This is a genomic window from Streptomyces sp. NPDC058632, assembly GCF_042717095.1.
Lineage (GTDB): Bacteria > Actinomycetota > Actinomycetes > Streptomycetales > Streptomycetaceae > Streptomyces.
This window is the reverse complement of the sequence record NZ_JBHXQZ010000042.1, coordinates 1-49,534: the sequence shown is the minus strand read 5'-3', so window position 1 is coordinate 49,534 and position 49,534 is coordinate 1. Positions and strand designations below refer to the sequence as shown.

General features: G+C 70.6%; 46 protein-coding genes and 1 riboswitch. Of the genes, 28 read left to right on the top strand and 18 right to left on the bottom strand.

Going from position 1 to position 49,534, the window contains the following annotated elements; all coding sequences use genetic code 11:
- Nucleotides 1–95: 95 nt before the first annotated feature.
- Nucleotides 96–2,510, bottom strand: coding sequence for an endopeptidase La (gene lon / locus ACFWVE_RS18085; protein ID WP_384014831.1), 2,415 nt, complete (start codon nt 2,508–2,510; stop codon nt 96–98).
- A 240-nt stretch (nt 2,511–2,750) separates the two neighbouring features.
- Here lon and ACFWVE_RS18080 point away from each other — a divergent pair, with 240 nt between their 5' ends.
- The 5 genes from ACFWVE_RS18080 to ACFWVE_RS18060 all read left to right on the top strand — a co-directional run bounded on the left by ACFWVE_RS18080 (nt 2,751) and on the right by ACFWVE_RS18060 (nt 9,861).
- Nucleotides 2,751–3,464 (top strand): spermidine synthase, encoded by a 714-nt coding sequence (locus tag ACFWVE_RS18080; RefSeq protein ID WP_384014828.1) that lies wholly within the window; start codon nt 2,751–2,753, stop codon nt 3,462–3,464.
- A 123-nt stretch (nt 3,465–3,587) separates the two neighbouring features.
- The gene (locus tag ACFWVE_RS18075; protein WP_384014826.1) at nt 3,588–4,328 is read left to right on the top strand and encodes a response regulator transcription factor; all 741 of its coding nucleotides are present in this window, start codon (nt 3,588–3,590) and stop codon (nt 4,326–4,328) included.
- Entirely contained in the window at nt 4,325–5,437 is a 1,113-nt protein-coding gene (locus tag ACFWVE_RS18070) for an ATP-binding protein (protein WP_384014823.1), read from the top strand. The genes ACFWVE_RS18075 and ACFWVE_RS18070 overlap by 4 nt, the downstream gene beginning before the upstream one ends.
- A 302-nt stretch (nt 5,438–5,739) precedes the next feature.
- Nucleotides 5,740–9,564: a multifunctional oxoglutarate decarboxylase/oxoglutarate dehydrogenase thiamine pyrophosphate-binding subunit/dihydrolipoyllysine-residue succinyltransferase subunit gene (locus tag ACFWVE_RS18065; protein WP_384014821.1), complete on the top strand. Its 3,825-nt coding sequence runs from the start codon at nt 5,740–5,742 to the stop codon at nt 9,562–9,564.
- 108 nt (nt 9,565–9,672) lie between these two features.
- Complete coding sequence (locus ACFWVE_RS18060) at nt 9,673–9,861, top strand: DUF6104 family protein (protein WP_381368496.1); 189 nt, start codon at nt 9,673–9,675, stop codon at nt 9,859–9,861.
- A gap of 22 nt (nt 9,862–9,883) precedes the next feature.
- On the opposite strand, the gene ACFWVE_RS18055 is transcribed toward ACFWVE_RS18060, so the two are convergent.
- Nucleotides 9,884–10,882 (bottom strand): hypothetical protein, encoded by a 999-nt coding sequence (locus ACFWVE_RS18055; RefSeq protein WP_384014817.1) that lies wholly within the window; start codon nt 10,880–10,882, stop codon nt 9,884–9,886.
- A gap of 237 nt (nt 10,883–11,119) precedes the next feature.
- Between ACFWVE_RS18055 and ACFWVE_RS18050 the strand changes: the two genes are divergently transcribed.
- Nucleotides 11,120–12,058: a DUF4097 domain-containing protein gene (locus ACFWVE_RS18050; protein WP_384014814.1), complete on the top strand. Its 939-nt coding sequence runs from the start codon at nt 11,120–11,122 to the stop codon at nt 12,056–12,058.
- Nucleotide 12,059: 1 nt separating this feature from the next.
- Nucleotides 12,060–13,121 carry a PadR family transcriptional regulator gene (locus ACFWVE_RS18045; protein ID WP_384014811.1) on the top strand — a complete coding sequence of 354 codons (1,062 nt, stop codon included), beginning with the start codon at nt 12,060–12,062 and terminating at the stop codon, nt 13,119–13,121.
- A 316-nt stretch (nt 13,122–13,437) separates the two neighbouring features.
- Here the strand turns inward: ACFWVE_RS18045 and ACFWVE_RS18040 are convergent, their stop codons facing one another.
- The 4 genes from ACFWVE_RS18040 to ACFWVE_RS18025 all read right to left on the bottom strand — a co-directional run bounded on the left by ACFWVE_RS18040 (nt 13,438) and on the right by ACFWVE_RS18025 (nt 16,690).
- On the bottom strand, nt 13,438–14,004 hold the full coding sequence (locus ACFWVE_RS18040) for a Clp protease N-terminal domain-containing protein (RefSeq protein ID WP_384014808.1): 567 nt from the start codon (nt 14,002–14,004) through the stop codon (nt 13,438–13,440).
- Nucleotides 14,004–14,213, bottom strand: a complete 210-nt coding sequence (locus tag ACFWVE_RS18035; RefSeq protein WP_055598204.1) for an HTH domain-containing protein — start codon at nt 14,211–14,213, stop codon at nt 14,004–14,006. Before ACFWVE_RS18035 ends, ACFWVE_RS18040 begins: the two co-directional genes overlap by 1 nt.
- 132 nt (nt 14,214–14,345) lie before the next feature.
- Nucleotides 14,346–15,311 carry a zinc-binding dehydrogenase gene (locus tag ACFWVE_RS18030; protein ID WP_384014805.1) on the bottom strand — a complete coding sequence of 322 codons (966 nt, stop codon included), beginning with the start codon at nt 15,309–15,311 and terminating at the stop codon, nt 14,346–14,348.
- A gap of 140 nt (nt 15,312–15,451) precedes the next feature.
- Nucleotides 15,452–16,690, bottom strand: coding sequence for an NADP-dependent malic enzyme (locus tag ACFWVE_RS18025; protein ID WP_384014802.1), 1,239 nt, complete (start codon nt 16,688–16,690; stop codon nt 15,452–15,454).
- Nucleotides 16,691–17,275: 585 nt separating this feature from the next.
- Here ACFWVE_RS18025 and ACFWVE_RS18020 point away from each other — a divergent pair.
- Genes ACFWVE_RS18020 through ACFWVE_RS18010 form a run of 3 tightly spaced genes read left to right on the top strand, consistent with a single transcriptional unit; the run spans nt 17,276 to nt 19,996 of the window.
- Complete coding sequence (locus ACFWVE_RS18020) at nt 17,276–18,250, top strand: ABC transporter substrate-binding protein (RefSeq protein ID WP_384014800.1); 975 nt, start codon at nt 17,276–17,278, stop codon at nt 18,248–18,250.
- Nucleotides 18,251–18,287: 37 nt separating this feature from the next.
- Nucleotides 18,288–19,226: an amino acid ABC transporter permease gene (locus ACFWVE_RS18015; protein ID WP_384014797.1), complete on the top strand. Its 939-nt coding sequence runs from the start codon at nt 18,288–18,290 to the stop codon at nt 19,224–19,226.
- Nucleotides 19,223–19,996, top strand: a complete 774-nt coding sequence (locus tag ACFWVE_RS18010; protein ID WP_384014795.1) for an amino acid ABC transporter ATP-binding protein — start codon at nt 19,223–19,225, stop codon at nt 19,994–19,996. Before ACFWVE_RS18015 ends, ACFWVE_RS18010 begins: the two co-directional genes overlap by 4 nt.
- 103 nt (nt 19,997–20,099) lie before the next feature.
- On the opposite strand, the gene ACFWVE_RS18005 is transcribed toward ACFWVE_RS18010, so the two are convergent.
- The gene (locus tag ACFWVE_RS18005) at nt 20,100–20,888 is read right to left on the bottom strand and encodes a class I SAM-dependent methyltransferase (RefSeq protein WP_384014793.1); all 789 of its coding nucleotides are present in this window, start codon (nt 20,886–20,888) and stop codon (nt 20,100–20,102) included.
- Between the two features lie 100 nt (nt 20,889–20,988).
- Between ACFWVE_RS18005 and ACFWVE_RS18000 the strand changes: the two genes are divergently transcribed.
- Nucleotides 20,989–21,618 carry a CGNR zinc finger domain-containing protein gene (locus ACFWVE_RS18000; RefSeq protein ID WP_384014790.1) on the top strand — a complete coding sequence of 210 codons (630 nt, stop codon included), beginning with the start codon at nt 20,989–20,991 and terminating at the stop codon, nt 21,616–21,618.
- Here ACFWVE_RS18000 and sodX read toward each other — a convergent pair.
- Entirely contained in the window at nt 21,522–21,956 is a 435-nt protein-coding gene (gene sodX / locus ACFWVE_RS17995) for a nickel-type superoxide dismutase maturation protease (protein ID WP_384014787.1), read from the bottom strand. The two genes, ACFWVE_RS18000 and sodX, sit on opposite strands and share 97 nt — an antisense overlap.
- Nucleotides 21,957–22,101: 145 nt before the next feature.
- Between sodX and sodN the strand changes: the two genes are divergently transcribed.
- The gene (gene sodN, locus ACFWVE_RS17990; protein ID WP_164560667.1) at nt 22,102–22,497 is read left to right on the top strand and encodes a superoxide dismutase, Ni; all 396 of its coding nucleotides are present in this window, start codon (nt 22,102–22,104) and stop codon (nt 22,495–22,497) included.
- A 283-nt stretch (nt 22,498–22,780) separates the two neighbouring features.
- On the opposite strand, the gene ACFWVE_RS17985 is transcribed toward sodN, so the two are convergent.
- Entirely contained in the window at nt 22,781–23,365 is a 585-nt protein-coding gene (locus tag ACFWVE_RS17985; RefSeq protein ID WP_384014783.1) for a dihydrofolate reductase family protein, read from the bottom strand.
- A 126-nt stretch (nt 23,366–23,491) separates the two neighbouring features.
- Here ACFWVE_RS17985 and ACFWVE_RS17980 point away from each other — a divergent pair, with 126 nt between their 5' ends.
- A complete protein-coding gene (locus ACFWVE_RS17980; protein WP_384014781.1) occupies nt 23,492–24,103 on the top strand; it encodes a TetR/AcrR family transcriptional regulator in 612 nt (203 codons plus the stop codon).
- A 16-nt stretch (nt 24,104–24,119) separates the two neighbouring features.
- Here ACFWVE_RS17980 and ACFWVE_RS17975 read toward each other — a convergent pair whose 3' ends face one another.
- The 4 genes from ACFWVE_RS17975 to ACFWVE_RS17960 form a co-directional block, all read right to left on the bottom strand.
- A complete protein-coding gene (locus tag ACFWVE_RS17975) occupies nt 24,120–24,806 on the bottom strand; it encodes a hypothetical protein (protein WP_384014779.1) in 687 nt (228 codons plus the stop codon).
- A 153-nt stretch (nt 24,807–24,959) separates the two neighbouring features.
- Nucleotides 24,960–25,568, bottom strand: coding sequence for a GNAT family N-acetyltransferase (locus tag ACFWVE_RS17970; RefSeq protein WP_384014776.1), 609 nt, complete (start codon nt 25,566–25,568; stop codon nt 24,960–24,962).
- Nucleotides 25,569–25,752: 184 nt separating this feature from the next.
- Nucleotides 25,753–26,814, bottom strand: coding sequence for a family 2 encapsulin nanocompartment cargo protein polyprenyl transferase (locus tag ACFWVE_RS17965; RefSeq protein ID WP_384014774.1), 1,062 nt, complete (start codon nt 26,812–26,814; stop codon nt 25,753–25,755).
- A gap of 131 nt (nt 26,815–26,945) precedes the next feature.
- A complete protein-coding gene (locus tag ACFWVE_RS17960) occupies nt 26,946–28,352 on the bottom strand; it encodes a family 2B encapsulin nanocompartment shell protein (protein ID WP_384014771.1) in 1,407 nt (468 codons plus the stop codon).
- A gap of 294 nt (nt 28,353–28,646) precedes the next feature.
- On the opposite strand from ACFWVE_RS17960, the gene ACFWVE_RS17955 reads away from it, so the two are divergent.
- The 5 genes from ACFWVE_RS17955 to ACFWVE_RS17935 all read left to right on the top strand — a co-directional run bounded on the left by ACFWVE_RS17955 (nt 28,647) and on the right by ACFWVE_RS17935 (nt 32,668).
- Nucleotides 28,647–29,237, top strand: a complete 591-nt coding sequence (locus ACFWVE_RS17955; RefSeq protein WP_384014769.1) for an N-acetylmuramoyl-L-alanine amidase — start codon at nt 28,647–28,649, stop codon at nt 29,235–29,237.
- Nucleotides 29,238–29,303: 66 nt separating this feature from the next.
- On the top strand, nt 29,304–29,573 hold the full coding sequence (locus ACFWVE_RS17950; RefSeq protein WP_384014766.1) for a DUF6010 family protein: 270 nt from the start codon (nt 29,304–29,306) through the stop codon (nt 29,571–29,573).
- 298 nt (nt 29,574–29,871) lie between these two features.
- A complete protein-coding gene (locus ACFWVE_RS17945; RefSeq protein WP_384014878.1) occupies nt 29,872–30,798 on the top strand; it encodes a 1-aminocyclopropane-1-carboxylate deaminase/D-cysteine desulfhydrase in 927 nt (308 codons plus the stop codon).
- Nucleotides 30,799–31,097: 299 nt separating this feature from the next.
- On the top strand, nt 31,098–31,511 hold the full coding sequence (locus tag ACFWVE_RS17940; RefSeq protein WP_004925829.1) for an anti-sigma regulatory factor: 414 nt from the start codon (nt 31,098–31,100) through the stop codon (nt 31,509–31,511).
- Nucleotides 31,512–31,528: 17 nt separating this feature from the next.
- On the top strand, nt 31,529–32,668 hold the full coding sequence (locus ACFWVE_RS17935) for an RNA polymerase sigma factor SigF (RefSeq protein WP_384014876.1): 1,140 nt from the start codon (nt 31,529–31,531) through the stop codon (nt 32,666–32,668).
- Nucleotides 32,669–32,741: 73 nt separating this feature from the next.
- On the opposite strand, the gene ACFWVE_RS17930 is transcribed toward ACFWVE_RS17935, so the two are convergent.
- Nucleotides 32,742–33,185, bottom strand: a complete 444-nt coding sequence (locus ACFWVE_RS17930) for a hypothetical protein (RefSeq protein ID WP_384014763.1) — start codon at nt 33,183–33,185, stop codon at nt 32,742–32,744.
- A gap of 240 nt (nt 33,186–33,425) precedes the next feature.
- Between ACFWVE_RS17930 and ACFWVE_RS17925 the strand changes: the two genes are divergently transcribed.
- Complete coding sequence (locus ACFWVE_RS17925) at nt 33,426–34,394, top strand: diacylglycerol/lipid kinase family protein (RefSeq protein WP_384014759.1); 969 nt, start codon at nt 33,426–33,428, stop codon at nt 34,392–34,394.
- A gap of 319 nt (nt 34,395–34,713) precedes the next feature.
- Nucleotides 34,714–34,971, top strand: coding sequence for a WhiB family transcriptional regulator (locus ACFWVE_RS17920; protein WP_030219886.1), 258 nt, complete (start codon nt 34,714–34,716; stop codon nt 34,969–34,971).
- 212 nt (nt 34,972–35,183) lie between these two features.
- On the opposite strand, the gene ACFWVE_RS17915 is transcribed toward ACFWVE_RS17920, so the two are convergent.
- The gene (locus tag ACFWVE_RS17915) at nt 35,184–36,659 is read right to left on the bottom strand and encodes a sensor histidine kinase (protein ID WP_384014756.1); all 1,476 of its coding nucleotides are present in this window, start codon (nt 36,657–36,659) and stop codon (nt 35,184–35,186) included.
- Nucleotides 36,660–37,320: 661 nt separating this feature from the next.
- Here ACFWVE_RS17915 and nagB point away from each other — a divergent pair.
- The 7 genes from nagB to ACFWVE_RS17880 all read left to right on the top strand — a co-directional run bounded on the left by nagB (nt 37,321) and on the right by ACFWVE_RS17880 (nt 45,306).
- Entirely contained in the window at nt 37,321–38,106 is a 786-nt protein-coding gene (gene nagB / locus ACFWVE_RS17910) for a glucosamine-6-phosphate deaminase (RefSeq protein ID WP_384014753.1), read from the top strand.
- A 214-nt stretch (nt 38,107–38,320) separates the two neighbouring features.
- Complete coding sequence (locus tag ACFWVE_RS17905) at nt 38,321–39,085, top strand: GntR family transcriptional regulator (protein WP_384014750.1); 765 nt, start codon at nt 38,321–38,323, stop codon at nt 39,083–39,085.
- Nucleotides 39,086–39,216: 131 nt separating this feature from the next.
- Entirely contained in the window at nt 39,217–39,483 is a 267-nt protein-coding gene (locus ACFWVE_RS17900) for a DUF3311 domain-containing protein (RefSeq protein ID WP_384014747.1), read from the top strand.
- A complete protein-coding gene (gene mctP / locus ACFWVE_RS17895) occupies nt 39,480–41,129 on the top strand; it encodes a monocarboxylate uptake permease MctP (protein ID WP_384014744.1) in 1,650 nt (549 codons plus the stop codon). The genes ACFWVE_RS17900 and mctP overlap by 4 nt, the downstream gene beginning before the upstream one ends.
- A gap of 95 nt (nt 41,130–41,224) precedes the next feature.
- A complete protein-coding gene (locus ACFWVE_RS17890) occupies nt 41,225–41,524 on the top strand; it encodes a hypothetical protein (protein WP_384014741.1) in 300 nt (99 codons plus the stop codon).
- Between the two features lie 59 nt (nt 41,525–41,583).
- A riboswitch (cobalamin riboswitch) is annotated at nt 41,584–41,754 on the top strand.
- Nucleotides 41,755–41,878: 124 nt separating this feature from the next.
- Nucleotides 41,879–44,278, top strand: a complete 2,400-nt coding sequence (locus tag ACFWVE_RS17885) for a ribonucleoside-diphosphate reductase subunit alpha (protein ID WP_384014738.1) — start codon at nt 41,879–41,881, stop codon at nt 44,276–44,278.
- A complete protein-coding gene (locus tag ACFWVE_RS17880; protein ID WP_384014736.1) occupies nt 44,278–45,306 on the top strand; it encodes a ribonucleotide-diphosphate reductase subunit beta in 1,029 nt (342 codons plus the stop codon). Before ACFWVE_RS17885 ends, ACFWVE_RS17880 begins: the two co-directional genes overlap by 1 nt.
- Before the next feature lie 41 nt (nt 45,307–45,347).
- Here the strand turns inward: ACFWVE_RS17880 and ACFWVE_RS17875 are convergent, their stop codons facing one another.
- A complete protein-coding gene (locus tag ACFWVE_RS17875; protein ID WP_384014734.1) occupies nt 45,348–45,557 on the bottom strand; it encodes a hypothetical protein in 210 nt (69 codons plus the stop codon).
- A 93-nt stretch (nt 45,558–45,650) separates the two neighbouring features.
- Here ACFWVE_RS17875 and ACFWVE_RS17870 point away from each other — a divergent pair, with 93 nt between their 5' ends.
- On the top strand, nt 45,651–46,613 hold the full coding sequence (locus ACFWVE_RS17870; RefSeq protein WP_384014731.1) for a GlxA family transcriptional regulator: 963 nt from the start codon (nt 45,651–45,653) through the stop codon (nt 46,611–46,613).
- Nucleotides 46,614–46,652: 39 nt separating this feature from the next.
- Here the strand turns inward: ACFWVE_RS17870 and ACFWVE_RS17865 are convergent, their stop codons facing one another.
- Together ACFWVE_RS17865 and cyc1 are read right to left on the bottom strand one after the other, a co-directional pair.
- Nucleotides 46,653–48,101 (bottom strand): cytochrome P450, encoded by a 1,449-nt coding sequence (locus ACFWVE_RS17865; protein WP_384014728.1) that lies wholly within the window; start codon nt 48,099–48,101, stop codon nt 46,653–46,655.
- Nucleotides 48,098–49,183 (bottom strand): epi-isozizaene synthase, encoded by a 1,086-nt coding sequence (gene cyc1 / locus ACFWVE_RS17860; RefSeq protein WP_384014725.1) that lies wholly within the window; start codon nt 49,181–49,183, stop codon nt 48,098–48,100. Before cyc1 ends, ACFWVE_RS17865 begins: the two co-directional genes overlap by 4 nt.
- Nucleotides 49,184–49,534: the final 351 nt, after the last annotated feature.

Genomic DNA, 49,534 nt, shown 5'->3' with positions numbered 1-49,534 from the left:
CCAGGCAACCCCGCCCCCTGCGTCCGCACTGCCGCACGGCGGCGGCCCGGACCTCCCTCACGGGAATCCGGGCCGCCGCCCGTCCGGTGGCGCCGTCACACCGCCACCGGAACCTCCGGCGTCGCGCCGTTCGTCGCCGGCGAGAGCGCCAGCTCCAGGACCTGTCGGACGTCGGTCACGGCGTGGACGTCGAGCCCGTCCAGCACCTCGGCGGGGACGTCGTCCAGGTCGGGCTCGTTGCGCTTGGGGATGATCACGGTGGTGATCCCCGCCCGGTGCGCCGCGAGCAGTTTCTGCTTCACCCCGCCGATCGGCAGCACCCGCCCGGTCAGCGAGACCTCGCCCGTCATGGCCACGTCCGTACGGACCGGGCGCCCGGACAGCAGCGAGGCCAGGGCGGTGGTCATCGTGACGCCGGCGCTCGGGCCGTCCTTGGGCACCGCGCCCGCCGGGAAGTGGATGTGCGCGCCCCGCTCCTTCAGGTCGCCGACCGGAAGCTCCAGTTCGGCGCCGTGGGAGCGCAGGAAGCTCAGCGCGATCTGCGCCGACTCCTTCATCACGTCACCCAGCTGACCGGTCAGGGTGAGCCCGGCGGCGCCCGTCTCCGGGTCGGCCAGGGACGCCTCCACGTAGAGGACGTCACCGCCGGCGCCGGTCACCGCGAGCCCGGTGGCGACACCGGGGACGGCGGTGCGGCGCTCCGCCGGGTCCTGGGCGGACTCGGGCACGTGGCGCGGCCGGCCGAGCAGTCCGCGCAGGTCACCGTCCATGACGGTGAACGGCAGCTCCCGCTCGCCCAGTTCGTGCTGGGCCGCGACCTTGCGCAGCAGCCGCGCGATGGACCGCTCCAGGGTGCGGACGCCCGCCTCGCGCGTGTACTCGCCGGCCAGCCTGCGCAGCGCGCCGTCGTCGAGGGTGACCTCGTCGGTGGCGAGCCCCGCGCGCTCCAGCTGGCGCGGGAGCAGATGGTCGCGCGCGATGACCACCTTCTCGTCCTCGGTGTAGCCGTCCAGGCGGACGATGTCCATCCGGTCCGCCAGCGCCTCCGGGACCGCCTCCAGAACGTTGGCGGTGGCGAGGAAGACGACGTCCGAGAGGTCCAGCTCGACCTCCAGGTAGTGGTCGCGGAAGGTGTGGTTCTGCGCCGGGTCCAGCACTTCGAGGAGGGCGGCGGCCGGGTCGCCCCGGAAGTCGGAGCCCACCTTGTCGATCTCGTCGAGCAGCACCACCGGGTTCATCGACCCGGCCTCCTTGATCGCCCGCACGATCCGGCCGGGCAGCGCGCCGACGTACGTGCGCCGGTGGCCGCGGATCTCGGCCTCGTCGCGGACGCCGCCGAGGGCGACCCGGACGAACCTGCGGCCCATCGCGTGGGCGACGGACTCGCCGAGGCTCGTCTTGCCGACGCCGGGCGGGCCGACGAGGGCGAGCACGGCACCGCCGCGGCGGCCGCCGACGACGCCGAGTCCGCGCTCGGCACGCCGCTTGCGCACCGCCAGGTACTCGGTGATGCGCTCCTTCACGTCCGTCAGGCCGGCGTGCTCGCCGTCGAGCACGGCCCGGGCGCCCTGGATGTCGTACGCGTCCTCGGTGCGCTCGCTCCACGGCATCTCCAGGACCGTGTCGAGCCAGGTGCGGATCCACGAGCCCTCGGGCGACTGGTCGGAGGAGCGCTCCAGCTTGTCGACCTCCTTCAGCGCGGCCTCGCGCACCTTCTCCGGCAGGTCGGCGGCCTCGACGCGGCTCCGGTAGTCGTCGGAGTCCTCGCCCTCCTGCTCACCGTTCAGCTCGCGCAGTTCCTTGCGTACGGCTTCCAGCTGACGGCGCAGCAGGAACTCGCGCTGCTGTTTGTCGACGCCGTCCTGGACGTCCTTGGCGATGGACTCGGCGACGTCCTGCTCGGCGAGGTGGTCGCGCAGCTGCTGGGTGGCGAGCTTCAGCCGGGCCACCGGATCGGCGGTCTCCAGCAGGGCCAGCTTCTGTTCGGTGGACAGGAACGGTGAGTAACCGGAGTTGTCGGCGAGTGCGGAGACGCCGTCGATGGCCTGGACGCGGTCGACGACCTGCCAGGCGCCGCGCTTGCGCAGCCAGGCGGTGGCGAGCGCCTTGTACTCGGTGACCAGCTCGGCCACCTGGCCGGGCACCCGCTCCGGCACGGTCTCGTCGATCCGGGTGCCCTCCACCCACAGCGCGGCGCCCGGCCCGGTCGTGCCGGCGCCGATCCGCACCCGGTCCCGGCCCCGGATCAGGGCGCCCGGGTCGCCGTCGGCCAGCCTGCCGACCTGCTCGACCGTGCCCAGGACGCCGGTGGCGGCGTAGGTCCCGTCGATGCGTGGCACCAGCAGGACCCTGGGCTTTCCGGTCTCCGACGTGGCGGCGGCCTGGGCGGCCTCCACCGCGGCGCGCACCTCGGAATCGCTCAGGTCCAGCGGGACCACCATCCCGGGCAGCACGACCTCGTCGTCGAGCGGCAGCACAGGCAGGGCGAGCGGTGTGGACTCAGCAGCCATGATCTCCCCTTCGGCACTCAAGTTGAGCTATGCCGACTCAATGCTTCTGAGCCTGTGATTGTTCCCGGACTGCGCCCGCCCACGTTCGCTCTCAGCGATCACCCGCCGGCCCGGGACGGATCGGCGCCGTCGGTGCCGCCCGGAACCCCTGAGCCCGGCCGGGACCGCCCGGATCCGCCGTGACGACACGAGACGGCGGGAGGTGCTCCGCCGAACGGGGAGTGCTGCCAGGATGAACACATGTCCACCCCCTACGACATTCCCGAAGTCCCCGAAGTCCTGGACCGCCGCGAGGGCCCGTACGGGGAGGTGGCGCTCCGCCGGCACGGGAGTCTGCTGCAGATCATCGCGAACGGCTGCTTCCTGATGGACACCTCCGACGGCCGCTCGGAGCGCCGGCTGGTCGACGCCGCCCTGGCCGCGCTCGACGCCGCCGACACCCGCGCGGGGCACGGTCCGCGCCAGGACCCGCACGTCCTCATCGGCGGACTCGGCGTCGGTTTCTCACTCGCGCACGCCGCCGCCGCTCCCCGCTGGGGCCGCATCACGGTGGTGGAGCGCGAACCCGCCGTCATCGACTGGCACCGCGCGGGCCCCCTGGCCGAAATCTCCGCGAGCGCCCTCGCCGACCCGCGCACGGAAATCGTCGAGGACGACCTGGTGGCGTACGTCAATGAGACGTTCGACACGTTCGACGCGCTGTGTCTCGACATCGACAACGGCCCCGACTGGACCGTCACCGAGGACAACGGAGGGCTCTACTCCCCCACCGGACTCATGGACTGCGCAAGGGTGTTGAGACCGGACGGGGTGCTCGCGGTGTGGTCCGCCCAGCCGTCGGCGGATTTCGAGAAAACCTTGCGGAATGCCGGGTTCCGGCAGGTGCGTACCGAAGAGATCCCGGTTGCCCGGGGCGTACCGGACGTCGTGCATCTCGGCGTCCGCCCTGGATAGCAAAGCCGTGGTGACTCCCCGTACGCTGCTGCACTGACGCCGATCATTCAAGCGTCAATCGCAGTCATGCGCAGAGACGGATTCACCCCACGGATTCCGGAAAGCACACTTCAGGGGCGGGCGATGGAGCAGACACACACCTCCCACAACGGCACGGCGGCGACCACCCCGGGCGCACAGCGCCGGGTCCTGGTGGTCGAGGACGATGCGACGATCGTGGACGCCATCGCGACCCGCCTTCGCGCCGAGGGATTCCTGGTGCAGACGGCGGGTGACGGTCCGTCCGCCGTCGACACGGCGGAGGCCTGGCAGCCCGACCTGCTGATCCTCGACATCATGCTGCCCGGTTTCGACGGGCTGGAGGTCTGCCGGCGCGTGCAGGCCCAGCGGCCGGTGCCGGTGATGATGCTGACCGCGCGCGACGACGAGACCGACATGCTGGTCGGGCTGGGCGTCGGCGCCGACGACTACATGACCAAGCCGTTCTCCATGCGGGAACTGGCGGCACGGGTGCATGTGCTGCTGCGCCGCATGGAGCGGGCGGCCCTGGCGGCCACCACCCCGCGCAGCGGCATCATGCGCCTGGGCGAACTGGAGATCGACCACGCGCAGCGCAGGGTGCGGGTGCGCAGCGAGGACGTCCATCTGACGCCCACCGAGTTCGACCTCCTGGTGTGCCTGGCGAACACGCCCCGCGCGGTGCTCTCCCGTGAGCAGCTGCTGGCCGAGGTCTGGGACTGGGCGGACGCCTCCGGCACCCGGACCGTCGACAGCCACATCAAGGCGCTGCGCCGGAAGATCGGCGCCGAGCGCATCCGTACCGTGCACGGCGTGGGCTACGCCCTGGAGACGCCGACGCCATGAGCGACGGGCCGGCCGCACGGAGAGGCCCCGGGGATCCCGGTCCCTGGGGCGGTGTCCGCCCGTTCTCCATCAAGACCAAGCTGGGTGCGCTGGTCGTCATCTCGGTGCTGATCACCACCGGGCTGTCGATGATCGCGGTGCACACCAAGACGGAGCTGCGCTTCATCACGGTCTTCTCGATGATCGCCACCCTGCTCATCACCCAGTTCGTGGCGCACTCCCTCACCGCGCCACTGGACGACATGAACGCGGTGGCCCGGTCCATCTCGCACGGCGACTACACCCGCCGGGTGCGCGAGAACCGCTGGGACGAGCTGGGCGACCTGGCCCAGACCATCAACGTCATGGCCGACGAGCTGGAGGCCCAGGACCACCAGCGCAAGGAGCTGGTGGCCAACGTCTCGCACGAGCTGCGCACCCCCATCGCGGGTCTGCGCGCGGTGCTGGAGAACATCGTCGACGGCGTCACCGAGGCCGACCCCGAGACCATGCGTACGGCACTGAAGCAGACCGAGCGGCTGGGGCGTCTCGTGGAGACGCTCCTGGACCTGTCCCGTCTGGACAACGGGGTCGTTCCGCTGCGGCGGCAGCGGTTCGAGGTGTGGCCGTATCTGTCCGGCGTGCTCAAGGAGGCCAACATGGTCGCCTCCGCTCGCGCGGGCATGACCACCGGCTCCGGCGGCCACACGCGCAAGGACGTCCATCTGAGCCTCGACGTCTCACCCCCGGAACTCACCGCGCACCTCGACCCGGAGCGCATCCACCAGGTCGTCGCCAACCTCATCGACAACGCGGTCAAGCACAGCCCGCCGCACGGCCGGGTGACGGTCAAGGCGCGGCCCGGACCTCAGCCGGACTCGCTCCAGCTGGAGATCCTGGACGAGGGGCCCGGCATTCCGCGGACCGAGTGGCACCGCGTCTTCGAGCGGTTCAACCGCGGCAGCGTCAATCTGCCGCACGGTCCGGGCAGCGACGGAGGCACCGGTCTCGGCCTGGCGATCGCCCGCTGGGCCGTCGATCTCCACGGCGGACGCATCGGGGTGGCCGAATCCGAGCGGGGCTGTCGCATTCTCATCACCCTTCCGGGAGTCTCCCCCTCGTCGGGTTGACGTAGGGTGCCAAGCGGAGCCACAAGATCCATGTACGTTCGCGCTGACGGACAGGTGTGATCAGCACAGGTTCGGGCGCAGGCCCGTGCCACGAGTGCGCCGGGTCGCGGCCGAGCCGTTCCCGGCGCGCCCCGACAATGCGGAACCACGCTTGTTTCCCGCCATTTCCTGCGCCGAAACACCCTCTGAGATGTGACTTGCACGACGTTGAACGGGCCCGGACTGACCTTCTCGGTCGGGGAGGCGTAGCCTTAATTTCCGCTGTCCATCATCTTGTGAAGCGGAAGAGGGCGGTTGACGCCGTGTCGCCACAGTCCCCCAGTAACTCGAGCATCTCGACCGACACCGACCAAGCGGGCAAGAACCCTGCCGCGGCCTTCGGTGCCAACGAGTGGCTCGTCGACGAGATCTACCAGCAGTACCTCCAGGACCCGAACTCGGTCGACCGGGCCTGGTGGGACTTCTTCGCCGACTACAAGCCGGGCGCCCCTCAGGGCCCGGCTCCGGTGAACAACGCGGCAACGGGGACCGCCGGCACGAGGACGGCCGCGTCGGCCACCCCGGCCCGGCCCGCCACCGCGCCCGCGGCACCCGCTGCCCCGCAGCCCGCCGCCGCGCCGCCGGCTGCCCAGCCGGCCGCGAAGGCCCCGGCACCCGCTCCGGCGAAGGCCGCTCCGGCCCCCGCCAAGCCTGCCGCCGCCGAGCCGGCCGCCGCGAAGTCGCAGGCCTCCCGGGCGAAGCCCGCCGACGAGGCCAAGCAGGGCCCCGAGCAGCTGACGCTGCGCGGCCCGTCCGCGGCCGTCGCGAAGAACATGGACGCCTCCCTGGAGGTGCCCACGGCCACGTCCGTGCGCGCGCTCCCGGTGAAGCTCCTGTTCGACAACCGCATCGTCATCAACAACCACCTCAAGCGTGCCCGTGGCGGGAAGATCTCCTTCACGCACCTCATCGGCTACGCGATGGTCCAGGCCATCAAGGCGATGCCGTCGATGAACTGGCACTACGCGAAGGTGGACGGCAAGCCCACCCTGGTGAAGCCGGAGCACGTCAAGTTCGGCCTCGCCATCGACCTGGTCAAGCCGAACGGCGACCGCCAGCTGGTCGTCGCGGGCATCAAGAAGGCCGAGACGCTGAACTTCTTCGAGTTCTGGCAGGCCTACGAGGACATCGTCCGTCGCGCCCGCGACAACAAGCTGACGATGGACGACTTCACGGGTGTCACGGTCTCGCTGACCAACCCCGGCGGCCTCGGCACCGTCCACTCGGTGCCGCGCCTGATGCCGAACCAGTCGGTGATCCTGGGCGTCGGCTCCATGGACTACCCGGCGGAGTTCCAGGGCACCAGCCAGGACACCCTGAACAAGCTCGGCATCTCGAAGGTCATGACGCTCACGTCGACCTACGACCACCGGGTGATCCAGGGCGCCGCCTCCGGCGAGTTCCTGCGCGCCGTGGCGAACCTGCTGCTGGGCGAGAACGGCTTCTACGACGACATCTTCGAGGCGCTGCGCATCCCCTACGAGCCGGTGCGCTGGCTCAAGGACATCGACGCGTCCCACGACGACGACGTCACCAAGGCCGCCCGCGTCTTCGAGCTGATCCACTCCTACCGGGTCCGCGGCCACGTCATGGCCGACACCGACCCGCTGGAGTACCGCCAGCGCAAGCACCCCGACCTGGACATCACCGAGCACGGGCTCACCCTGTGGGACCTGGAGCGCGAGTTCGCGGTCGGCGGTTTCTCGGGCAAGAGCCTGATGAAGCTGCGCAGCATCCTCGGCGTGCTCCGCGACTCGTACTGCCGCACCACCGGCATCGAGTTCATGCACATCCAGGACCCGAAGCAGCGCAAGTGGATCCAGGACCGCGTGGAGCGCACGCACTCCAGCCTGGAGCGCGAGGAGCAGCTGCGCATCCTGCGCCGGCTGAACGCCGCGGAGGCCTTCGAGACCTTCCTGCAGACCAAGTACGTCGGTCAGAAGCGCTTCTCCCTGGAGGGCGGCGAGTCCGTCATCCCGCTGCTCGACGCCGTGCTGGACTCGGCCGCCGAGTCCCGTCTCGACGAGGTCGTCATCGGCATGGCCCACCGCGGCCGGCTGAACGTGCTGGCCAACGTCGTGGGCAAGTCGTACGCGCAGATCTTCCGCGAGTTCGAGGGCAACCTCGACCCGAAGTCGATGCACGGCTCCGGCGACGTGAAGTACCACCTGGGCGCCGAGGGCACCTTCACCGGTCTCGACGGCGAGCAGATCAAGGTCTCCCTGGTCGCCAACCCCTCCCACCTGGAGGCGGTGGACCCGGTCCTGGAGGGCGTCGCGCGCGCCAAGCAGGACATCATCAACAAGGGCGGCACGGACTTCACCGTCCTGCCGGTGGCGATCCACGGCGACGCGGCCTTCGCGGGCCAGGGCGTGGTGGCCGAGACCCTGAACATGTCGCAGCTGCGCGGCTACCGCACCGGCGGCACGGTCCATGTCGTCATCAACAACCAGGTCGGCTTCACCGCGGCGCCCGAGTCCTCGCGTTCCTCCATGTACGCGACGGACGTGGCCCGCATGATCGAGGCCCCGATCTTCCACGTGAACGGCGACGACCCGGAGGCCGTGGTCCGCGTCGCGCGGCTGGCCTTCGAGTTCCGCCAGGCGTTCAACAAGGACGTGGTGATCGACCTCATCTGCTACCGCCGCCGCGGTCACAACGAGTCGGACAACCCGGCGTTCACGCAGCCGCTGATGTACGACCTGATCGACAAGAAGCGCTCGGTGCGCAAGCTGTACACCGAGTCCCTCATCGGTCGCGGCGACATCACCCTGGAAGAGGCCGAGCAGGCGCTGCAGGACTACCAGGGCCAGCTGGAGAAGGTCTTCACCGAGGTCCGCGAGGCGGCGGCCCAGCCGACGGCCGCCGAGCCCTCGGAGCCGCAGGCCCAGTTCCCGGTGGCCGTGAACACGGCGGTCACCTCGGAGGTCGTCAAGCGGATCGCCGAGTCGCAGGTCAACATCCCCGACCACGTCACCATCCACCCGCGTCTGCTGCCGCAGCTGCAGCGCCGGGCGGCGATGGTCGAGGACGGCACGATCGACTGGGGCATGGGCGAGACCCTCGCGGTCGGCTCGCTGCTCCTGGAGGGCGTCCCGGTCCGGCTGTCCGGCCAGGACTCGCAGCGCGGCACCTTCGGCCAGCGCCACGCGGTCGTCATCGACCGCGAGACGGGCGACGAGTTCACGCCGCTGCTGTACCTGTCCGAGGACCAGTCGCGGTACAACGTCTACAACTCGCTGCTCTCCGAGTACGCGGCGATGGGCTTCGAGTACGGCTACTCGCTGGCCCGCCCCGACGCGCTGGTGATGTGGGAGGCGCAGTTCGGCGACTTCGTCAACGGCGCGCAGACGGTCGTGGACGAGTTCATCTCGTCGGCCGAGCAGAAGTGGAGCCAGACCTCCGGTGTGACCCTGCTCCTGCCGCACGGCTACGAGGGTCAGGGCCCGGACCACTCCTCGGCCCGTCCGGAGCGGTTCCTGCAGCTCTGCGCGCAGAACAACATGACGGTCGCGATGCCGACCCTCCCGTCGAACTACTTCCACCTCCTGCGGTGGCAGGTGCACAACCCGCACCACAAGCCGCTGGTCGTCTTCACCCCGAAGTCGATGCTGCGCCTGAAGGCCGCGGCCTCGAAGGCGGAGGAGTTCACCACGGGCCAGTTCCGCCCGGTCATCGGCGACGACTCGGTCGACCCGGCCGCGGTCAAGAAGGTCGTCTTCTGCGCCGGCAAGGTCTACTACGACCTCGAGGCCGAGCGGAAGAAGCGCGGCGTGACGGACACGGCGATCCTGCGCATCGAGCGCCTGTACCCGCTGCCGGGTACCGAGCTCCAGGCGGAGATCAAGAAGTACCCGAACGCCGAGAAGTACCTGTGGGCCCAGGAGGAGCCGGCGAACCAGGGTGCCTGGCCGTTCATCGCGCTCAACCTGATCGACCACCTCGACCTGGCGGTCGGCGCCGACGTCCCGCACGGCGAGCGTCTGCGCCGCATCTCGCGCTCGCACGGCTCGTCCCCGGCGGTCGGTTCCGCGAAGCGGCACCAGGCCGAGCAGGAGCAGCTGGTGCGTGAGGTGTTCGACGCCTGACGGACTCCTGAGCGACGCCGTCATGGGTCGTAGGCCGTACGTGACCGGGCCGCACCCCCACTGTGGGGGTGCGGCCCGGTCCGTGTGGGCGCACATATTCTTGTCCCCATGTACTTCACGGACCGTGGCATCGAGGAACTGGAGAAGCGGCGCGGCGAGGAGGAGGTCACCTTCGAGTGGCTCGCCGAGCAGCTGCGGACGTTCGTCGACCTCAATCCCGACTTCGAGGTGCCGGTGGAACGCCTGGCGACCTGGCTGGCCCGGCTGGACGACGACGAGGACGAGGACGAGGAGTAGGGCAGGACCCGGCCGCGCGGGTTCAGTCGCGTGGGTGGGTGAGGGTGTGGGTGGTCAGCGTGACGGTGCCGTGGGCGAGCAGGAGCGTCCCCGCCACGATCCAGCCGCCGCTGCGGTGCCGTAGGCCCCAGACGGCCAGCGGCAGGCCCGCGGCCATCTGCACGAGGGCCAGGACGGGCACGGCGGGTACGGGCGACGGACCGCCCGCGCGGGAGGGCCGGGGTGCGGGGTGCCGGGGTGCGGGGTGCCGGGGTGCGGGGTGCCGGGCGCCGGTGGTGCCGCCCGGCCGGTCCATCGCTCCCGCTCCGTACTCCCTCTGCTGTTCCTGGGCCTGCTGTTCCTGGGCCTGGGCCCGATCCCTGCGCTCGTCCCCGCCCGTCGCGCTCTTCCCGCCGTCCTCGTCCTTCCCGCTGCTCCCGTCCGCCTCGATCCGGCGGGTGTCCGGCTGGAGCCGGGCCGCTTCGAGCAGTCCGTCGGCGTTCTCGCCGGGGGCGAGTCCCGGGGGCAGGGATACGCCCGCGCGGGTGAGGACGGCGAGGACACCGCTCAGCCGCGCGGAGGCGTCGGCGGCGGAATCCGGCTCGGTCAGCTCGTTCAGGGCCTGCATGTCCAGGACCGGGTCGAGGCCGAGCCGGCCCGCGAAGGTGCGCATGGCCTCCTCCATGCCGGCCGGTGTGCCGTCGGCCAGCCACACATAGCCGACCGGACGGCGGAAGCCGGTGGCGAGGGTGAGCCCGGCCCGCTCTCCGTCCCACCACAGGGCCAGCACCGGCCAGGAGACACCGACGGTGAGCGCGATGGCCCAGCCGTTGACCACCCGGTCCACCGGGTCCGTGCCGGACCGCCAGGGCCCGCCCTCGGGAACGAGCACGCTCCACTCCTCGCCGGCTCGGGCGAGCAGCATGCGTTCGTGCAGCAGCCGGGCGGCGGGGACGACGGATCCGGCCTCCGCACGGCACAGCAGCAGGGCTCCCGATACGGGGCGGGCCCGGCCCGCGACCTGGGATTGTTCCGTCGACATGGTCATACCGTAGGGCAATTCGCCCCTTTTGCACGGCGACCGCTCATTTGCACGGCGACCGCTCACTGGAACGAGCGCCTTGACTTTCCCCGTCCGCGATATATCGTGAATCACGTAAGACGCGATATGGCGCGTCGTGGTGTGCGTGCAGCCATGCATCACACTCCTCGTTGCGCCGTTACGCCCTCCGGCACTCAGACATCCGGCAGCCCGGCAGCCGGCCCAGGAGGTTCCACCATGTTCGAAAGGTCCGTCTCGGGGTCCGAGAAGCTCGCTTTCGACGACCCAGTGACCGAGCTCCACGTCCGCATCGTCAACGGAACGGTGAACGTGGTGGGCACGGACGAGGGTTCCGCCCGGCTGGAGGTCTCCGAGGTCGAGGGACCGCCCCTGGTGGTGACCCAGCGGGACGGCGTCCTGACGGTGGCCTACGAGGACCTGCCCTGGAAGGGCTTCCTCAAGTGGCTGGACCGCAAGGGCTGGCGCCGCAGCGCGGTGGTCTCCCTGGCCGTTCCGGCGCACACGCGGGTCGAGGTGGGGGTGGTCGGCGCCGGTGCCGTCGTCTCCGGGATCAAGGGACCGTCCGTGGTGAAGGGCGTCACGGGCGACGCGACCCTGGTCGCCCTCTCCGGCCCGGTCCGCGCGGACACGGTGTCCGGGAACGTCGAGGCCCAGTCCGTCACCGGTGACCTCCGGTTCAACTCCGTATCCGGCGACCTCACCGTGGTCGACGGCTCCGGCTCCACCGTGCGGGCGGACTCGGTCAGCGGCTCCATGATCGTGGACCTCGCCGCCGACGGTCCCACCGACATCCGGCTGACCAGTGTCTCCGGCGAGATCGCGATCCGGCTGCCCGATCCGGCGGATGCCGAGGTCGAGGCCAACACGGCGAGCGGCGCCGTCTCCAACGCCTTCGACGGCCTGCGGGTGCACGGCCAGTGGGGCGCCCACAAGATAACCGGCCGGCTGGGCGCGGGCACCGGCAAGCTGCGGGCCACCACCGTCTCCGGCTCCATCGCCCTGCTGCGCCGCCCGCCCCACGAGGAGGAGGGCGAGCCGTGGGACGACTCGGGGGACCGCTCCGTCCCCGTTCCGGACCCCGGCTCCTCCGACGCCACACCCGGCGGCCCCGCCGATGGCCCGACCGACGGCCCGACCGACAAGAAGGTGCTCTGACATGCCCCCCGTCTTCGCCCACGGCCGCCTCCGCCTCTACCTGCTGAAGCTGCTGGACGAGGCCCCGCGCCACGGTTACGAGGTGATCCGTCTGCTCGAGGAGCGCTTCCAGGGGCTCTACGCGCCGTCGGCGGGCACGGTCTACCCGCGCCTGGCCAAGCTGGAGGCCGAGGGCCTGGTCACCCACACCACCGAGGGCGGCCGCAAGGTGTACTCGATCACGGACGCCGGCCGTGCCGAACTGGCCGGCCGCAGCGGCGAGCTGATCGACCTGGAGCTGGAGATCCGGGAGTCGGTCGCCGAGCTGGCCGCCGAGATCCGGGCCGACGTCCGCGGTGCGGCGGGCGACCTGCGCCGTGAGATGCGTGCCGCCGCCGGCCAGGCCCGCAAGGGCGGCCGTGACGCGGAGGCGCCGGACGGGGCCGGCGCCGGCCCCGCCTCCGGCGGCGACTTCACGGGCCTCGGCGACAACGAGGCCTGGCGCGCCGCGAAGGAGGAGATGCGCCGCGCCAAGCAGGAGTGGAAGGAACAGGCCCGACGCGCGAAGGACGAGAGCCGCCGCGCCCGCGACGAGGCGCAGCGTGCCCGCCGTCAGGCCAAGGAGGCCCAGGAGCGGGCCGCCGCCCAGGCCCAGGAGGAGGTGCAGCGCATCGCCCGGCGGGTCCAGGAGCAGGTGCAGGACCACTTCTCACGGGGCGACTGGCCGACGGGCCTGCGCGAGGGCCTGGGTGAGCTGGTCAAGGAGGTGGGCGAGTTCGGCAAGGACTTCGGCTTCGGCCGTACCGGCGCGGAGAGCGGCGCCCCGGCTCCCGGCCCGTCGTACTCCCGGACACCGGAGGACTTCCCCGCCGACTACACCCCGTCCTGGGCGCACGAGGACGCCACGGACTCCGCCGGTGACCCCGCGCGCGACCTGGACCGCCTGCTGGACCGCTTCCGGGACGACATCCGCGACGCGACCCGCGACCACGGCATCACCCCGGACCAGCTCCGCGAAGCCCGCCACCACCTGTCCACGGCCGCAGCCCGGATCGGAGCCCTCCTGCACACCCCGAAGCCCTGACGAGGGCCCCGGGGCAGGCCCGCCCGGTCCCGCTCGGCCCGCGACCGCACATAACCCGGCCCTCTCGACCGTCACGCAGGTGCGCACCCCGGGGATGGTCCGCGGGACGACAACCATGACGCGACCCGCACCGCGCGATCCCTGGCCCCGGCGTCCCCTGACCGGCTCCGCGACGCCTGTCCGCCCGCCACCACCCGTCCACGACAGAGCCCGAGCAGGCACCCTGACGGACGGCCGGAACCCGACCGGGCGTCCGTCTCGGCCAAGTCCCGCCCCTGACCGGCCTACGCGTCCGGCCGCCCGGCTCCCACGGTGCTCAGCCCGCCTTGGCCTCCCCGTCGCCGTACAGGACCCTCGCCAGGGACTCGTACGTGACGCCGTGATCCGCGAGGACTTCCGCCGGAACACCTGGGTGGACGGTCAGGGCCAGCAGGAGGTGTTCGTCGCCGATGTGGCGATCGTGACGGTCGGTGGCGAAACGCAGGGCGCCCACCAGGGCGTCCTTGGCCTCCCGGGTGAAGGGCCGGCGCCCCGAGCGCCACCGGCCGACGCTCCTCCCGTCGCGGGACATGGCTCCGGGGCCGTGCACGTCCTCCACCCTGGCGACGATCTCCGTGACATCGATGCCGAGCCCGGCCAGCGCGTCCGTCTCGGCCTGGGTCAGCCCGGCCCTCCGTCGCGCCTCCTCCACCGCGGCCCGCACCGAATCCCGTCGCTCGGCGAGTCCGAGAGCGGCCAGCGCGAACGAGCCCCGGCTGCCCTCCCGGTCGATCAGGGCCAGCAGCAGATGGTCGGCACCGACGTGCCGCGCTCCCGCCTCCTCGGCCTGCTCGACCGCCCCCTTCACCACGGCGCGGGCATCCTTCGTGAACCGTTCGAACATCAATGCCTCCCGTACTTCTTGTGCACGGCCTGCCTGCTCACTCCGAGCTCGTTGGCGATCTCCTGCCACGACCAGCCGTGGTTGCGCGCGTTGCGCACCTGCACGGCCTCCAACTGCTCCAGCAGCCTGCGCAGCGCGGCGACGGCCCGCAGGCCGACCCGCGGATCACGGTCACCCGCCCGCTCGGCAAGATCGGTTGCCTCAGTCATGCCGTCAACATACGTTGACAACAGACCGTGCGTCAACCCTGGTTGACAAGCGGGCGGCCGGCCCGGAAGCCGGGCCGGCCGTGAACACCCCCCGCGAGAGGCCGCAGGGATGGGCGCTGTGTCCCTACGCGGCTACGGACCGGTGAGCACGATCTTTCCGAACTGCCCGCCCGTCTCCATCCGCTCGAACCCCTCCCGGGCCCGGTCCATGGGCAGCACCTCGTCGATGACGGGGCGCACACCGGCGGCGGCGCAGAAGGCGAGCAGGTCCTCCAGTTCGTCCTTGCTGCCCATCGTCGACCCGACGACCTTGAGCTCCAGGAAGAAGATCCGGGTCAGCTCGGCGTGCGAGGGCCGGTCGCCGCTGGTGGCGCCGGAGATCACCAGCGTGCCGCCGGGCCGCAGCGACTTCACCGAGTGGGACCAGGTGGCGGCCCCCACCGTCTCGATGACCGCGTCGACCCGCTGCGGCAGCCGCGCCCCGGGTTCCAGCGCCTCCACGGCGCCCAGTTCCAGGGCCCGCTTCCGCTTCGCCTCGTCGCGGCTGGTGGCGAACACCCGCAGCCCCGCGGCCCTGCCGAGCACGATCGCGGCGGTGGCGACGCCTCCGCCGGCGCCCTGCACCAGTACGGAGTCGCCGGGCCGCACCCCGGCGTTGGTGAACAGCATCCGGTACGCGGTCAGCCAGGCCGTGGGCAGGCAGGCCGCCTCCTCGAAGGACAGTTCCTTCGGCTTGGGCAGGACGTTCCAGGTGGGCACGGCGACCTGCTCGGCGAACGTGCCGGGGTAGCGCTCCGTCAGGATCGACCGGGGCTCCCCCGGGCCCACCCCGTGGCCGGTCTGTCCGATCACGGAGTGCAGGACGACCTCGTTGCCGTCCTCGTCGATCCCGGCGGCGTCGCAGCCGAGGATCATCGGCAGCCGCTCCTCCGGGAGGCCGACGCCCCGCAGGGACCACAGGTCATGGTGATTGAGGGAGGCGGCCTTCACGGTCACGGTGCTCCAGCCGGGGCGGGCCTCGGGAGCCGGACGCTCCCCCAGCTCCAGACCGGAAAGCGGCTGGTCACGGTCGATTCGGGCGGCGTAGACAGCGAACATGACCTTGACGATAGGTCGCCCGTCCTCCTGACGGAACAAGACGTCGCTGTGAGACACGCCTTCTTGCCACCGCGCTTCGGACCACACAAGCGAATCGGCCCCGTCCACCCGTGGACGGGGCCGACACACCTTCGCGCGCCTCAGCGGCGGGCGACGCCCTCCGCGCGGGCCGCCGCGGCGACCGCCGCGGTCACCGCCGGCGCGACCCGCTCGTCGAACGGGGACGGGATGACGTAGTCGGGGGCGAGATCGTCTCCGACCACGGCCGCCAGCGCCTCGGCCGCCGCCAGCTTCATCCCCTCGGTGATCCGTGAGGCCCGCACCTGCAGCGCTCCGGCGAAGATCCCCGGGAACGCCAGCACGTTGTTGATCTGGTTCGGGAAGTCCGACCGCCCGGTGGCCACGACAGCCGCGTACTTGTGGGCGATCTCCGGGTGCACCTCGGGGTCGGGGTTGGCCATGGCGAAGACGAAGGCACCCTCGGCCATCGACGCCACCGCGGGCTCCGGCACCGTACCGCCGGAGACGCCGATGAAGACGTCGGCCCCGGACAGCGCGTCCTCCAGCGATCCGGAGAAGCCGGCCTTGTTGGTGAAGCCCGCCAGCTCACGCTTGACCGGCGTGAGGTCCTCGCGGTCCCGCGAGACGACACCCTTGCGGTCGGCCACGGCGACATCGCCGATACCGGCCTCGACGAGCATCTTCGCGATGGCGACACCGGCCGCGCCCGCGCCCGAGATCACGGCCCGCAGCTCGCCCAGGGTCCGCCCGCTCAGCCGCGCCGCGTTCCGCAGCGCCGCCAGCGACACGACCGCGGTGCCGTGCTGGTCGTCGTGGAAGACCGGGATGTCCAGCCGCTCCTGGAGCCGCTGCTCGATCTCGAAGCACCGGGGCGCCGAGATGTCCTCCAGGTTCACGCCGCCGAAGGACGGGGCGAGCCGGACCACGGTCTCGATGATCTCGTCCACGTCGGTGCAGTCCAGGGCGAGCGGAACCGCGTCCACGCCGCCGAACTGCTTGAAGAGGATCGCCTTGCCCTCCATCACGGGGAGGGAGGCCTCGGGTCCGATGTCGCCGAGCCCCAGCACGGCCGTACCGTCCGTGACGACGGCGACGACCGAGGACTTCCAGGTGTAGTCGTGGACGAGGTCCGGCTGCTCGGCGATCGCGCTGCACACCTTCGCGACGCCGGGCGTGTACGCCAGGGACAGGTCGTCCTTGTCGCGGAGCGGCACGGTGGCCTGCACAGCCATCTTGCCGCCGCGGTGCAGCGCGAATGCCGGGTCGAAGGACTCGAGGGGCTCCGCCCCGCCGTCCTGCTCCTCATGACCGGTCCGGCTTTCGCTGTCGCTGCGAGGATTGACAATCTCCGCTGCCACTTGGTTTTACCCCTTAATGGTTCATGGTTTGAGGGTTGCCGCTCCGGGTGAGGAGCGGGCGGGACCGCGTCGGGCCCGGTGGGTTGATGCGTCGGGCTCGGACACGACGGGCGCGCCGCACACGCGCCCTTGATCCCCGGATGAGGGGTGTAAAGCACCTTCTTACCGGACCGGCGCCTTCGGCGACGAGTCCATAACGCAAAGGTCACATGCGGGTGCCAGGACCCATCGACCAATTTCAGGACAAGGTCTGGACAAACAGTCGGCAAGCGCTCGAGACACGGTAAATCCGACGGCTGAACGCCCCTCGCCTCATCGAGAACCGAAGATCTTCCGGCCACGATGGCGGGATTCCGCAGGCTGTCCGGTCGTGATGGAGCGGAGCAGCGCGGTTCGAGCGTCACCTGTTATCCGATTTTGACATGGCGAGCCCCCTGAGTGGCGTAGTCCGAATGGCAAGATGCGGTAATCACACAGAGTCGCGACACTCGAAGACGTGTGCTTCCGTCGACTCGCGGCACGGCCGGTCCCCATCGGCCGTGGCCCACCCCATCGGCACCCCACCCTTCCGCCGGAGGAACCACCATGACCGCACGCATCACCCGTCGCACCCCCGCCGCCAAGACCCGATTGGCGGCGGTTGGCGCGATCGCGGTCGCAGGCGCCCTGCTCGTCACCGGCTGCGGTGACCAGACCAAGAACAACGGCAACGGCTCGGACGGCGGCGACACCGCGTCCAGCAGCGCCGCCCCGCTGGCCGACAAGCTGCCGCAGGCGATCCGCGACAAGGGCGTCATCAAGGTCGGCTCGGACATCGCGTACGCCCCGGTCGAGTTCAAGGACGACTCCGGCAAAACGGTCGGCATCGACCCCGACCTCGCGGACGCCATGGGCAAGCAGCTCGGCGTGACGTTCGAGTTCCAGAACGGCACGTTCGACACCCTCATCGGCGGTCTCGCGTCCAAGCGCTACGACATCGCGATGTCGGCCATGACCGACACCAAGGAGCGGCAGGAGGGCATCGACTCCGACACCGGTAAGAAGGTCGGCGCCGGTGTCGACTTCGTCGACTACTTCACCGCGGGCGTCTCGCTCTACACCAACAAGGGCGACGACCAGGGCATCAAGACCTGGGACGATCTGTGCGGCAAGACCATGGCGGTCCAGCGCAACACCTTCTCCCACGACCTCGCCAAGGACCAGGCGAAGAAGTGCGAGGAGGACGGCGAGAAGACCCTGAAGATCGAGGACTTCGCGACCAACCCCGAGGCCGAGACCCGTATGCGTTCCAAGGGCGCGAACGTCGTCTCCGCCGACTTCCCGATCGCCGCGTACTCCGTGAAGAACTCCGGTGGCGGCGAGTACTTCGAGATCGTCGGCGACCAGGTCGAGGCGGGCCCGTACGGAATCGCCCTCGCCAAGGACAACACCGAACTGCGCGACGCCCTGCAGGCGGCCCTGCAGGCAGTCATCGACAGCGGCGAGTACAAGAAGATCGTGGAGAAGTGGGGCGTCGCAGACGGCGCGATCACCGAGGCCAAGATCAACGGCGGCTCCTGAACCGTCCCGTTCGACGCGGCTCTGAAAGGCTCCATCCGTGACTGTTGACGTCAACAAGACGGCCGGTCCCGACGCGACGCCCCCCGCCGGGCCGGAGGCCATCAAGGCCGTTCCGGTCCGGCACCCGGGGCGGTACGTGTCCGCGGCCGTCGCGCTCGCCCTTCTGGGCTCGGTCATCTACGCCTTCGCGCAAGGCAAGATCAACTGGGGCGCGATCCCCGAGTACTTCTTCGACGACCGCATCATCGACGGTGTCCTCAACACCCTGCTGCTCACGGTGCTGTCGATGGTGATCGGCATCGCCGGCGGCATCCTGCTCGCCGTGATGCGCCTGTCGAAGAACCCGGTGACGTCCTCGATCGCGTGGTTCTACATCTGGTTCTTCCGCGGCACACCGGTCCTGGTCCAGCTCTTCGTCTGGTTCAACCTCGGCCTGGTGTTCGAGTACATCAACCTGGGCCCGGTCTACAAGGACTACTGGTCGTCCTTCATGACGCCGCTGCTGGCGGCGCTGCTCGGCCTGGGCCTCAACGAGGCCGCCTACATGGCCGAGATCTGCCGCGCCGGACTGCTCTCGGTCGACGAGGGACAGACCGAGGCGTCGCACGCCCTGGGCATGAGCCACACGAAGACGCTCCGCCGGATCGTCATCCCGCAGGCCATGCGCGTCATCGTGCCGCCGACCGGCAACGAAGTGATCAACATGCTGAAGACGACCTCACTCGTCTCGGCGGTGCAGTTCTACGACCTCTTCAAGGAGGCGCAGGACATCGGCCAGAACGCGGGCTCGCCGGTGGAGATGTACTTCCTGGCCGCCGCCTGGTACCTGATCATGACCTCGATCCTGAGCGTCGGGCAGTACTACGTCGAGCGGTACTACGCCCGCGGTTCGAGCCGCTCCCTGCCTTTGACACCGCTGCAGCGCTTCAAGGCCGCGGTCCTTCCCACGCGCCGCCCGAAGGGAGTCGCGGCATGAACCAGTCCTCCCCCGCCATGGTCAAGGCCGAGGGCGTCCACAAGTCCTTCGGCCCCGTGGAGGTCCTCAAGGGCATCGACCTGGAGGTGAAGTCCGGCGAGGTGTTCTGCCTCATCGGTCCCTCCGGCTCCGGCAAGTCCACCTTCCTGAGGTGTATCAACCACCTCGAGAAGGTCAACGCGGGACGTCTGTACGTCGACGGGGAGCTGGTCGGCTACCGCCAGAAGGGCGACAAGCTGTACGAGCTCAAGGACAGCGAGGTCGCGCTGAAGCGCCGGGACATCGGCATGGTCTTCCAGCGCTTCAACCTGTTCCCGCACATGACCGCGCTGGAGAACGTCATCGAGGCGCCGGTACAGGTCAAGGGCGTGAGCAGGGCGCAGGCCAGGGAGCGCGCGGGGCAGTTGCTGGAGCGCGTGGGCCTGGCCGACAAGGCCGGGAGCTACCCTTCGCAGCTCTCCGGCGGCCAGCAGCAGCGGGTGGCGATCGCGCGGGCGCTCGCCATGGACCCGAAGCTGATGCTGTTCGACGAGCCGACCTCGGCCCTCGACCCGGAGCTGGTCGGTGACGTCCTCGACGTCATGCGCGACCTGGCCGAGTCGGGCATGACGATGGTCGTCGTCACCCACGAGATGGGCTTCGCCCGCGAGGTGGGCGACAGCCTGGTCTTCATGGACGACGGCGTGGTGGTCGAGTCCGGCCGCCCGCGGGACGTGCTGACCGACCCGCAGCACGAGCGGACGAAGTCGTTCCTGTCCAAGGTGCTCTGACAGCCCACGGGAACGCGCGAGGACGGAGGGGCGGTACGGATGATCTCCGTACCGCCCCTCCGTCGTGCACGTCGTGCGCCTCGTGCGCCTCGTGCGGCGAGCCTCACTTCACCGCGAGCAGCAGGGTGTCCGAGGGCGAGCACCACACCGGGCGGGCCTCGGCGAACCCCTTTTCGCGCAGCACGCGCGCGTGCCGCGCGGCGGACGGCATGTCGCCGTCGGCGTGCTCGCCGTAGATCTCGAAGCGGCGGGCGGTGGGCTCGGCGAGGACGGGGTCCTGGGCCGCGGCCTTCCACCATTCGGCCCAGTCGAGGGCGCCGTTCCGCCTGGTCCGGTCCATGCGCGCGTGGCGCTGGGCGCGCTCGGCCGCGTTGATCCGGGGGGTCGTCTCGTCGATCATGTGGTCCGCGTTCATGAAGACACCGCCGTCACGGACCAGCTCCGCGACCTGTCCGTAGAGGTCCGCGAGGGGTTCGCTGTGCAGCCAGTGGAGGGCGGTCGCGGTCAGTACGGCGTCGTAGGAGTCATGGGGAAGCCGGTCGGGCCAGTCGGGATCCTTGAGGTCGGCCGTGACGAAGGTGACCCGCTCGTCGCCCGCGAAGGTGCCCTCGGCGATGGTGAGCAGCGCCGGGTCCAGGTCGACGCCGGTGCTGGTGGCGTCCGGGAACCGGGTGAGCAGCCGGGCGGTGATGGTCCCCGTGCCACAGGCGAGGTCCAGGACGCGCGGGGAGCCGCCGACGACGGCCTCCACCATGTCGAGCATGACCCGGAACCGCTCCTCGCGGTCGGGCATGTACCACTCCTGCTGGCGGTCCCAGCTCTCCTGCCAGGCCTGCCAGTCGGCTGTCGCCGCGGCCTTGATCGTCGTCGCACCGGCCTTCGTGTCCGTCATGCAGCCCCTCCCGCATCCGCGAAACGTAATACCCTTTAAGCGCGATCACCTGTTACTCGACCGCAGACACGACCATAGACCTCCCGCGTAAGGACTACAAGTGGAACTGGCCTATTACTCGGACTACGCCCTGCGTCTCGTCAACACCGAGGAGCCGACCCGGGGTACGGACACCCTGACTTCGGTGGAGGCCGTCCGCGACCTGTTCGGCGCCAACCAGTCCGCGGCGCGGCGCGCGACCGAGGCGGACGTGACCCGGTTCCGTTCCGTCAGGGCCCGCCTGCGCGCGGTCTTCGAGGCGGCGGACGCGGGCGACGAGACCCTCGGCGTCGATCTGCTGAACTCACTGCTGCTGGAGTTCCCGGTGAGCCCGCAGATCTCCGGGCACGACCACCGCGACGACGACGGCCGCCCGCTGTGGCACATGCACCTGGCGGACCACCCGTCCAACCCGACCGCCGGCTACGCCGCCATCGCCGCGATGGGTCTGGCCTTCCACCTCACCGAGTACGGCGTGGACCGCCTCGGCCTGTGCGAGGCGCCGCCCTGCCGCAACGCCTATCTCGACACCTCGACCAACCGCTCCCGGCGCTACTGCTCGGACCGCTGCGCCACCCGCGCCAACGTGGCCGCCTACCGCGCCCGCAAGCGCCTGGAGGCCGAGCGGACGGAGAACACCGGCCGGGCCGCCGACAGCGCCCAGCCCAGCACGGCCAGCGGCGAGCGCTGAGCCGGTGTGCGCGGCCGGTAGCGCAGGCGGACCCGGCCGAGCACCAGCCCGTCGGGCACCACCCCGTAGTCGGTGCTGTCACCGCCGGCGTACCGGTTGTCCCCCAGCACCCACCAGCCGCCCTCCCGCCGCTCGGCGGCCCGCTTGACCACGAGCAGATCCTGCTGGAACGGGTGCCGCAGCACGATCACGGACCCCGGCCTGATCCGGGCCCCGTAATGCACCAGGAGCCGGTCCCCGTGGTGCAGCGTGGGCACCATGGACGGCCCCGTCACCTCGGCCACCCCGAAGGGCAGCGGCGCCCCCGCCCGCTCGGCGTCCTGCGACAGCTCCGGCATCACCCGGCACCTCCCCGGTTCTTCCTCCACCGGTCCCAGTCTGACCCCGGACTTTTGTCCTAAGCCCCCGGGGGCACTCGAGAAAACCACTCCTCCACGGAGTAATGTCCCCTGTGAGAAGACGATCACGAGGAAGGATTGCTCCATGCTTTCCCGCCTGTTTGCCCCCAAGGTCAAGGTCAGCGCCCACTGCGACCTGCCCTGCGGCGTGTACGACCCGGCCCAGGCCCGCATCGAGGCAGAGTCGGTCAAGGCCGTCCAGGAGAAGATGGCCGGCAACGACGACGCCCACTTCCAGGCCCGCGCCACGGTCATCAAGGAGCAGCGCGCCGAACTGGCGAAGCACCACGTCTCCGTCCTGTGGAGCGACTACTTCAAGCCCCCGCACTTCGAGAAGTACCCGGAGCTGCACCAGCTGGTCAACGACACCCTGAAGGCCCTGTCTGCCGCCAAGGGCTCGACCGACCCGGCCACCGGCCAGAAGGCACTGGACTACATCGCCCAGATCGACAAGATCTTCTGGGAGACGAAGAAGGCCTGATCTTCGATCATGCTGCTTGACCTGCGATTTCTTTGGTCGCCTGGTCTTCCTGTCCGCACCCGGTCCACAGACCGCCGTCCGGCGCCCTGTGACGGCCGGGTGCGGGCGTCTTCGGCGACGGCGGGCAGGGGCGAAGCCGCCCGCGGCGGCCGCCCGCGCACCGACAGCCTGCGTCGTCATGACACGCGCATGACTCCCGCCGGTATTCCTGGTGCGCGGCTGCTCGGTCGTGGCGACTTCGCCCACGCTCGGAGGAAGCCCCTGCACCGGGCCGGCGCCGGGTTCAGCGCTCCCTGCTGTACGTGCGCACCAGCACCCCGTTCGTGAACGTACGCACCGACCCGAGGGCGAACTCCGTCACCGAGAAGCCCGCGCCGAACATCGGCATGCCGGCGCCCTGCACGATCGGGTACGTCTTGATGACCAGCTCGTCGATCTCGTCGAGCAGTTCACCGGCGAGCACGGAGCCCCCGCACAGGTAGATGCCGAGCGGGCCGTCCTCGGCCTTCAGCTTCCGGACCCGGCCCACCGGATCGTCGGCGATGATCTCGACGTTCGGGTCGGGCGACTCCTTCAGCGTGCGCGAGGCGACGTACTCGCGCAGGTGGGCGTACGGGCTGGTGATGCCCTCCTTCAGGGCGATGTCATAGCTTGCGCGGCCCTGGAGGATCGTGTCGAACCGCTGGTTCGGCAGGTCGTCGATGCCGAGCGGGCGGCGGCCGTGGGTGGGGAGGGTCTCCGGGTACTCCGCCTTGAGGAACGCGAGGAACTCCTCGTCGACGAAGCGCATCATCGCCGACGCGTCGCCCTCCGGGTCCCCGATGAAGCCGTCGATGGAGCAGGCGATGAAGTAGGTGAGCTTTCGCAACGCGGTCTCTTTCCGTAGGCTGCCTCGTCCGTGAACCACTTCATTTGTAGTACTTCACTTGTAGTGGTTGCAAGGGATTTACGGACGCGGACCGGAGATCGAGACACGTGAGGAAGGAAAATCCGCATGGCCGCCAACCCTGAACGCCGTACGGCCCTGGTCGACGCCGGGGTCGAGGTGCTCGCCCGCGAAGGGGCCCGGGGACTGACGTTCCGCGCGGTGGACGCGCAGGCCGGGGTGCCGGTGGGCACCGCCTCCAACTACTTCGGCGGGCGGGACGACCTGCTGCGCCAGATCGACTCCCGGCTGCACGTACGGCTCGCACCCGACCCGGCCGTCGTCGCCGAGCTGCTGACCCGGCCGCGGGACCGCTCACTGGTCACCGCGTTCATGCACGACCTGATGGCCCGTGCGACCGGTGACCGCACGGGCTGGCTGGCCCTGCTGGAGATGCGGCTGGAGGCCACCCGGCGCCCCGAGCTGCTCGCCTCCTACACCGCCTCGGTCCGTGGCGACCTCGTGGAGGGCATGGAGTTCCAGCGGGCCGCCGGGCTTCCGGGCGGCGACGAGACCGTGGCGGTGCTGTACCTGGCCATGCTCGGGCTCATCCTGGAGCACCTGACGCTGCCGGGCGTCCTGGACGGCGTACTGCCCGGGGTGAACGTGCCGGACGGGCTCGTGGACCGGATCGTGGCGACGATCGTGCCGGAGAAGCCGGAGGCACCGGCTCGGGAATAGCGGGCGGTGGGCGTCGTCATCGCAGGGTCTCGTACCGGGGCGCGGGCGGCTCGGCGGGCTCCCGGACGGGCGGCCCGGCGGGTACGGCGGGCGGGGCCGCCCCGGTCCCGCGTTCGGCGCCCGCGGGCCACACGATCTCCACCGGGACGCCCCGGGCGCGGGCGTACGTCACCAGGTGGGCGGTGGCGTCCCTGCCGTTGGACGGGATCCCGTCCCAGACCGCCAGGAGCAGGCCGCTGGTGGCGGTCATCCGCTCGTCCGCGCCGACGCAGGAGTCCCGGTGGGTCGGGTCGTACGGCAGGAGCCGCGCCTGGTCGGCGAGGTTCAGCAGTTCACCGGCGGCCATCCGGTCAGGCCGGCGCGGCATGGCGGGGACGCCGTTGTGCGTGGGGACGACCACGGCCGGGCGGCGGCCCGACGCACTCGCCGCCCGGCCGAACGCCGGCGGCGCTCCCGCACCGCAGCGCACCACGGCCGACCGCCCCCGCCCGACGGGCCCCTCCAGCCGCTCCAGTTGCTCCAGCCGCTCCAGTTGCTCCAGCCGCTCCAGTTGCTCCAGCCGCTCCCGGAACGCGGCCTCCACCAGCGTGAGCGTGTCCGCGGACAGATCGGCATGCCCGGCCGCCGCGATCTCCCTGTCCTCCGCCCCGCCGCCTGCCCCCGGGCGGCCTGCCGTCCCGTTGTCGCGCGCCGCTGTGCTCATGTCGCCCCCGGCAGTCCCCGCCGACCGGCCCTCGCGAGGCCGGTGAAGCGGGGACGCACGCCGGCAGCCCGGGCCGAACGTCCCCGACGGGACGGAAAACCGGCCCGACCGGGTTCAGTCGGGCCGGGCAGACGCGGGCGGGGCACCGGCCGGTCACGGGGTGCGGGGTTCGCGCCACATCGGCCACATGTGAGGGCCGTCCGGGAGCGGCAGGGGCTCACCGGCCGGGGCGAAGCCGAGACGTTCGTACAGCAGACGGCTGCGGACACTGCTCGCCTCCAGGTAGGCCGGCCGCCCCTCGCGGTCGCAGCGGTCGAGGACCGAACCGATGAGTGCGGTGCCGAGTCCCTCGCCCTGCCGGCCGGGCGCCACGCCGATCATCCACAGGTACTCGTGGGCCCGCCCGGTGGGATGGACGCCCGCCGTCAGCCGGCCGATCATCTCCACCCGCTCGTTCTCCGGGTCGACGGCCCGGCGTACCTGCGCGGGACCTTCGTCGTCCGCCGGGTCCCCGCCGCCGTGGTCGTCGGCCTGCATCGACATCCACAGCGCGCACGCCGAGCCGTCCTCCGTGACATCGACGCGTCCCGCGGCAAGCACGATGTCGGTGAAGGCTCCCATCAGCCTGTGGTGCGTCGTACGGCGGTACTCGGCGCCCGGGAAGACCCAGCCGCTCACCGGGTCGTCCCGGAACGCCTCGTCCAGGAGCCGGACCACCAGCTCCCGGTCCCCGTCCCCAGCCGTCCGGATCGCCACACCCATGTCCGCCCCTTCTCCTCAACCCTCTTGTGCAATAAGGGGGTTGACCCTACCGGGACGGCGACGCCCGACGGGAGGGCGAAGACGGGCGCGCGCCGAGCCGGAAACACGGTGCCGTACGGGTGGGGCCCGCACGGCACCGTGTCCCGGTGGCCCGGTGTCCCGAGCCACTCTCGAGCCGCCCTGCCTACGTGGTGCGCCGTGTCACGAACTCGGCGAGGGCCAGCAGTCCGCCCGCCGCCTCCGGGTCCGGCACCGCGCGGGCGAGTTCCTGCATCACCCGGGCCATGCGGTCGGCCGCCTGGGCCTGCGCCCAGTCGCGGCCGCCCGCCCGTTCCACGGTCAGGGCGATGTGCTCCAGGTCCTCCTCGGCGTGCGGGGCCGCGTACAGCGCGGCGAGTTCGGAGGCCGCCGGGGTGCCGGAGGTGAGCGCGGCGACCACGGGCAGGGACTTCTTGCGGGCGGCCAGATCCGCACCGGCCGGCTTGCCGGTACGCCGCGGGTCTCCCCATATGCCGATCACGTCGTCGATCAGCTGGAAGGCCAGCCCCGCCTCACGGCCGAACGCGTCCAGTGCCACCACGTCCGCCGCCCCGGCGTCCGCGTACAGCGCGCCGAGCGCACAGGCGCAGCCGAGCAGCGCGCCCGTTTTCGCCTCGGCCATGGACAGCGTCTCGTCGAGGGTGACCTCGCCGGGGGCGCGCCCTTCCATGGCTGTGTCCACCTGCTGCCCCGCGCACAGTTCCACGACGCAGTCCGCGAGCCGGGCCACCGCGGCCGGGGCCGACGGGTGCGGATCCTCCGCGAGCAGCCGCAGGGCGAGGGCGTGGAGGGCGTCCCCGGCGAGGATCGCGTCGGCGTCGCCGAACACGGTCCACGCGGTGGGCCGGTGGCGCCGGGTGGTGTCCCGGTCCATCACGTCGTCGTGCAGCAACGTGAAGTTGTGGACCAGTTCCACTGCGGCGGCCGCCCGGACGGCCGTCGCCCGTGCCGCGGGGCCGCCGAGGGCGGAGGCCGCGGCGAGCACCAGTGCGGGACGGATCGCCTTGCCGGAACCGCCGGCGGCCGGGGTGCCGTCCGCGTGCTCCCAGCCGAAGTGGTAGCGGGCGATCCGGCGCAGCGGGCCGGGCAGCGAGCCGATGGCGGCCCGCAGCACCGGATGGACCTCGGCCCGCGCCCGCTCGAGCAGAATCGTCGCCTCGTGGCCCTCGACGGGAGGGTGCACGCCCTCCGTCTCGGGTTCGGTCATGGACTCACCCCTGGCCCCGTCTCGGAGGATGAGCGGAGGTGGCGCTTCCGCCGGTGTCGCGCGTGCGCCCCCAGGGTGCACCCGCCCGGGTGGGCGAGGACACGGTGTGCGGGCCGAGAGATCCCGGAAGGTCACCGCCAGCGGCCGATCTCGACGTTCTCCAGGACGCCGAGCGCGTCCGGCACCAGGACCGCGGCCGAGTAGTAGGCCGTGACGAGGTACTTGATGACGGCCTGTTCGTTGACGCCCATGAACCGTACGGACAGGCTCGGCTCGATCTCGTCCGGGATGCCGGAGGCCCGCAGGCCGATGACGCCCTGCTCCTCCTCGCCGGTACGCAGGGCGATGATGGAGGTCGTGCGTTCCTCGGTCACCGGGATCTTGTTGCACGGGAAGATGGGGACGCCCCGCCAGGTGGGAATGCGGTTGCCGGCCATGTCGATGGTCTCCGGCACCAGCCCGCGTTTGTTGAGCTCGCGGCCGATGGCCGAGATCGCGCGCGGATGGGCGAGGAGCAGCTTGGTGCCGCGCCGCCTGCTGAGCAGCTCGTCCAGGTCGTCGGGGGTGGGTACGCCGTCGTGCGGCTGGATCCGCTGGTCGTACTCGCAGTTGTGCAGCAGGCCGAAGCCGCGGTTGTTGACGAGTTCGTGCTCCTGGCGCTCCTTCAACGCCTCGACGGTCAGCCGGATCTGCTGCTCCGTCTGGTTCATGGGCTGGTTGTAGAGGTCGGCCACGCGGGAGTGGATGCGCAGCACGGTCTGGGCGATGCTCAGTTCGTACTCGCGGGGCCTGGCCTCGTAGTCGACGAAGGTGTGCGGAATGTCGGGTTCGCCGCTGTGGTCGGCCGCGAGGTCGATCTCCTGCTCGCCGTACTTGTTGGTGCGCCGGCCGGGGGCCGAGCGCTGCTGCTGGAGGTGTTCGCTCAGTGTCTCGGCCCGCTCGGCGACCTGCTGGACGGCGTCCCGCGGCAGCACGAGCACGGTGCAGGCGGTCAGGGTGCGGGTGGTGTACTCCCAGATGGCGCCGTCGTCCAGCAGCGCCTGGTCGCCGAAGTAGGCGCCGTCGGCGAGGACTCCGAGGGACTCGTCGTCGCCGTAGGGGCCGGTGCCGACCTTCTCGACCCTGCCGTGCGCCAGCAGGAACACCTCGTCGGCCGGGCTGCCGAACGAGGCGATCACCTGGCCTGCCTCGATCTCCCGCTGCCGGCAGCGGGAGGCCAGCTCCGAGAGCACCTCCTCGTCCTCGTACGACCGCAGGGCCGGCAGCTCGCCCAGCTCGGCCGGGATGACCTCGACGCGGTCACCGGTCTTCACGAACGTCACGCGTCCGTCGCCGACGGCGTACGTCAGCCGCCGGTTCACCCGGTACGTACCGCCCTGCACGTCCACCCAGGGCAGCATGCGCAGCAGCCAGCGCGAGCTGATCTCCTGCATCTGCGGTACGGACTTGGTGGTGGTGGCCAGGTTCCGCGCCGCGGCCGTGCCGAGACTCTGCTGCTGCCGGGTCTGCTCGGTGCGGACCTCTTCGCCTACCGACATAAGGAATTGCCCTCCCAGTTGTGACCGGTGCCCATCCGTGCCGGGCGTCGGTCTCCGCGGCAAAGCCTTCCTCACGAAACGTGTCCGCGGTATTACCCGAATGAGCGGGAATGGATCTTCAGCTGTGTGGGCATTCATGGGGATTCCGTTCAGCGGCGGCCCCGTGGCCGGACATTGTCCGGATCGGCTCGTACAGGGCCCGAACAATTGGTTGCGCTCGCTCCGTATAGGTACAAGCACCGGTACGAGGCGGCTGCGACCGGCGGCCGTCGCGCTGCGAGAAGGAGGGCGGCCATGGCCCCACCCATGTCCGCGAGCGCGTTCCTGAGCGCCCTGAAGGCGGAGGGTCTCACGGTCGTCGAGGTCGGCGACTGGCGCGACCACAACCGCAACCACAAGGGCCCGTGGGGGCCGGTGCACGGCGTGATGATCCATCACACGGTCACCCGGGGCGGCGCCCGGACCGTGGAGCTGTGCCGCAAGGGCTACGCGGGCCTGCCGGGACCGCTGTGCCACGGCGTCATCACCAAGGACGGCAAGGTCCACCTCGTCGGCTACGGCCGTGCCAACCACGCCGGCCTGGGCGACGACGACGTCCTGCGCGCGGTGATCGCGGAAAAGGGGCTGCCCTCGGACAACGAGCAGAACACCGACGGCAACCGGTACTTCTACGGCTTCGAGTGCGAGAACCTGGGCGACGGGAAGGATCCCTGGCCCGCGGCGCAGCTGGAGGCCGTCGAGAGAGCCGCCGCCGCGGTCTGCCGCCGCCACGGCTGGAACGAGCGGTCGGTGATCGGGCACCTGGAGTGGCAGCCCGGAAAGGTGGACCCACGCGGGTTCACGATGGCGTCGATGCGGAAGCGGATCCGCGACCGGCTCAAGTGACGCACCCGGGCACACGCGGCGCGGGGGAGAGGGCCGGGACCGCACCGGCGGCGTCCGAACACCGTCATGCTCGCCGGTGCGGGCGCCGCCCGCCTCGACGGGGGCGGCTCGGGCGGCCGGGAGTTCGCCTTGGCCGCACTGGTGGCCTGCGTCGCGTTCCGCGGCCTGGATCCGCGGACGTCCATCGGCATCGGCCGGCTGCTGCACACCGCGTGGGACATCGTCCGCCGGCTCAAGGGCGCCCCGATCCTCCCGTTCTCCCCGCCTCGTCGCCGGGCCGCGCGATCTGCGACCCGGTGGCCGCCCTGCGGTGTCTTCGGGGCGGCCCGTCCCTGATCACCCCCGTCCGCCGCCGGGGCGGCGCGGGCACCGCCCCGGCGCCGGGGCGCCGTCCCCGAGCGACAGTTCGGTCCGACGGTGCGCATCGACCACGCGTTCGTCCGGAGCCCGGCCGGCAACGGCGAAATCCGGCCATGCCCACTCTGCCCGCCCGGCGCCCGCCCCACCCGGTGTCCCGTCGCTCCCGCCGGGTGACAATGGTCCGGTGACCAGCCCGGACACCCCCGACCCCGATCCCGACACCGGCCCGACGCCAGGCACCCGTCCCGGCCCCGGACCCGCCGCCTCCACCGCCCTGACCTCCGTAACCTTCGTCACCCCCGCCGGTCCCGGAGGTCTCGCGGGTCTGCGTCCCCGGCTGCCCTCGCCGGTGCAGGACGTCGTGGACGAGCGGTTCGAGCGGCGCGGCGTCCGGCTGGTGCTGAAGCGGGACGATCTGATCCACCCGGAGCTGATCGGAAACAAATGGCGCAAACTCGCGCCGAACCTGTCGGCGGCGACCGGACGGACGGTGCTCACCTTCGGCGGCGCCTACTCCAACCACCTGCGGGCCACCGCCGCCGCCGGACGGCTGCTCGGGCTGCCCACGGTCGGCGTAGTGCGCGGCCAGGAACTCGCCGGCCGCCCCCGCAACGCCTCGTTGGCCCGGTGCGCGGCCGACGGCATGCGGCTGCACTTCGTCGACCGGGCGACCTACCGCCGCAAGACCACGCCGGAGACGCTCGCCGCCGTACTGCGCGACGCGGACGCCGAGGACGCGTACGTCGTCCCCGAGGGCGGCAGCAACGCCGCCGCCGTGCGCGGCTGCCGTGCGCTCGGAGAGGAGCTGGCGGGGCGGGCGGACGTGGTCGCGGTGGCGTGCGGCACCGGCGGGACGCTCGCCGGCCTGGCCGCCGGACTCGGCTCCGGCAAGCGCGCGCTGGGCGTTCCGGTGCTCAGGGGCGGCTTCCTGACCGCCGGGATACAGGGGCTGCAGGCCGAGGCGTTCGGTGGTCCGCGCGGCGACTGGAGCCTGGACGACCGCTTCCACTTCGGCGGCTACGCGCGTACGGCCCCGGAACTCGACGCGTTCGCCGCGGACTTCGAGCGCCGTCACGGCGTGCCCGTCGAACGTGTCTATGTCGCCAAGTTGCTTTACGCCCTTGTCGCCCTGGTGGAGGAGAACGCGTTCCCGCGCGGGAGCACGGTCGCGGCCGTGGTCACCGGGCGTCCCTTCCCCTGAGCAGGGGCGCGTGAGCAAGGGCATCCCGATGTCTTCCGACGTGGCCCGGGAGGACTCCGGCGCCGGACGGTTCGACCGTCCGACGTCTGGGTACGTCAATGCGGCGCGCGCTCTTCCCCCTCGGGCCCGCAGACCCCTAGCCACGGAACGTACCCGTAGTTTTACTATGAGTGACAGCGTGAGGTCGGGGTCCCGGGGACAGGACCATACGGAGCGCGGTAGCGTCACCGCTGAACCACATATCGCGTTGTCCGGGGGCGACCCCGATCCTGAACGCTTGTACCACCTTGGAGGTGAGGGTGTCCCAGATCGCAGGCGAGCCCGCGACCCAGGACTTCGTGGAAGTCCGGCTGCCGGCCGCGGGTGCCTACCTGTCGGTGCTGCGTACGGCCACGGCCGGCCTCGCGGCCCGTTTGGACTTCACCCTCGACGAGATCGAGGACCTGCGCATCGCGGTCGACGAGGCCTGCGCGATCCTGCTTCAGCAGGCCGTGCCGGGTTCGGTGCTCAGTTGCGTCTTCCGCCTCGTCGACGACTCGCTCGAGGTCACCGTCTCGGCGCCCACCACGGACGGTCACGCGCCTTCGCGTGACACCTTCGCGTGGACCGTGCTGTCCGCTCTCGCGGGCAAGGTCTCCTCCGCCGTGGACGAGGACAAAACCGTTTCGATCAGCCTCTACAAACAGCGCGGCGCGGGACCCGGGCCGGCGTGAGGAACGAGGACGGGCCGGTGCGGGACGAGGAACGCGGCACACGCGAACTGCCGGCCGAGCGGATGCCGGGCGGCATCGACGGCATCGACGCCATCCCGGAACAGGCCCGGCCGCATCCGGAGGACGACTCCGCGGTGGCCGGCGCTCCGGACGGCGGGCAGTACGACGCCGCCGCGCGGAGCATGCCTGAGGCCGGTCGGCCCGCCGTCTCCCCCGGCCACGGGGAAGACCGGGTACGTGCGAAGCCGGTGGGGGACGAGGCGAGCGCTCGGGGAAGGGCGACGGGCGGGACGATGAACGAGCACGAGCGACACGCCGAGAGCGAGGTGCCGCGGACGCCGGGCACCGAGGGCGCCCGGCGCGCACCGGACACCCCCGGGACGCACGGCGCACAGCGGGACCCGCAGGACCGCAGCGGTGCGCGTGCCTTGTTCCTCGAGCTGCGCACGCTGCAGGACGGCAGTCCGGAGTACGCGGAACTGCGCAACCGGCTGGTCCGCATGCATCTGCCGCTGGTCGAGCACCTCGCGCGCCGTTTCCGTAACCGCGGGGAGCCGCTGGACGACCTGACACAGGTCGCCACCATCGGCCTGATCAAGTCGGTCGACCGTTTCGACCCCGACCGTGGCGTGGAGTTCTCGACGTACGCGACCCCGACGGTCGTCGGCGAGATCAAGCGGCACTTCCGGGACAAGGGCTGGGCGGTACGCGTACCGCGCAGGCTGCAGGAGCTGCGGCTGGCGCTGACGACGGCCACGGCCGAGCTCTCGCAGCAGCACGGCCGCTCCCCCACCGTCCACGAACTCGCCGAGAGGCTGGCGATCTCCGAGGAGGAGGTCCTGGAGGGCCTGGAGTCCGCCAACGCGTACTCCACGCTGTCCCTGGACGTTCCCGACACCGACGACGAGTCCCCGGCGGTCGCGGACACCCTGGGCGCGGAGGACGAGGCGCTGGAGGGCGTGGAGTACCGCGAGTCGCTGAAGCCCCTGCTCGAGGACCTGCCTCCGCGCGAGAAGCGGATTCTGCTGCTGCGCTTCTTCGGCAACATGACCCAGTCGCAGATCGCCCAGGAGGTCGGCATCTCGCAGATGCACGTCTCCCGGCTGCTGGCCCGCACGCTGGCCCAGCTGCGGGAGAAGCTGCTCGTGGAGGAGTGAGCCCCCAGAGGCGGCCCGGGCCGTGCAATGCGCCCGGGGTGACCCGCCGCCCCGGGCCGTGGAGCGTGCGGCGCTACTTCCCGGCGTCGCCGGGCCCCCGGATACCGAGGGCCCGGGTCGTCTCGGGGTTCAGCAGCAGTACCAGAGCCGTGACGGCCACCACCGCGAGCGCGATCCCCGCCGGGATGGCCGCGCTGTCGGACTGCAGCAGGTTGTAGGCCACCGGCAGGGCCAGGAGCTGGGTGATGACGGCCGGGCCGCGGCTCCAGCCGCGACGGCCGAGCAGCCCGCGCGCGGCGAGCAGTGGCAGCAGGGCGAGGACCGCCAGCGTCACTCCGCCGGTGACGGCCTGCTGCCGGTCGTCCGGCTCGCCCGTGAGCCCGAGGAACAGTATCCAGACCCCGCCGGCCAGCAGGGCCAGCCCTTCCAGGGCGGCGAGCCCCGCGGCGTACGTCAGGCGGCGCGGGCGGGGTCCGGCGGTGTCCGGGGCGGTGGTGGGGGTCTGCTCGCTGCTCACCCCTGAAGGGTAGCCCTCCCCCGCGCGCCCCCGTGGGGAGGTTCACGCCCCCTCCCGCGCCCGTGCCGCCCCTGACTCCGTCCCCGGCTCTCCCCCCGACTCCGTTCCGTTCGGTCCCGGGCCCGTCCCTGATCACGTCCCTGGTGGCACCCTGCCGCACCCCTGGTCCCCTCCCTGATTCCGCTCGCGGCCTCGCCTCGGCCTGGGCCCTGGTACCACCCAGTAGGTACCCTGCATCGCATGCGTGCACTTCTCGTGGTCAACCCGGCGGCAACCACCACAAGTGCGCGCACGCGCGATGTGCTGATCCACGCCCTCGCCAGCGAGATGAAGCTGGAGGCGGTCACCACCGAGTACCGCGGCCACGCGCGCGACCTGGGCCGGCAGGCGGCGGAGAGCGACGACATCGACCTGGTGGTGGCCCTCGGCGGCGACGGCACGGTCAACGAGGTCGTCAACGGCCTGCTGCACGCCGGTCCCGACCCGGAGCACCTGCCGGGCTTCGCCGTGGTCCCCGGCGGCTCCACCAATGTCTTCGCCCGCGCCCTGGATCTGCCCAACCACCCCGTGGAGGCCACCGGCGCGCTGCTGGACGCGCTGCGCGAGGGCCGCGAACGCACCGTCGGCCTGGGCCTGACGTCGGGCACACCGGGAACGGACGACGAAGGCGTGCCGGCCCGCTGGTTCACCTTCAACGCGGGGCTGGGCTTCGACGCCGGCGTGGTCGGCCGGGTGGAGCAGCACCGGGAGCGCGGCAGGAAGTCCACTCACGCGTTGTACATGCGTCAGGTCGTGCGTCAGCTGATCGGTGAGCCGCATCGCCGCAGTGGTGTGATAACGCTCGAGCAGCCGGGCGAGGAGCCGGTCACGGATCTGGTTCTCTCCATAGTCTCGAATGCTTCCCCGTGGACGTTTCTCGGCAATCGCCCGATCTACGCGTCACCTAAGGCCTCGTTCGATAACGGCCTCGACATCTTCGGCCTGAAGCGGCTGTCCACCCTCGCCGTTGCCCGGTATGGCACCCAGTTGCTCACTTCGTCCCCCGAGCGCGGACCCCAGGGCCGGCATGTGGTCGCGGGGCATGATCTGACCCAGTTCACCTTGCATTCGAAGGTGCCACTGCCCCTCCAGATGGACGGCGACCACCTCGGACTGCGAACCAGTGTGACGTTCACAGGCGTTCGCCGTGCACTGCGTGTGATTGTGTGAGCGGAAAACGCTAAAGTCCTTTCACTCGAACGTTTAGGCCAGGATCCACCCCATGGAAGTACGGCTGTGACCTAGTCGACACCGATGAATCAAAAAAAACTTTCCGGAAGGGGTTGTATCCGCCGCCGAGGTTTGCGAGTCTCTACATGGCGATCGGGACGGCCCGCAACACCGGCCTCCACAGATCACCGGAACCCCTCTTCAAACCCAAGGACCGCGCCAGGCGATCTGGCGGTCGGCCCTTCCCTTGTTGAGGGATTCGTGAAAGCGTTCACATTCACAAGCCACATGTAGTTCATACCAAGGAGAGGTAGCAGCCATGGACTGGCGTCACAACGCCGTTTGCCGCGAGGAAGACCCCGAGCTCTTCTTCCCCATCGGCAACACCGGTCCTGCGCTGCTGCAGATCGAGGAAGCCAAGGCCGTCTGCCGTCGCTGTCCGGTGATCGAGAGCTGCCTTCAGTGGGCACTCGAGTCCGGTCAGGACTCCGGCGTCTGGGGTGGTCTCAGCGAGGACGAGCGCCGCGCAATGAAGCGCCGCGCCGCCCGCAACCGGGCCCGTCAGGCCTCCGCCTGACAATCCACCCCTGCTGACAGCCTGAGCTTGGCGGCGCGTACAGCGCGTACGCATCTCCCGCCCCCGAGCCGCAGCACGCAGTTCCCCGGTGCTCCCCCGAGTTCTCGGCCCACTTCGAGCCGGAGGGGAACCCAACAGTCAGGCAAGAGCCCCGGACGGTCAGCCGTCCGGGGCTCTTCGCTGCCCACCGACATCACGCACGTCACTCGCCGTCACTTGTCCACGGCCACCGGCACGTCCAGGATCACCCGCGTTCCCCCGTCCGGGGCCGGGACCATGTCGAAGGTGCCGCCCAACTCGCCCTCGACCAGGGTCCGTACGATGTGCAGCCCCAGGTTTCCACCGGTGTGCGGGTCGAAGTCCTCGGGCAGGCCGACGCCGTCGTCCTGGACGGTGACCAGCAGGCGGGCCTCCTTGGTGGTGCCGCCGCGGACCGCCGTCACCTCGACCGTGCCCGTGTCGCCCTCGCGGAAGCCGTGCTCCAGGGCGTTCTGCAGAACCTCCGTCAGCACCATGGACAGCGGGGTGGCGACCTCCGCGTCGAGTATGCCGAAGCGGCCGGTGCGCCGGCCGGTGACCTTGCCCGGCGAGATCTCGGCGACCATCGCCAGGACGCGGTCGGCGATCTCGTCGAACTCCACCCGCTCGTCCAGGTTCTGGGAGAGCGTCTCGTGCACGATCGCGATGGAACCGACCCGGCGCACCGCCTCCTCCAGCGCCGCGCGGCCGCGCTCGGAGCCGATCCGCCGGGCCTGGAGGCGCAGCAGTGCCGCCACCGTCTGGAGGTTGTTCTTCACCCGGTGGTGGATCTCCCGGATGGTCGCGTCCTTGGTAATCAACTCCCGTTCACGGTGGCGAAGTTCGGTGACGTCCCGGAGCAGGACCAGCGAACCGATGCGGGTTCCCTTCGGCTTGAGCGGGATCGCCCGGAACTGGATCACCCCGCCGGGCGCCTCGATCTCGAACTCGCGCGGCGCCCAGCCGCTGGCGACCTTGGCCAGCGCCTCGTCCACCGGCCCGCGGGAAGGTGCCAGTTCGGCGGTTGTGCGGCCGAGGTGGTGGCCGACCAGGTCGGACGCCAGGCCCATCCGGTGATAGGCGGACAGGGCGTTCGGAGAGGCGTACTGGACGAGCCCCTCGGCGTCGAGCCGGATCAGCCCGTCGCCCACCCGGGGCAGCGCGTCCATGTCGAGCTGCTGGTTCGCGAACGGGAAGGAACCGGCCGCGATCATCTGCGCGAGGTCGGATGCGCTCTGGAGGTAGGTGAGCTCCAGCCTGCTGGGGGTACGCACCGTGAGCAGGTTGGTATTGCGCGCGATGACCCCGAGGACGCGCCCCTCCCGCCGTACGGGAATGGACTCGACCCGGACCGGGACCTCCTCGCGCCACTCCGGGTCGCCCTCGCGCACGATCCGCCCCTCGTCCAGGGCCGCGTCCAGCATGGGGCGCCGGCCGCGCGGGACGAGATGACCGACCATGTCGTCCTGGTACGAGGTCGGACCGGTGTTGGGCCGCATCTGGGCGACGGAGACATAGCGGGTTCCGTCGCGGGTGGGGACCCACAGGACCAGGTCGGCGAAGGAGAGGTCGGAGAGCAGCTGCCACTCCGAGACCAGCAGGTGAAGCCACTCGAGATCGGAGTCGTCGAGAGCGGTGTGCTGGTGTACGAGTTCGTTCATGGAGGGCACGTCAGCGAGCGTACCCGGGATGTCGCACCGCCCCCGGAGACACCCGCGGGCCGCGGCGCCTGAGAGGGACCCTCAGCCCTCCCGGCACCGCAGCCCGGAGCGACATCGGCCGCGGGGTGTGCGGTCCCGTTCGGCCGAGGGACGAGGATCCGGGGCAGTCAGGGCAGAGAGCTCCGGGTCCTCGATCCGCCTTCCTGTGCGGGGAAGGCAGGCTTGCGTGCGCTGCACTGTTACGCATTGTGGACTAGACCACTACCCGTGTCCATGTGTCGGAGACTGTTCGTTGTTGTCTTTTTTCGTGATCACGCGATCACGTGCTCACGCGACCATCGGGACAGCGATCGATCGGGACAACGGTCAAGCGGACATTCGGGCGTCCATCAGGCACCCTATCCCGCAGGAGTGGGCCGCGGGAACGGAATTCCGGGGTCATTTCGGCCGGCGGGCCGCGACCGCCCCGCCCCGGGGCGCCGAGGAGAGGCGGGACGGCGGACGCCCGCCGGAAGCGCCACCGCTCTTCGCCCCTTCACTCCCTCGCCCCGGCCGCCTGGGAGCGGGGCCCCCGCTCTGTTAGATTGAGATTGGTCTAAACCACATGGCCGCCCCGTGCCTCTCCGGGGCCGGTCCCAGTCGGGTCCCCTCCCAGATCGGCAGGCTCAGCGTGGAAGTTGTCATCGTCCGGGACGCCGAGGCCGGCGGCGCGCTCATCGCCGGGGCCATGGCGGATCTGCTGCGGCGCACCCCCGACGCCCTGCTCGGCGTGGCCACCGGCTCGACGCCCCTGCCCGTCTACGAGGCGCTGGCGGCCCAGGTGCGCTCCGCTGCCGTGGACACCTCCCGGGCGAGGATCGCCCAGCTCGACGAGTACGTGGGGCTGCCCGCCGATCACCCCGAGTCCTACCGTTCGGTGCTCCGGCGCGAGGTCCTGGAGCCGCTCGGCATCGGCATGGACGCCTTCATGGGCCCCGACGGCACGGCCGAGGACGTACAGGCCGCGTGCGAGGCGTACGACAGGGCACTGGCCGAGGCAGGCGGCGTCGACCTGCAGCTGCTCGGCATCGGGACGGACGGGCACATCGGGTTCAACGAGCCGTGCTCCTCGCTCGCCTCGCGCACCCGGATCAAGACGCTGACCGAGCAGACCCGGGTGGACAACGCGCGCTTCTTCGGCGACGACATCGGCCAGGTCCCGCACCACGTCATCACCCAGGGCATCGGCACCATCCTGGAGGCCCGCCACCTGGTCCTGCTCGCCACCGGTGAGGGCAAGGCCGACGCGGTCGCCGCGACCGTCGAGGGCCCGGTGGCCGCGGTGTGCCCGGCGTCCGCGCTGCAGCTGCACCCGCACGCCACGGTCGTCGTCGACGAGGCCGCCGCGACCGAACTCAAGCTCGCGGACTACTTCCGGCACACCTACGCCGGCAAGCCGGACTGGCAGGGAATCTGACCGGAACCCTCCGGCGCCCCTCGCCGCGTGCCGCGGCTCCCGGGCCGCCGCGCCCCCGGGCGGCCACGGTGGACTAGACCAACCCCGGGCCCGGCGGTATACAGGGAGGATCACGGAGCGTACGGGGAACATTCCCGGCCGCGGCCGTGCCACGATGTGAGCCGGGGCCGATGGCGTGTCGGTCGTTCGGCACTCGGAGCCGGGAAGGCAGAGCATGAGCACCGACGTCAGCAGTACGGAGAACGAGGGTGGGACTACGGTCCGTACGGCGCGCGTGCCCAAGTACTACCGGTTGAAGAAGCATCTGCTCGACATGACGGAAACGGCTCCTCCCGGTACGCCGGTCCCGCCCGAGCGCACCCTGGCGGCGGAGTTCGACACCTCGCGCACCACCGTCCGCCAGGCGCTCCAGGAGCTGGTGGTCGAGGGTCGCCTGGAGCGCATCCAGGGCAAGGGCACCTTCGTCGCCAAGCCCAAGGTCTCGCAGGCGCTGCAACTCACCTCGTACACCGAGGACATGCGCGCGCAGGGTCTGGAGCCCACCTCGCAGCTGCTGGACGTCGGCTACATCACCGCCGACGACGGGCTCGCCTCCCTGCTCGACATCACCCCCGGCGGGCGGGTGCTGCGCATCGAGCGGCTGCGCATGGCCAACGGCGAGCCGATGGCCATCGAGACCACCCACCTCAGCGCGAAGCGCTTCCCGGCCCTGCGCCGCAGCCTGGTCAAGTACACGTCCCTCTACACCGCCCTAGCCGAGGTGTACGACGTCCACCTGGCGGAGGCCGAGGAGACCATCGAGACCTCCCTGGCAACTCCGCGCGAGGCCGGCCTGCTCGGCACCGATGTGGGGCTGCCGATGCTGATGCTCTCCCGGCACTCGCTGGACCGGAGCGGGCAGCCGGTGGAGTGGGTGCGCTCGGTGTACCGGGGGGACCGGTACAAGTTCGTGGCCCGGCTGAAGCGCCCGCAGGACTGAGCCGTCGTGTCGGCCTTCCGTGGAGTTTAAGTACGCAATCCCCGCGAGGGGTTCCGCCCCGGTCCGGCGCTGATCTAGATTCTCTGCGCGTTACGCAGCGCAGGCGATCAGCGAAGGGACGGAGTCGTTCGATGTCGCAAGCCCCAGATTCCAGCAGAGGTCCGGTGGTGACGCCCGCGCGCGTCGTCATCGGCGTCTGTCTTGCAGCACCGTTCGTGGCCATGCTGTGGGTCGGTTCGTACGCGCGGACCGACCCCACCTTCATCGGCATCCCGTTCTTCTACTGGTACCAGATGCTGTGGGTGCTGATCTCCACCGCGCTGACGATGATCGCCTACAAGCTGTGGCGGCGTGACCAGCGTGACCGCGCGGTGGCGAAGGGCGGTGCGCAGCGATGAACGACGGCGTGAACGGCGTGGCGCTCGCCGTCTTCATCTTCTTCTTCGTCCTCGTCACGGCGATGGGTTTCCTGGCCGCCCGCTGGCGCAGGGCCGCGAACGAGCACAGCCTCGACGAATGGGGTCTGGGCGGACGGTCGTTCGGCACCTGGGTCACCTGGTTCCTGCTGGGCGGCGACCTGTACACCGCGTACACCTTCGTGGCCGTACCGGCGGCGATCTACGCGGCGGGCGCGGCGGGCTTCTTCGCCGTGCCGTACACCATCCTCGTCTACCCGCTGATCTTCACCTTCCTGCCCCGGCTGTGGTCGGTGTCGCACAAGCACGGCTATGTGACGACCTCCGACTTCGTGCGCGGCCGGTTCGGCTCGAAGGGGCTGTCGCTGGCGGTGGCACTCACCGGCATCCTGGCGACCATGCCGTACATCGCCCTCCAGCTGGTCGGTATCCAGGCCGTACTGGACGTGATGGGCGTCGGCGGCGGCGAGGACACCAACTGGTTCGTCAAGGACCTGCCGCTGCTGATCGCCTTCGGTGTGCTGGCGGCGTACACGTACTCGTCGGGTCTGCGGGCCCCGGCGCTGATCGCGTTCGTGAAGGACACACTGATCTACCTCGTGATCGCGGTGGCGATCATCTACATCCCGATCAAGCTGGGCGGCTTCGACGACATCTTCGCCAGGGCGAGCGAGGCGTACAGCGAGACCAACCCGGCCACCGGCGCGCCGCGCGGTGCGCTGGTGCCGGCCGAGGCGGGCCAGTGGACGTACGCCACGCTGGCGTTGGGCTCGGCGCTCGCGCTGTTCATGTACCCGCACTCGATCACCGCGACGCTGTCCTCGCGCAGCCGTGAGGTGATCCGCCGCAACACCACGATCCTGCCGCTGTACTCGCTGATGCTGGGCCTGCTGGCGCTGCTCGGCTTCATGGCGATCGCGGCCGGGGTCGATGTCAGCAACGGGCAGCTGGCGATCCCGCAGTTGTTCGAGAACATGTTCCCGGCCTGGTTCGCCGGCGTGGCCTTCGCGGCCATCGGCATCGGGGCGCTGGTGCCGGCGGCGATCATGTCGATCGCGGCCGCGAACCTGTTCACCCGCAACATCTACAGGGACTTCATCAAACCGGACGCGACGCCGGCGCAGGAGACCAAGGTCTCCAAGGTGGTCTCGCTGCTCGTGAAGGTGGGGGCGCTGGCCTTCGTCCTCACCATGGACAAGACCGTCGCCATCAACTTCCAGCTCCTTGGCGGCATCTGGATCCTGCAGACCTTCCCCGCCCTGGTGGGCGGCCTGTTCACCCGCTGGTTCCACCGCTGGGCGCTGCTCGCGGGCTGGGCGGTCGGCATGGTCTACGGCACGGTCGCGGCGTACGGGGTGGCCTCGCCGACGCAGAAGCACTTCGGCGGTTCGTCGCAGGAGATCCCGGGCATCGGCGAGATCGGCTACATCGGACTCACCGCCTTCGTGATCAACGCCCTGGTCACGATCGCCCTGACCTTCGTCCTGAGGGCGGTCAAGGCTCCCGAGGGCATCGACGAGACCCGGCCGCAGGACTACACGGCGGACGCGGGCGACCCGGAGGTCAGCACCGAGTTGCCGCTGGACGCGGCCGAAGCAGCCGACGTGGCCGTCGACGGAAAGCGCTGACAGGGGCCGACACGGCACGCGGGGACGGCAACGGGCAACGGGCCGCCGGAGAGATCCGGCGGCCCGTGGTCGTACCCGTGGGGCACACCCGGCCCATGGACGTCGCCCCCCGGCCGGTGGAGCCGTACGAGTTCGAGGAGCTCGGTGGGATCACCGCGCAGGCCTGTTTGCGCGACGGGCTGCTCGGCCTCGGGGAGAGCGACGCGTACCTCGGTGGGTTCAGGAACGTCGCCGAGCGGGCCGCGGCCGCCGGGGTACTGGTCGCCGTGGAGGGCTCCGGGGCGCGTCCCGGGGCGGCGGAGGCGGGCGGCGCGGGGAGTGTGCCGGGCGGGGCGACGTTCGTACCGGGCGCGGGCCACGGAGGGAGGCGTACGGATCGTGCCGCCCGCCTGTGAGCTGACGCTCTGACACCATCCGGTCCGGCACCGCAGTACTCCCTACGACACAAGATATGGGACTGCCTACAGTGTCCGGCACAAGATGTATGCTCATGCTCGCTGTCGCCGCAGGGGAATCCGGTGCGAATCCGGAACTGTCCCGCAACGGTGTACTTGTGCGTGTCCGCGTTTCCCGCGTGCCCGCACGGGCTTGAGTCCGAGGACCTGCCGACAGTGCACCCGGCCGTCCGGTCCGGGTGCCCGACGTCCGGGCCTCGCGGAATGGGCCGGTGGACGCGCGGCGCGTACGCGTGCCCGTGTGCTGCCCCCTGCCCTCGCCGAGGCCCCGCGCCGAGCGAGGGAGAGCCCCACGTGACCATCGCGCCAGCCGATCCTGCTTCAGCGGCCGACGTGAGCGACGGCCCCGGTGCCGCGCTGCTGCGGACCCTGACCGGGCTGACCGCAGACCTCCCCGACGCCGACCCCGGCCGGGTCGCCGCCGCCGCACTGCGCGGCCGGTCCGCGCGCGCGGACGAGACCGAGCTGCACGAGCTGGCCACCGAGGCGGCGGCCGGGCTCATCTCCGAGGATCCCGTCTACTCCCGGCTCGCCGCCCGGCTGCTGACCCTCGGCATCCGCGCCGAGGCCGCCTCGCAGGGGGTCACGTCGTTCACGTCGTCGATCGCGACCGGGCACCGCGAGGGCCTCGTCGCGGACCGGACCGCCGCGTTCGTCCTGGGGCACGCGGACCGGCTCGACGCGCTGATCGACCCGCAGGCCGACGACCGCTTCGGCTACTTCGGGCTGCGCACCCTGCACAGCCGTTATCTGCTGCGGCATCCGGTGACCCGCAAGGTCGTCGAGACGCCGCAGCACTTCCTGCTGCGGGTCGCCGCCGGCCTCGCGAAGGACGCCGGGAGCACGGAGGTCCGGCCGGTGGACGAAGTCGCCGCACTGTACGGCCTGATGAGCCGCCTGGAGTACCTTCCCTCCTCCCCCACCCTGTTCAACTCCGGTACCCGGCACCCCCAGATGTCGTCCTGCTACCTCCTCGACTCCCCGAAGGACGAGCTGGACTCCCTCTACGACCGCTACCACCAGGTGGCCCGCCTCTCCAAGCACGCCGGCGGCATCGGCCTGGCCTACTCCCGCGTCCGCTCACGGGGTTCACTGATCCGCGGCACCAACGGGCACTCCAACGGCATCGTCCCGTTCCTCAAGACCCTGGACGCCTCGGTCGCCGCCGTGAACCAGGGCGGCCGTCGCAAGGGCGCGGCGGCGGTCTACCTGGAGACCTGGCACTCCGACATCGAGGAGTTCCTGGAGCTGCGCGACAACACCGGTGAGGACGCCCGCCGTACGCACAACCTGAACCTCGCGCACTGGGTGCCGGACGAGTTCATGCGCCGGGTGAACGCCGACGCGCGGTGGTCGCTGTTCTCCCCGTCCGACGTCCCGGACCTGGTCGACCTGTGGGGCGAGGAGTTCGACACGGCCTACCGGGCCGCCGAGGACGCGGGCCTGGCACGCAGGACGATCCCCGCCCGGGAGCTGTACGGGCGCATGATGCGGACCCTCGCCCAGACCGGCAACGGCTGGATGACCTTCAAGGACGCCGCCAACCGCACCGCCAACCAGACCGCCGAGCCCGGCCACGTCGTCCACTCGTCCAACCTGTGCACGGAGATCCTCGAGGTCACCAGCGACGGGGAGACCGCGGTCTGCAACCTGGGCTCGGTCAACCTCGGCGCGCTCGTCGACCGGGACGCCGGTGACCTGGACTGGGTGCGGCTGGACGAGACCGTGCGCACGGCCGTCACCTTCCTCGACCGGGTCGTGGACATCAACTTCTACCCGACCGAGCAGGCGGGCCGCTCCAACGCGCGCTGGCGCCCGGTGGGGCTGGGCGTGATGGGCCTCCAGGACGTCTTCTTCGCCCTGCGCCTGCCCTTCGACTCGCCCCGCGCCCGGCGGCTCTCCACCCGGATCGCGGAGCGGATCATGCTCGCCGCGTACGAGGCCTCCGCCGACCTGGCCGAACGCGACGGCGCCCTGCCTGCCTGGGAGCACACACGGACCGCCCGGGGCGTGCTGCATCCCGACCACTACGACACCGAACTCGCCTGGCCCGAGCGGTGGTCGGCGCTGCGCGAGCGCATCGCGTCCGTCGGCCTGCGCAACGCGCTGCTGCTGGCGGTCGCGCCGACCGCCACCATCGCGTCCATCGCCGGTGTGTACGAGTGCATCGAGCCGCAGGTGTCCAACCTGTTCAAGCGCGAGACGCTGTCCGGTGAGTTCCTCCAGGTCAACTCGTATCTGGTGAACGATCTGAAGCGGCTGGGCGAGTGGGACGCGCGGACCCGTGAGGCGCTGCGCGAGGCCGGTGGCTCGGTGCAGGACGTCACCTGGATCCCCGAGGAGGTGCGCGGGCTGTACCGGACCGCGTGGGAGATCCCGCAGCGCGGTCTGATCGACATGGCCGCCGACCGCACACCGTTCCTGGACCAGTCGCAGTCGCTGAACCTGTTCATGGAGACGCCGACCATCGGCAAGCTCTCCTCGATGTACGCCTACGCCTGGAAGCGGGGCCTGAAGACCACGTACTACCTGCGCTCGCGCCCGGCGACCCGCATCGCCCGCGCGGCCCGGGCGCAGACCACCGCCACCACCGCGCCCGTTCCCCCTCCCGTCCCCGCCCGTCAGCCGGCCGCCGGCCCCGAGGCCGTCGCCTGCTCCCTTGAGAACCCCGAGTCCTGCGAGGCCTGCCAGTAATGACCAGCACCACGGACACCGCCCGAACCCGGAACCTTCTCGACCCGGGCTTCGAGCTCACCCTGCGCCCCATGCGCTACCCCGACTTCTACGAGCGCTACCGGGACTCGATCAAGAACACCTGGACCGTGGAGGAGGTCGACCTCCACTCGGACGTCGCCGACCTCGCGAAACTGAGCCCCGCCGAACAGCACCTGATCGGCCGCCTGGTGGCGTTCTTCGCCACCGGCGACTCGATCGTGGCCAACAACCTCGTGCTCACCCTCTACAAGCACATCAACTCCCCCGAGGCCCGGCTGTATCTGTCACGGCAGCTCTTCGAGGAGGCGGTGCACGTCCAGTTCTACCTGACACTGCTGGACACCTATCTGCCCGACCCCCGGGACCGGACGGCCGCCTTCGCGGCGGTGGAGAACATTCCGTCCATCCGGGAGAAGGCCGAGTTCTGCTTCCGGTGGATGGACTCGGTGGAGAAGCTGGACCGGCTGGAGACGCGGGCCGACCGCCGCCGCTTCCTGCTCAACCTGATCTGCTTCGCCGCGTGCATCGAGGGCCTGTTCTTCTACGGGGCGTTCGCCTACGTGTACTGGTTCCGCAGCCGGGGCCTGCTGCACGGTCTGGCGACCGGCACCAACTGGGTGTTCCGGGACGAGACGATGCACATGTCCTTCGCCTTCGACGTGGTCGACACCGTCCGCAAGGAGGAGCCGGACCTGTTCGACGACGAGCTCCGGCAGCAGGTGACGGACATGTTGCGCGAAGCGGTCGAGGCGGAGCTGCAGTTCGGGCAGGATCTGTGCGGTGACGGGCTGCCGGGCATGAACACCGAGTCGATGCGGCAGTACCTGGAGTGCGTGGCCGACCAGCGGCTGACCCGCCTGGGCTTCGCGCCGGTGTACGGCTCGGACAATCCGTTCGCGTTCATGGAGCTCCAGGGGGTCCAGGAGCTGACGAACTTCTTCGAACGGCGTCCGTCCGCGTACCAGGTCGCCGTGGAGGGCACGGTCGACCTGGACGAGGACTTCTAGGGCCGCGGGCCCGGGTGCCGCCCCGCCTCACGCCTCACGCCTCACACCGCGCGTGCGGTGCGGTACGGGGTGGCACTCCGTGCGGGGACGTGGTGCCGCTCGGCGGCGGCGCGGCCGGTCCCGGCCTGCTTCAGCTGCCGGTCGATCCTCCGGTCGTGCGCGATGCCGATGGCGGCGGGGAGGACCATCAGGACGAGCAGTCCGAGAACGGTCAGCATTCCGATCAGTGCTTCCACCTGTGTCGTTTCCATGGACACCACTGTCGTGCCGGACACTCCTTACCAACAGTGGCAGGACTGCCGCGCACCCTCGATTTACTGCCAGCGACAGGGCACACTGGGGTCATGCTCCGCAATGTCGCCGCTGTCCTGCTCGACAGCGTGAACCCCTTCGAACTCGGCGTCGTCTGTGAGGTCTTCGGTATCGACCGCAGCGACGACGGCCTGCCCGTCTACGACTTCGCGGTCGCCTCCGCCGAAGGCCCCTCGCTGCGCAGCAACACGGGCTTCACGATCCAGGTCGAGCACGGCCTGGACCGGCTGGAGGCGGCGGACCTCATCGCCGTGCCCGCCGGTTCGTGCTACGAGACGCGGGACTTCCCGCCCGAGCTGCTGGACGCGCTGCGCCGGGGCGTGGACCGGGGGGCCAGAGTGCTCAGCGTCTGCTCCGGCGTGTTCGTGCTCGCCGCCGCCGGTCTCCTCGACGGCCGGCGCGCCGCCGCCCACTGGCGGCACGCGGACGCGCTGACCAGGAAGTATCCCCATCTGACCGTCGAACCGGATGTGCTCTACGTCGACGAGGACCCCGTGATCACCTCCGCGGGCACCGCCGCCGGGATCGACGCCTGTCTGCATCTCGTGCGCAAGGAGCAGGGCCCCGAGGTCGCCAACCGGATCGCCCGGCGCATGGTGGTGCCTCCGCACCGCGACGGGGGCCAGGCCCAGTACATCGAGCGTCCGCTGCCGCTGCCCGGCGGCGACACCGTGTCCGAGGTGCTGGTGTGGATGGAGCGGCATCTCGACGAGGAGGTCACCGTCGAGCAGCTCGCGGCCCGCGCCCTCATGTCCCCGCGCACCTTCGCCCGCCGCTTCCAGCAGGAGACCGGCACCACCCCGTACCGCTGGATCCTGCGCCAGCGCGTGCTGCTCGCCCAGCGCCTGCTGGAGGGGACCGACGAGACGGTGGACGCGGTCGCGGGCCGTACGGGCTTCGGCAACGCGGCCGCGCTGCGCCACCACTTCGTACGCGCCGTGGGGACGACCCCGAACGCCTACCGGCGGACGTTCCGCGGCCCCGAGGCCGCGTGAACGCCCGCCGGACGTGACCGTTCCGCCGGCTGTGACGGTTCAGCGCACGACCGGCCTCAGCATCAGCCGGTTCGGGCGCAGGGTGATGCCCACGCGGGTGGTGTCGTCCGAGCCGGGCACCTGCTCGAAGCGGAACTTCGTCGCCAGCGCGGCCGCGACCAGGCTGAGCTGGGCCATCGAGAAGTGATCGCTCGGGCACTTGCGGTTGCCCACGCTGAAGGGACTCATGGCGTACTTCGGAACGTCCTTCGCACGCTCCGGAAGCCAGCGGTCCGGGTCGAACTCCAGGTGGCGCTCGTACGACTTCGGATCGCGCTGGATCGCGAACGGACTGTAGATGATGTCCGCCCCGGCCGGAATGCGATAGCCACCGAGTTCCGTGTCCCTGACCGCCCGGCGGGTCAATATCCAGACAGCGGGACGCAAACGCATGGCCTCGACGACGACATTGTTGGTGTGCGTGAGCCTGCGGATGTCCTCGAATGCCACCGGGCGGCCCCCGGTAACGGCGAGAACTTCATCACGCATCCTGTCACCGTGTTCCGGATGCGTGGCAAGTGCCTGCAGCAACCACATGATCGTGGAGCCGATCGTTTCACCGCCGGGGGTGAGTATCGCGAGCACCTGGTCGTGGATCTCCTGCTCCCCGATCGGGTCGCCATTGTCGTCCTTCGCCTCCAGCAATGCCGTCAGCAAATCGTCCGGCTTTTGACCGGATGCACGGCGCTCGGCGACGATCTCGTCGACCACACGATGCAAATCGGCCAGGGCCCGGTTGAATTCGCGATTGGCCGGAAACGGCAGCTTGTACAGCGGGCCGAGCGGCAGCACCATCCGCCGGTACATGCCGCGGAAGACGGTGGAGAGCGCGACGCACAGCCGGTCCGCCCGCTCGTCCATGTACCCGCCGCGCAGCAGACAGCGGGCGGCGATGCGCACGGCGACCCGGAACGCCTCGGTGGTGCAGTCGACCGGCTCCCCCGGCACCCAGCGCTCGGTCAGCGCGTGGGCCTCCTCCTCGATGACCGGGCCGTAGGCGGGGATCGCGTCGAGCCGGAAGGCGGGCTGGATGGTGCGCCGCTGGCGCCGGTGCAGCGGGCCGTTGGCCGTGGCCACGCCCTCCTTTCCGAGCAGGTCCTCCATCGACTCCCACAGGGGGCCGGAGATGATGTAGTCGGCGCTGAGGGCCAGCGCCCCGGTGAGGGCGGGCGTGGTGACGGCGTACACGGTCTTGGGGCCGAGCTTGAGCCGCACGATGTCGCCGTGGTCACGCAGCTGGGACATGAAGGCCAGCGGGTCTCGGACCAGTTTGAGGCCGTGGCCGAGGCCGGGGACGCCTCCGCCGGCCACCGGCGCCACGCGCAGCCCGGTCGCGTCGGTCCTCACCCGGGCTGCCGCGTCGGATGCTCCGGTCGTTGCGGATGCTCCGGTCGTTGCGGATGCCGCGGATGCGTCTGGTGCGTCGGGTGTCACCGACTCGACGGTCATTTCTCACCTGCCGCTTCGTTGTTGACGTACGGGGGCGTGGACCGGTCGTCCCAGCTGTCGACCCTGTACCGGCCGGACTCGTGGTGGAACCAGTAGACGGAACTGAACCAGTTGCGCATGTTCCCGAGGCAGGCACGCACGGCCGCACCCCGTTCCTTTCCTCCTACCGTGCCGTCGTCGAGACCGTCGGCGAATCGTAAGGCTTCCTGTTCGACGTCGATGAATTCGGTGATGCATTCCTCGATCCGGCGCCTCATATCGGCGACCGCCTCTTCGAGAGTCAGCCCTTCATGAATGATGAGACTGATTCCGAGATTGTGCACCTCATTGCCCGCCAATTCCTTCGGGAGTGAGCAGAGGTCGTTGTACCAGGCGGCGAATTCCTGACTCAGCAGGGCCGCCTTCCGATAGGACGGGTTCTTCCGTACGGAGTCCGGCAGTTCACAGCCCGCACTCGGCTCCAGGAGATCGGTCCAGATCCAGTGGGCGAAGGTGAGCCGGCGCAGTTCCAGATACTCCTCGACGGTCGGGACGATTCCCTCCGTACGATTGTGGAATTCCCGGTCGTACGCCTCGATCACCGTGTGGAAGTGCCGGGCGAACCGGGCGTTCCACGTGTCCGGAAGGAACGAGTACAGCCGCCGCACACCGTCCGCGAGCCCGGCCACCAGTGCGTCTTCGTGACGCAGGTGGTCCGTGGGACGGTCGAGGGCCGTGTGCAGTTGGTCCCTCAGCCGCCGCCAGGCGTCGGGGCGGCCGTGCACGATGTCGCGGTCGTGCCGGTCGTCCCAGACGAAGAACCATGCGCTGTAGTCCGCTATCGCCTGGAGGACCTCGTCGGCGGCGCCGGTGTAGTAGCCCGCCATGAGGTCCGTGTAGCACAGTCCGTCGGCGTGTTCCTCCACCTTGTCAGCCGGCATGAGCCGCTTTTCGAGCAGCCACGCACGGGTTTCCTCCTGGAGCTTCGGCCAATACGGATGGAGTTGCCGGGGAAACGCCGCCTCGATCACCGGGAGAGACAGCGCCGGTGGAACTGCGATGGTGATCGGTTTCGATGTGGCGCCGTGTGACAAAGCATGCACGAACAATCCCCTCTCAGCCGCCAGTCGGCGTGCGCCCCGTTCCCCCGTGCCGGGCGCGTGCCGTTGCGTATCCCCGCCCCTCCATTCAGCACCACAACTGACCTTCCTGGGAACGCATTTGCCTCCTTCACTACCCGACGGTGCCGAGAACCTCCCCTCGGGTGTCCGATTCCGGGCCGCCGGCCCGCCGAGGGATCGAACATCTGACGGAAAGACGTACGGCGCCTGGTCCGGTGGGGACACCGGACCAGGCGCCGTGCGCCAGGCAATTCTGCTATCCAGGGGACGAAACGGTCGTAAATGCCCGGACGTCCCGGGTGTGAAAGGAGAGAAGTCGGTGGCGGGCACGGG

What these genes read in the sequence shown, in the direction of transcription:
- lon (WP_384014831.1), bottom strand. Translation starts at nt 2,510, where the DNA reads ATGGCTGCTGAGTCCACACCGCTCGCCCTGCCTGTGCTGCCGCTCGAC.
- ACFWVE_RS18080 (WP_384014828.1), top strand. Translation starts at nt 2,751, where the DNA reads ATGTCCACCCCCTACGACATTCCCGAAGTCCCCGAAGTCCTGGACCGC.
- ACFWVE_RS18075 (WP_384014826.1), top strand. Translation starts at nt 3,588, where the DNA reads ATGGAGCAGACACACACCTCCCACAACGGCACGGCGGCGACCACCCCG.
- ACFWVE_RS18070 (WP_384014823.1), top strand. Translation starts at nt 4,325, where the DNA reads ATGAGCGACGGGCCGGCCGCACGGAGAGGCCCCGGGGATCCCGGTCCC.
- ACFWVE_RS18060 (WP_381368496.1), top strand. Translation starts at nt 9,673, where the DNA reads ATGTACTTCACGGACCGTGGCATCGAGGAACTGGAGAAGCGGCGCGGC.
- ACFWVE_RS18055 (WP_384014817.1), bottom strand. Translation starts at nt 10,882, where the DNA reads ATGTCGACGGAACAATCCCAGGTCGCGGGCCGGGCCCGCCCCGTATCG.
- ACFWVE_RS18050 (WP_384014814.1), top strand. Translation starts at nt 11,120, where the DNA reads ATGTTCGAAAGGTCCGTCTCGGGGTCCGAGAAGCTCGCTTTCGACGAC.
- ACFWVE_RS18045 (WP_384014811.1), top strand. Translation starts at nt 12,060, where the DNA reads ATGCCCCCCGTCTTCGCCCACGGCCGCCTCCGCCTCTACCTGCTGAAG.
- ACFWVE_RS18040 (WP_384014808.1), bottom strand. Translation starts at nt 14,004, where the DNA reads ATGTTCGAACGGTTCACGAAGGATGCCCGCGCCGTGGTGAAGGGGGCG.
- ACFWVE_RS18035 (WP_055598204.1), bottom strand. Translation starts at nt 14,213, where the DNA reads ATGACTGAGGCAACCGATCTTGCCGAGCGGGCGGGTGACCGTGATCCG.
- ACFWVE_RS18030 (WP_384014805.1), bottom strand. Translation starts at nt 15,311, where the DNA reads ATGTTCGCTGTCTACGCCGCCCGAATCGACCGTGACCAGCCGCTTTCC.
- ACFWVE_RS18020 (WP_384014800.1), top strand. Translation starts at nt 17,276, where the DNA reads ATGACCGCACGCATCACCCGTCGCACCCCCGCCGCCAAGACCCGATTG.
- ACFWVE_RS18010 (WP_384014795.1), top strand. Translation starts at nt 19,223, where the DNA reads ATGAACCAGTCCTCCCCCGCCATGGTCAAGGCCGAGGGCGTCCACAAG.
- ACFWVE_RS18005 (WP_384014793.1), bottom strand. Translation starts at nt 20,888, where the DNA reads ATGACGGACACGAAGGCCGGTGCGACGACGATCAAGGCCGCGGCGACA.
- sodX (WP_384014787.1), bottom strand. Translation starts at nt 21,956, where the DNA reads ATGCCGGAGCTGTCGCAGGACGCCGAGCGGGCGGGGGCGCCGCTGCCC.
- sodN (WP_164560667.1), top strand. Translation starts at nt 22,102, where the DNA reads ATGCTTTCCCGCCTGTTTGCCCCCAAGGTCAAGGTCAGCGCCCACTGC.
- ACFWVE_RS17980 (WP_384014781.1), top strand. Translation starts at nt 23,492, where the DNA reads ATGGCCGCCAACCCTGAACGCCGTACGGCCCTGGTCGACGCCGGGGTC.
- ACFWVE_RS17975 (WP_384014779.1), bottom strand. Translation starts at nt 24,806, where the DNA reads ATGAGCACAGCGGCGCGCGACAACGGGACGGCAGGCCGCCCGGGGGCA.
- ACFWVE_RS17970 (WP_384014776.1), bottom strand. Translation starts at nt 25,568, where the DNA reads ATGGGTGTGGCGATCCGGACGGCTGGGGACGGGGACCGGGAGCTGGTG.
- ACFWVE_RS17965 (WP_384014774.1), bottom strand. Translation starts at nt 26,814, where the DNA reads ATGACCGAACCCGAGACGGAGGGCGTGCACCCTCCCGTCGAGGGCCAC.
- ACFWVE_RS17960 (WP_384014771.1), bottom strand. Translation starts at nt 28,352, where the DNA reads ATGTCGGTAGGCGAAGAGGTCCGCACCGAGCAGACCCGGCAGCAGCAG.
- ACFWVE_RS17955 (WP_384014769.1), top strand. Translation starts at nt 28,647, where the DNA reads ATGGCCCCACCCATGTCCGCGAGCGCGTTCCTGAGCGCCCTGAAGGCG.
- ACFWVE_RS17950 (WP_384014766.1), top strand. Translation starts at nt 29,304, where the DNA reads ATGCTCGCCGGTGCGGGCGCCGCCCGCCTCGACGGGGGCGGCTCGGGC.
- ACFWVE_RS17925 (WP_384014759.1), top strand. Translation starts at nt 33,426, where the DNA reads ATGCGTGCACTTCTCGTGGTCAACCCGGCGGCAACCACCACAAGTGCG.
- ACFWVE_RS17920 (WP_030219886.1), top strand. Translation starts at nt 34,714, where the DNA reads ATGGACTGGCGTCACAACGCCGTTTGCCGCGAGGAAGACCCCGAGCTC.
- ACFWVE_RS17905 (WP_384014750.1), top strand. Translation starts at nt 38,321, where the DNA reads ATGAGCACCGACGTCAGCAGTACGGAGAACGAGGGTGGGACTACGGTC.
- ACFWVE_RS17900 (WP_384014747.1), top strand. Translation starts at nt 39,217, where the DNA reads ATGTCGCAAGCCCCAGATTCCAGCAGAGGTCCGGTGGTGACGCCCGCG.
- mctP (WP_384014744.1), top strand. Translation starts at nt 39,480, where the DNA reads ATGAACGACGGCGTGAACGGCGTGGCGCTCGCCGTCTTCATCTTCTTC.
- ACFWVE_RS17890 (WP_384014741.1), top strand. Translation starts at nt 41,225, where the DNA reads ATGGACGTCGCCCCCCGGCCGGTGGAGCCGTACGAGTTCGAGGAGCTC.
- ACFWVE_RS17880 (WP_384014736.1), top strand. Translation starts at nt 44,278, where the DNA reads ATGACCAGCACCACGGACACCGCCCGAACCCGGAACCTTCTCGACCCG.
- ACFWVE_RS17875 (WP_384014734.1), bottom strand. Translation starts at nt 45,557, where the DNA reads ATGGAAACGACACAGGTGGAAGCACTGATCGGAATGCTGACCGTTCTC.
- ACFWVE_RS17870 (WP_384014731.1), top strand. Translation starts at nt 45,651, where the DNA reads ATGCTCCGCAATGTCGCCGCTGTCCTGCTCGACAGCGTGAACCCCTTC.
- ACFWVE_RS17865 (WP_384014728.1), bottom strand. Translation starts at nt 48,101, where the DNA reads ATGACCGTCGAGTCGGTGACACCCGACGCACCAGACGCATCCGCGGCA.